Raw genomic sequence first — 57,671 nt, 5'->3', positions numbered from 1 at the left:
ATGGAAGCGTATATTATCACAGCTGGTATCGAGATGAAACGGAGACAGGCGGGCTGTTTCTGCAGAAGGCGACCCATGATCTGGACTATCTCAATTATTTGACGGGACTTCGGCCTATTGAGGTCAGCGCCATGGAGTCCAAGCGGGTATTCAAGGGAAGCAAGCCTGCCGGCTTGTTTTGCAGGGATTGCGGCGAATGGGAGACCTGTCCGGAAAGCCCTCATGTGCTGAAGCATTACAACCAGGAGGAGATTACCGGGGAGATGTGCGCATTTGCCGAGGATACAGGCAACCATGATTCAGCCAGCATCATGATCCGTTATGAAACAGGCATGCATGCCGTCTATTCGCAAAACTTCTATTCGCGCAAATCCGCCGCCCTGCGGGGAGCCAGACTGATCGGATACAAGGGCACTGTGGAATTTGACTGGTATCAGGACGAGGTGAAGGTGCATATGCATCATACGCCGAGAGTGGAAAACTATAAGCTGGCTGCGGCGAAGCTGCCCCATTTTGGTGGAGATTCGGCCTTGGCGCTGAATTTCATCCGCGTAATGCAAGGGGTGGAGCAATCGCAAACCCCATTGGAGGCGGGAATCAGCAGCGCCCTGCTGTGTCTCATAGCCGAGCAATCCGCTCGTACCCGCAGCTTCCAAAGCGTCATATTGGAACATTAGAAGGGGGCGGGCAGAACATGGCGGATAAGCGGAAGCTGCGAACGCTGGTTACTCACGACGATCATGATGAAAGACATCACGGGGCTGTACATGTCCCCGTGTATAATACCAGCTTGTTTACGTTCGCCTCCTACGACGAGATGGACCGCGCAGGAGCCGACCCGGCAGGGCATTACAGCTACTCCCGCGGGAATAATCCGTCGGTCGTCGAGCTGGAGGAGCGTCTGGCTGAGCTTGAAGGCGGGGAAAAGGCCCGGGCATTCGGATCGGGCATGGGGGCGATAACGGCCGCCATCCTCTCGATTGTCAGTGCCGGCGAACATATTGTATGCGTGGATCAGGTTTACGGGCCGGCAAAGGTATTTATGGGCGATTATCTGAAGCGGTTCAACATTGGCACAACCTTCGTGGACGGTGCGAGTCTGGAGGCCGTCGAAAGGGCTATTGGAAACCATACGAAGCTGCTTTATCTGGAAAGCCCCTCCAGTTTGTTGTTTGAGCTTCAGGATCTGGAGGGCTGCGCCTGGCTGGCGGAGAAATACGGATTAGCCACCGTGATCGATAATACATGGTCAACGCCATGCTTTCAGAATCCGCTGCAATATGGAATCGATCTGGTGGTCCATTCCTTGACCAAATATATAGGCGGACACAGCGATGCCATGGGCGGGGCGGTGATCGGAAGCGGGGAGCGGATCGACCGGATAAGCGGGAGTGAATTGGTGCTGCTTGGCTCAATCATGCATCCGCAGACGGCGTCTCTGATTATGCGGGGGCTGCGGACGCTGCCGCTGCGGATGGAGAAGCAGCAGGCAAATGGAGCGGCCGTTGCCGCTTATTTGGCTTCGCTTCCTTTTATCAATAAGCTGCATTATCCGGCTTTGCCCGGGCATCCCCAGGCTGAGCTCGCGCAAAAGCAGATGTTGGGCTTCGGCAGTCTTTTTTCTTTTGAGAGCGGCCACTGTGCAGAGAAGCTGAAGGCTTTTGCGGATGAGCTGCGCTATTTTCGCATCGGCTTCAGCTGGGGAGGCTACGAAAGTCTGGTTACCGTACAGCAGGCGGCATCCGGTTCGCCGCGGGCGAGCGTTCCGGTTGTGCGGCTGTATATTGGACTCGAGGATCCGGAAGATTTGATTGCCGACTTGAGCAGAGCTTTTCGCTTATGCGGTTTCCAGTAAAGCGGCCAGGCAGCTGGACCATAAAAATAAACAGCCATTTCGGACTCGTGCGGAGCCCGGGATGGCTGTTTATTGTTGATAGATCCGTAAGGACGGCCACAGCCGTTTCTTCTTAAAATAGAAGAAAGTATACAATTCCTCCGTACTTTGCTTATATTTCTTATAGAAGAAACCTGCAGCGCTTCCAAAGAACAGCGAAGCCGTTTCTTCTTGACCTTATAGAATTTATAAGTTTTCACGCCTATAAATTTCTATAAGGTTTGAGGGAAGAAACTAACGATGCCGCCAAAGGACGGCGAAGCCGTTTCTTCTTAACCGCAAATGTTCAAAACAGCAATCGATAAGAAATGACTTTGGATTTTGTATGTTAAGGTTAAATGGTGTCACCCTCTGTCGCAACGCACGCTGGCAGCTGGCGCGCGATGCGAAAAAATGCGGGGCCTATCTCCTGTACAAAACAGGGAATGGATCGCCGGCGAACAAATCGCCGTCCCGGCCGCCAAGGAGCGCCACATTCATATGATTGTCGCCTCTGGTGCCTGCCTTGTAACGCGTATCGCCTGTCATCAGATGGACTGCCAATGATCTGCGCGGCTTGTCGGTCGTATTGGGGCCGCTGCCGTGGATCGTCAGCGCATGGTGGAAGCTGACCTGCCCGGCTTTCATGATCAGCGGAACGGTGCGGAATTGCTCCCCTTCCGGCAGATTGATCTGCTCCTGCTGCTTCTTCATGTCTTGTTCGAAGAAGTCATTGACATTGACCAATCCCCACCGGTTGCTGCGGGGAACGACCTGCATGCAGCCGTTGGACAGATCCACATCGTCAAAGGCTACCCAGGCGGTAATGAGCGACGGCTCAGCCGCTGCGCGCCAATAGGAGTAGTCCTGATGCCATCCGACATTGGCGGATGGCCGCTGACCATCCCGGGGACGGCCCGGCTTGTAGAGCAGCTGGTCATGCCACAGCGCAATGGCGTCCGTTTTCATCAGAAGCGCGGCTATATGGCCGATAAGCGGATCGGCTGCCAGACCGCGGAGTACGGGATCAGCCCAGTGGGAATTGTCGGTTTTCCGGAGGACGTTGCCATCCTCCGGCTTCCAATAGCCATGGTGCGGTGCGCGTCCGGTTTCGAAGATGCCGTTGTGGACCAGCTCCATATGCGCCCGAAGCTGCTCCAGTCTGTCATCATCAATGATTTTAGGCGATATCCAGTAACCGTTCTCATCAAAAAAGCGTTGGTCCTCGGCCTGCGGCAAAATAAGGGTATCGTTCATGATTGCTGTCTCCTTTACGAAGCGGATTGGCTTGCTCAGGTACAGTTTACCTGCTTTGCCGGGTCGGGTCTTTACGGGATATCTCCTTCTATTTAACGTTTTTCGTCATTTCATTTCATGTACTTTTCCTGGGCTGTTTGGCCGCCTGCTGCCGATAGGCCAAGGGGGAAATGCCTGTAAGGCGCTTGAAGAAAAGGCTGAAGTGATGAATTCCGCCAAATTCCAGACGCTCGGCGATGGCCGTCACGGAATCATTGGATTCCCCCAGCCAATATTTGGCGCGGTCCAGACAGAGCGAGCGGATGTAATGCCCCAGCGGAACTCCCATGCAGCGCTTGAACTCCCGTTCCAGATGGGTTCTGCTCAAGTGGACCCTATCGGCCAGCTCGCGGACATCGTGATGGAACCGGACGTATTCATGCAGATGGGAAAGCACGGTTTTAACCGCAGGCGTGACGGTTCTGGGATGATGACCGCCGGAGCCGTGTCCTTGATAAGCGCGAATGACGGAGACGAGCATTTGCAGAAAATAACCCTGCACGATCACATTGGCATGCAGCTGCTGGCCGTTGATTTCATCAAAAATATGATCGCATATCCGTTTCACGGCATCGGAAGTGTCCTTGACCACCCGTTTTACGCCCAGCTCGATATAATCGAGCTCCAGCGAGCGGAGACCGTCGATCTGGAAGCCGAGATAATAAAGCCTGTAGGGCATGCGGCCGCTCGCCGCTCCCTGATGGCGTTCCCCGGGCTTGGTCAGAAACAAATCGCCGGCTTCCACCTCATACAGGAACTGGTCAATGGCGAACCAGCCTTCGCCCTCGTCTACATAACAGAGCTCAAAATGATCATGCTCATGCTTCTCGACATCCCAGGACTGGCGGGAGACTATTCCAATATAGGTCAGACTTTCGAAAAGCGAACGGAAAGGCAGTTCCTCCCGAACCTCGTCCTGCTCCAATATCGTTCATCCTTTCTCCGGAAAGAGGGCCAAGCTTGATCGATCGTTAAAAATCCGACTTATCGTATAACTGAAGTATAGCCGATCATTCACCGTCTGGCACTATAGGAAGCCCATGAAAAAAGGTTGACATCTTCATCGATGCACGGTTAAATTAAATAGACCGTTCGCTATAATTCTGGAGGTTAGCCGATGACAAGCAAACAAAACTCGCGTGAGGGCATTTTGGAGACGGCATCCAAGCTGTTTTTTACACAAGGCTATCATGCAACGGGTTTAAATCAAATCATTAAGGAGAGTGAATGTCCCAAGGGCTCATTGTATTATTATTTTCCTGCCGGCAAGGAAGAGCTTGCCCTGCAGTGCATTGCTTCGGTAAAGGAGTTTGTCGTCCAAAAATGGAGAGATTATTTTGCGGCAAATGAGGGGCCGGCAGAGGCGATCCAGGCCTTTGTCCTGGAAATAGCCGATGAAGCGGAAGCGACGAATTTCGAAGAATTTATGCCGTTCAGCTTCTGGGTATCGGTGGAAACCTCCTCCATAAGCGATAAACTGAGGGCTGCCTGCCAGGATGCATTAACGCAGTGGCAGTCGGTTATTGCAGAGCATCTGGCACAGTCCGGCATCGAGCGGGGCAGCGCGGCGGAGACGGCAACGGTGATCGTTTCCCTGGTTGAAGGAGCATTAATACTGGCACAGACGAATAAGGATAAAACGCCGCTCCTTACAGCTTCCAGGTACATCCCGTTTATCGTTCACAAATGCGCACAGCGGACTTCGGAATGAATCTGCTGCAGACCTTGGAGGCAGCTTTGGCATCAAAGAAACAAACAATAAAAACATAGAGATAGATATGAATGGGAGAATGAGAAAACATGGAAGCAAGCATGCCGACAGGTTCAACAAAGATCGACCCCGGTCAAACGTTTAAAGTTATCCCGATTATGGTTTCCCTGCTGCTCAGCGGATTTATCGGATTGTTCAGTGAAACGGCGCTTAATGTCGCCCTCAGCGATTTGATGCAGGTGCTCAATATTACGCCGGCAACCGTCCAATGGCTGACGACAGGATATTTGCTCACATTGGGAATTCTCGTTCCCGTTTCAGGCCTGCTTCTGCAGTGGTTCACCACAAGGCAGCTGTTTGTGGCATCGCTTCTGTTCTCCATTCTGGGGACGCTGGTTGCGGCGCTTTCAGGCTCTTTTGAAATACTGATGGTTGCAAGGGTTCTGCAGGCGATTGGAACAGGTTTATTGCTCCCCTTGATGTTTAATACGATCCTTATTATTTTCCCTGTTGAGAAAAGGGGAGCGGCGATGGGCATTATCGGCCTAGTAATTATGTTCGCTCCTGCGATCGGCCCGACATTTGCCGGACTGCTGATCGAGAACCTGAGCTGGCATTGGATTTTCTGGCTGTCGCTTCCGTTTCTGCTGATCGCGCTTGCCTTCGGTATTTTGTATATGCAGAATGTGTCGACGATCACCAAGCCCAGATTTGATATTACATCGATCCTGTTCTCGACGCTTGGCTTCGGCGGTATCGTGTTCGGCTTCAGCAGCGCGGGTGAGGGTGAAGGAGGCTGGGGCAGCACCAAGGTCATCGTTGCGATGGCGATCGGAATTGTGGCGCTGCTGCTGTTTTCACTTCGTCAGTTCTCGATGAAGCAGCCGATGATCAACCTCCGTGCGTTCAAATATCCGATGTTTGTTGTCGGGGTATTGATGGTATTTATCTGCATGATGGTGATTCTGTCCTCCATGCTGATTCTTCCGATGTATTTGCAGACAGGAATGTCCATGTCCGCTTTAACGGCCGGCTTGATCCTGCTGCCGGGAGGAATTATTAACGGTGCATTGTCGCCGGTCATGGGGCATTTGTTCGACAAATACGGCCCGAGATGGCTGGTCATTCCCGGACTTATTATCCTCGCAGTCGTGCTCTGGTTCTTCGCGGGAATTACAGCGGCATCTACAACGGCACTGATCATCGTGCTGCATTCCTGTCTGATGATCGGTGTCGCGATGGTATTCATGCCTGCCCAGACCAACGGTCTCAATCAGCTGCCCCGCGAGTTCTATCCGGATGGAACGGCGATCATGAACACCCTGCAGCAGGTTGCCGGTGCAATCGGCACGGCGCTGGCGGTCAGCATCATGACGGCGGGCCAAAAGAAATTCATGGAGTCGGCGGCGGATCCCTCTGAACCGGCTGCAGCTCTGGGAGCGTTGACTGCCGGCATACAAAATGCCTTTATATTCGCCATGGTTGTAGCGATTATCGGACTTGTCATTGCATTATTTATCAGACGTGTAAATATACAAAAGGAAAGCCAAACGGTGAATGTGAAGAAAGAGACACGCAGCGCATAAGCCAAGGCATTTTAATTTTATTTCCCGGGAATTAATTATTCTCATTTATGCGGTTCGCTTACGGGCGAGCCGTATTTTTTAATTCATCAGAAAGTGTAAAATTCCACCTTACTTTGCTCATATCTCTGCGGGAAGAAACTAACCGCGCCGCCAAAAGGACGGCGACAGACCGTTTCTTCTTGTTCGATCAAGCTTTATACGACAGGCAAGCTCTTCAGGAAACCAGCTTCAAACCGACAGTCGAACCTATAATCATGGCGATAAAGAGCAGCCGGCGCCATTCCTTGGTTTCGCCGTACTTGAACATGCCAAGCAGAGTGGCGCATACGGTGCCGAGTCCTGTCCAGACGGCATAAGCCGTACCCATCGGCAGAGTTTTCATCGCAAAGGACATCAGATACAGACTGCAGCCGAATAACAAAAACAGATAAAGAGCAGCGTCCCACTTTTTCATCGTGAGGCGTTTGATATTGATCACACCGAAGATTTCCAGAAACCCGGCCAAAATAATTGCAGCCCAGGCCATTATGCAGCCTCCCTCTTCGGATTGTCGCCGGTGACGAATTTCAGACCGATGACTCCGCCCAGCAGGATCGCGACGAGAATGATTTTTGATAATTTAAAAGGTTCATGGAACAGCAGGATCTCCACGATTACCGATCCGCCCGTCCCAAGGCCGGTGAAGACAGCATAGACCGTCCCTACCGGCAGCTTGCTGCTGGATACAATAATGGCGGCAAAGCTGATCACGATGATCGCGCCGGTACCGATCCATTCCAGAGGAGAATCGGAAAATTTGAGGCCGGAGACCCATACCACCTCAAGCAGACCGGCGAAAATCACATAGATCCAATACCGATTCATGGTGTCAAATCCCTTCCGGTTTGGGAAGTTACTCCCCGCCAATAAATGAGCCACGCTGCCTGCACACGCTTGCCGTAACGCTCGGGCCCGCCATATATCAATTCGATGATCGCTCCGTCCACAAGCGTTATATAAGCAACCGCGGCTTCTTCATAATCCGTGCACAGGAATGTGCCGGCTTGATGGGACTGCCTCAAGTAGGAAATCAATTTGCGCTGCATGCCGTCAATGAACGGATTGGCGATATCCGCAATCTCTTGATACAGCTTGTCCGGAGGGAAATATACCATGCGCAGCAAGCACCTGGCGGCGTCATCCTGCTCGTACTCCTGTCGGATCCATCCAAACAATCCATTCAAAATGTCTTCCACAGGCTCACCGCTCCGGGCCTGGAAATATTCCAGTATCCGGCGCTGCACGGTATGAAAAACATCCCGCACAACATGCAGGAACAAGTCGTCCTTACCTTTATAGTGCGCATAAATAGAAGGCTTCTTGATGCCAACCTCATCGGCAATCTGGCTCAGGGAGGCTCCCTCATAGCCGCTCCGGGCAAAATGGGAGAGCGCAACCCTCTGAATATTGAGCTTGCTCATAAATTCACCTTCCTAACGGTCGTTAGGTAATATTCTCACAACTCTTTTTTGTTGTCAACAGGCGCCTTCTTTACAACGAAAGCGCTTTAATGATAATCTTTTGTACAGAACGAAAGTACATTCGACAAGAAATGCCTCCATTCTACTAATCTTGTGGTAACTGGAATTCGATGTTATGATTTCTAACATGAGGTTTTGATTAGGTTAATAAAGGGAACCATTACAAATTCTTCGTTCAACCATGAACATAGGAGGGAGAGTCATGAGGCGATTTCCTATTCGTGGAAGCTTGACACGCCATCGATTATTTGTCCGCTTGCTGATTCCTTATTTATTATTCATGCTGCTGGCATTGCTGCTGGGGCTTGTTCTGTATAATAAAACCTATGATGCGATGAAGAAGGAAGTGACGCGAAACAATCTGGAGCTGCTGGATCAGGTGAAAGACACCATGGACCGCCGTTTGTCGGAGATCAACACGATCGCCATGCAGGTGCTTAGTGATCCTCAGGTGAAAGGTTTCCAACGCGTGACCGATCCTTTCAGCGGCACCAACACCTATAAGGTGCTGGAGACGCAGAAGAGATTATATAGCTACAATGTATCCAATAATTTTGTGTTGGATTATTTTCTGTTATTCAAAAACAGCAATCTGGCCTTGTCCTCCAAAACCAGCTATGAGCTGTCCCGATTTTACCGCAGCACCTTGACCTATGCGGATAAGAATTATGATTCCTGGCGCAGCGAGATGTTCGGCAATTTTCATGCGCAGACTTTTCTGCCCGCGGAAGATGTCACCTATCAGGGGAAATCCTATTCCATGCTGACTTATGTGCAAAGTCTGGGCTACCCTGGACATATCCAGGGCGCATTGGAGATTCTGGTGGATAACCGCGAGGTGCAGTCTCTGCTTAGCGGACTTAATTTGTCCGACGGCGGGTGGGCATCCATCGTCAATAATGAAGGTCAGGTTATCAGCTTCGTCTCCGCCGACGGGAAGAAGCCCAAGACGGATACCATCGACTATAAGCTGTCCAAGGGCATAATCAATGCATCCGGCAAAACGGACGATATGCTGATCACCTATACGAATTCAACCTACAATGACTGGTCCTATGTTGTCGCGCAGCCGCCTCATGTCGTGCTGCAGAAGGTACTGTATATCAAAAACATCACCTTCGCCATCGTCTTTGCTTTCCTGTTTGCCGGCCTGCTCCTGGCTTACCTGTTTGCGTACCGCAGCAGCAGACCGCTGCTTGGGATCATCAAGACGATTACCGACCGGTTCAGCGCAGAGAACAGCCGCCCCGGCGATATGTACGGCTTTATCCAGCATTCCGTCTCCCGGCTGATCGACAATAATCTGGAGCTGCAGGGGGAAATCGAGAAGCAGGCTCCTTTATTATGGGAGACGTTCTTTGAACGTCTGCTCAAGGGCGAGTTTCTGACCATGAATGAAATCAATTCGCTGCTGCGGCATCAGCGGATGGAGATCAGCGGCCATGGCTATGCCATTGGGGTCGTTCATTTCCCCGGGATGGAAACCGACTTGAATGCGGATCTCCTGCACAAGCTGGATGTCAGCAGGGTTATTATCAAGGAAATCCTCAGAAACCGGCTGGGCAAATACGGGTATTTGCATGATGTGGCGGAGGACAAGATTGCTGTGCTGTTCGTGAATCCCGTGGAGGAGGGGGAGTCGTTCAAATCCGTCATCGAGGGCATTATGCTGCTTGTTCAAAAAGATGTCCGCGCGCAGCTGCCGATTACGCCGGCAGTTGCAGTGGGCAGCTTCTGCGACTCTCTGATGGATATGTCAAGCTCCTATGAGGAAGCCAGGCAATCGCTTTACTATACCAATTGGGAACAATCGGAAGGGCTTGTCTGGTATGATGAGCTGCCAAATGAAAGCAGCAGCTTCTATTTCCCGAGCGAGGTCGAGACCCGTCTTATCAATTATGTGAAGGCCGGCGAGATGACGGAGGTGGACAAGCTCCTTTCTATGCTGCACCGGGAAAACTTTCAGGACAGGCATCTGTCGTTCGCCATGCAGCAGCTGTTTCTGTGCGAAATTCTCGGCAGTCTGGTGAAGGTGCAGGACCAACTGATGCTCCATAATCAGGGGGATGTGAAGCTGCTGTTCCAGCAGCTGTATGCCTCGGATAAGCCAGCTCTGGTCTACCCGCTGGTGATGGACAGATTCAAGGGCATCTGCCAGGAGATTGACCGGAAGAAGAAAAGCCGCAACGTGCGTCTGATCGACTCCATTATTGAGCTGCTTGGCCAGCGGTACAGCGAGCCCAACCTCAACCTGGACAGCGTGGCGGATCAGATGAACACCTCCAAGGTGTATTTATCTCAATTTTTCAAAGAGCAGACCGGTACGAATTTCTCGGAGTACCTGGAGGGACTGCGTATGGAGCAGGCCAAGGGTCTGCTGACGCAAACCAGTCTGGCAATCGGGGAAATCGCTCTTCAGGTCGGCTATCATTCATCCAATACGTTCAGCCGGGCGTTCAAACGCGGGACCGGCGTCAGTGCGACGACGTATCGGGATACGGAGCTCTCAGCCAAGACATCGGTATCGTAGCCTTTCATTCCATAGAACCCCCGGGAATTATTAAGCTGAGGCTTACTTTCCGGGGGTTTTGTCTTTTTTAAGAATCTCAAGGGATAGGTTTCACCCTCAGTCCTCCTCTGCCGGTATCCCAGTGGAAAGCAGCTGATTTGCCTCTAGAGTCGCCAAGAGCAAGGTCCGTTCTCCAAGCAGCAAATGTCAACGGAATCAAGGAAGATTCGGCCTTTTCTTAACAAATGCACATGGGAATAACAACTGCACGCTGCTTTTCTTAACAGATGCATAGGGGCAAGAGGAGTTCCAATTTACTATAATCAGCCGTCTGCTTATGCTCATCTCAGGCCGTCACACTTCCTGCACAGCGCGAGGCCGAGTAACTCATTACAAGGCGGTGGCCGCATAAGAGAAAACCTGAAAGGCTCGATAAGGGCTGATGAGCAGCAACCATGCGCAAGAAAGCCTCTATCCATCATGAAGCATTGCGGCAGCCGGTTGCGACATCCTGTATGTGTGAGGTGAGAATGAGTGAGTTTATCCGTAAATAAATATGCCATGGCAGTACCCGCGAAGAAGATATCAAATCGATCCATCCGTAAAAAGCTGCTGCACAGCTGGCAGTTATATGTGCTGATGGCCATCCCTTTCCTCTATCTGATTATATTCAAATACGTACCGATGTACGGGGCGCAAATTGCCTTCAAAAATTATTCGGTCGTCAAAGGAATATGGGGAAGCGATTGGGTGGGGTTGAAGCATTTTGACCGTTTTATCCATTCCTATGATTTCTGGCGCATCCTGAAGAACACGCTGCTGCTCAGCTTTTACAATCTGATAGCGAGCTTTCCCTTCCCCATTCTTCTTGCGCTCTGCCTCAACTATATCCGTGGCGGATTATACAAGAAAACGATTCAGATGGTCACCTATGCGCCTCATTTTGTATCCATCGTCGTCATGGTCGGGATCATCAAGGAGCTGCTTGATCCGCGGACCGGAATCGTGAACAAATTCATCACCGCCCTGGGATTTCCGGCCATAAATTTTATGGGCGAGGCCAACATGTTCAAATCGATCTTCGTCTGGTCCGATATCTGGCAGCATATCGGTTTCAACTGCATCATCTTTCTGGCAGCGTTATCCGGCATTGATCCTGCGCAGCATGAAGCGGCGGTCGTGGATGGCGCCACCAAATTGAAGCGGATGTGGCATGTCGATTTGCCGGGCATTATGCCGATTGCCATCATCCTGTTGATTCTGAACACCGGGCATGTGCTCGATGTCGGCTTCGAGAAGGTGCTGCTCCTGCAGAATCCCGTTAACCTGACCGCAGCCGAAATTATCGATACCTATGTGTATAAGGTCGGGTTGTCCTCACAGGTGGCGAACTATTCCTACTCAACGGCCATCGGATTGTTTAAGTCGATTATCAATTTAATTCTGTTATTGACCGTGAATAAAATTGCGCAAAAAACAAAGCAGACCAGTCTATGGTAAAGGAGCGATCATGTGAATCATTCATTTCGTCATGAGTCTGCTCAAGACAAATGGTTTACGATCGTAAACTATACCGTGCTGACTCTGTTGTTTCTCGTTATTTTGTATCCGCTGCTCTTTATCGTCAGCGCTTCGTTCAGCGATTCATCAGCGGTCATCTCCGGCGAGGTGTGGCTGTGGCCTGTCAGGCCGACGCTGGACGGTTATGCCGCTGTTGCGCAGTACAGTCAGGTATGGACAGGTCTGTGGAATTCATTAATCTATACCGTAATCGGGACGCTGGTGAACGTGTTTGTCACCATACTCGCAGCCTATCCTTTATCGCGCAAGGATTTTTACGGCAAAAATATGTTCATGATCCTGTTTATGTTCACAACCATGTTTACAGGGGGGCTGATTCCAACCTATCTGGTGGTTAAGCAGCTTGGCATGCTGGATTCGATCTGGGCGATGATTATCCCGAGCGCCATGTCGGTATGGAATGTCATCATCACGAGGACCTATTTTCAAATGACGGTTCCCAATGAGCTGCTGGAGGCCGCCCAATTGGATGGCTGCAGTGATTTTAAATTCGTCTGGAAGATCGTCCTGCGGATTTCCGGTCCCATCATTGCCGTTATTGCCTTATATTATGCGGCTGCCAATTGGAACCAGTACTTTAATGCGATGATTTATTTGAAGCATCAATCGCTTTATCCTCTGCAGCTGGTGCTCAAGGACATCCTGATCGGCAATGATGTCGATACGGGCATGCTGTCCGGAGATCCCGAGGATGCGGCGCGCCGGGAAGCGATGCGTGTGCTGCTCAAATATTCGCTGATTGTCATTTCCTCGGTTCCACTGCTTGTAATTTATCCATTTGTGCAAAAGTATTTTGTCAAAGGCGTTATGGTTGGTTCATTAAAAGGATAATGGGGGCGAATGGCTTGAAGAAGAAAACAATCCTTGGCATGGCATTATGCATGACCATCATGGCAAATATTCTTGGCGCTTGCAGCAATTCCGGCAACAACAGCAGCGGTTCTGACAATAGCGGCAATAGCAGCGGGGCAAGCAACTCTGCCGTATCGGCTGCAGATCAGTTTCCGATCACTAATGAGAAAATAACCCTTCGCATCATGACCGGCGCCAATGCATCTGTTGAGGATTTTGCCACCAACGAATTCACCAAATATCTGGAAGAGAAAACAAACATTCATATAGAGTGGGAAGTCGTTCCCGCAAGCTCAGTCTCCGAGAAGCTGAATCTGACGCTCGCCAGCGGCGATTTGCCGGATGTTCTTATGAGCATGGGTGTCACCAATGAGCAGCAGGTGCTGTACGGCCAGCAGGAGGTTTTCCTTCCGCTCAACGATTACATTGAAAAATACGGGGTAAATACAAAAAAAATGTTCGCGGAAAGTCCGCTTGTCGAAGGCGCAATTACGACAACGGACGGCAAAATCTACGCTTTGCCTGCTCCAAACGAATGCTATCATTGCTCCATGCGGCAAAAAATGTGGATCTATCAGCCTTGGCTCGACAAGCTGAATCTGAAGATGCCGACGACCACCGAAGAATTCTATAATGTGCTCAAGGCCTTCAAGACGCAGGATCCAAACGGAAACGGCCTTGCCGATGAGATTCCATTCTCGGGAGCGCCGCTCCCCAACCAGTCGTCTACATTAACGACCGGCGTGGAACACTTCCTGATGAATTCGTTCACGTATGCACCTTATTCACGAATCTATATCAATGACGAAGATAAGATTGACGTTCCTTACAATAAAGATGGCTGGAAGGAAGGAATGAAATATCTGCATAAGCTGTACGCGGACGGGTTGATGGACCCGCAGGCTCTGACGCAGGATGCCACCCAGCTGGTGCAGCTGGGCGAGAACCCGGATACGGTTATTCTCGGCGCCGCTTCCGGCCCTAATATGAGCGCAGTGACGCAGTTGAACGGCGCAAGCGGAAGATGGCTGGATTATGTAGCCGTACCGCCGCTCAAAGGACCTGAAGGCGTACAGCTTACGCAGTATGATCCCTACCAGATAGCGGGCGGCGCATTCGTGATCACGTCGGCCTGCAAAAATCCTGAAGCGGCGTTCCGTCTGGCGGATGCCCTCTATGACCGCGAGATGACGCTTCGCCTGGATATCGGCGAACCCGATGTAGACTGGAGATGGGCCAAGGACGGAGAAATCGGTCTGAACGGCGAGCAGGCGGTATACAAGGATATGTCGAGCTTTGGCGTCACGCAAAATAAAAACTGGTCGCAAACCGGTCCGAATTACCGTCCGAATTCTCTGCGCCTCGGAGCAGTAGCCGACCCCGAGAATCCGCTGGACCCGATGCTGTACAAGGAAACCAAAGAAAAGTACGAGCCTTACCGTGTCGATGCCAAGATGGTGCTGCCGGCTCTCTTCTTCACAACGGATCAAACCGAAGAGATTGCCGATCTGACCAAGACGTTATACGACTATGTGAGTGAGATGGAGGCCCGGTTTATTACAGGCAATGCGGATGTTGATGAACAGTGGGATAAATATATATCCACGCTCGACAGCATGAATCTGCAGCGTTACCTGGAAGTCTATCAGGAAGCCTACGATTCCAACAAACAGGCTGCTTCATAGAGTGCGGGTGAAAGGGCCGGGGACAAAGGCGACCACTAACGTTTCTCCATATCGATTCCGCCCGCTTCGCTGCCTATTTTTCAGCTGTGAAATTTTGAGGAAGAGTTCTCTTAATAAATCGGATAAACCTAGCGCTGCGCGGCTCATACCTTCTAAAACAGGGGAGGGTGCGCAGCACCCTGTTTATTGGGTTCATAATCCGGACAAGAAGGAAGGAATTTACAAAATGTCTTATGATGCTTATACAATACCTGATTATTGGAAATGGTTTACAGAAAGCAGATATGGAATGTTTATCCATTGGGGACCTTACGTCCAATATGGCCGAGGGGAGCAGGTGCTGTTCCGGGAACATCTGGATCATACGGAGTATGCTGAGCGTGCATGCAGCTGGAATCCGGAGCATTTTGATCCCAAGCTGTGGGCCGCAACCGCCAGGAAGGCGGGCTTCAAATACGCCTGTCTGACTACCCGGCATCATGACGGGTACTGCTTGTGGGACAGTGCCTATACCGATTACTCCAGTGCGAAGCAGGCGCCGAAACGCGATTTTGTCAGGGAATTTGTTGATGCTTTCCGGGCGGAAGGGCTGCGTGTCGGACTCTATTATTCCTGGATTGACTGGAGGCTGCCTGCTTATTTTGACGGTCCGAAGAAGGACCCGGGCGGATGGGACCAGGTACGCGATTATCTTCACAATCAGGTGAAGGAGCTGCTCGCGAATTATGGACAAATCGACCATTTCTTCTTCGACGGGGTGTGGCCCCGCAATGCGGATGACCTGAAGAGCGTTGAGCTTGTAGAAAGCATGCGCAGGCTGCAGCCTCATATTTTGATTAATAACCGGCTTGGTTATTCCGCCAGTCATGACGCGTTCCGGGCCGACGGCGGCGCAGGAGCGGGCGATTCGGATACGCTGGGGGATTTCGGAACGCCGGAGCATCTCATTATTCCGGATAAACGGCGTCTGTGGGAATCCAATCAGGTGACCACCTGGCGCCTGTGGAGCTATACGATCGGGGAGCGATGGCGTCCGGCCGACTACCTGCTGGATATGCTCTGCGAATGTGCAGAGAAAGGCGGGGACAACGGCGGCAATCTGCTGCTGAATGTGGGTCCGATGCAGGACGGGCAGTTTCCTCCTGAGTTCGTTCAGCGAGCGCTTGAGATCGGCCGTTGGCTTGAGGTGCATGGTGAAGCGGTATACGGCTCCGATGGCGGTTCCGTAACGGAATTTATCACACGCGGCCGCCAAACGACGCGCGGAAATAATCTGTATCTGATTATCCGTTTCTGGGATGGAAGACCGCAAATGCGGCTTGCCGATCTGACCACTCCGGTCAGATCGGTCACGCTGCTCACAACCGGGCAGGAACTGGCATTCAGACAAGAGGGTGATGTGCTCTGGATCGAGGGTCTTCCCGTCGAACGTCCGACCAGGCTGTTCCCGGTCATCCGCATCGAATGCGAAGGGGAGCCGGAGGCTAACCAATGGGGTAAAGAAAGGCTCTGGGAAGGCGATCCGGCCCGCACAGCGGAATGGGCGCTGACAAGAGGCACATCGGTGTATGCGGATGGCAAAGAGCGGTAAAGGAAGGGAGAGTCGGGAACACGTAAGAAGAAGAGCTGCTGGACTGGGAGCGCGTGTTCCAGAGATGAAACTGATGGCAGGCGATCCGCTTGTGGTCGATTTCGCGATGGAGGGATCGCCGGATGAACCGTTTGTCATCAGTCTTCAGGAGGCAGTAAGGCAAGCAGGGCGCAAGAAGACTATCGTGGCCTCTTACGGTTCCGATGCCAGCAAGCTGGTCCGCGCGGGCGTGCCCTCTGTTGTATTCGGCCCTGACGACCTTGCGCATGCCCATACCCGCGATGAATGGGTGGATATCGATGAGGTCGCTCTCGCAGCGGCTATTTTGGCGGATACTGTGATGAATTTCAGGAGGGAATAGGCAATGAAACTCACTAAAGTTGGCGTTATCGGTGTTGGGACCATTTCCAAGCTTCATCTGAACGCATACCGAAATAATCCTTATACCGAGATCTATGCGATTTGCGATCTGAATCTGGATCGTGCGCAAGAAGCAGCTGACAAATACGGCGCTTCCAGGATCTACACCGATTATAAAGAGCTGCTGGCAGACCCGGAGCTTGATGCGCTCAGCATTTGCACCTGGAACGATACCCACGCGCAGCTGAGCATTGACGCCATCCAGGCGGGCAAAAAAGTGCTGCTGGAGAAACCGCTCTGCCGCACCGTTGAAGAAGCGGGCCGCATTCAGGAGGCAGTCAGGCTTCATGATGGTTTGCTCCAGATCGGATATGTACGGCGTTATGACCGTAATGCGATGCTGGTGAAGCAGTTTGCAGACCGGGGTGAATTCGGCGATTTTTATTATGCGCGTGCTTCAAGCATCCGCCGTATTGGCAATCCTGGAGGATGGTTTGCCGACAAGGAGCGTTCCGGCGGCGGACCCGTTATTGATATTGGGGTTCACGTTATCGATCTGTGCTGGTATTTGATGGGTAGGCCGAAGGTGAAATCAATCTCCGCCAATGCTTACCGCAAGCTGGGCAACCGCTCGAATGTGAAGCATCTGTCCTCCTATAAAGCGGCTGATTACGATGCAACCAAGAACACGGTGGAGGATATGGCCAATGCGCTCATCCGCTTCGAGAACGGCGCTTCTCTGATGCTGGAGGCGAGCTTCACGCTGCATGCAAAAGAGAACAAGACCAGCATTACCCTGTTTGGCGACAAGGGAGGGGTGGAAATTGACCCTGCGCTCTCGATGGTAACCGAAAAGTATGATACGATTCTCAATATAACGCCGCAAACGGATCATCCCGGCTTCCATCTGGATTCCGCTTTTCAGAATGAAATCGATCATTTTATTGACTGCGTCCGCGAGAAACAAACCCCGATCAGCCCGGTGGAGGACGGCTTGGAGATGATGAAGATTTTATGCGGTATTTATGAGTCGGCTGAAAAAGGGGAAGAAATCAAATTTTTGCAATAGGAGGAGATAGCTGTGAAAATCGGTGTCAGCACGTACAGCCTGTGGCAGGCGGTCAGGAAGGGCGAAATGACGGTGCTGGATGTCATTGACTGGATTGCCGCCGAAGGCGGCGAGCATGTGGAAATTGTGCCGCTTGGTCTTGATTTTGCGCAAACTCCGGAGCTTGCCGGACAAATCGTGGAGCGTGCCAAGGGAGCGGGCATTGCGATTTCCAACTATGCGGTAGGGGGCAATCTGGCTGCGCTTGATGACCAGTCCTTCGAGCAGGAAGTCCTGCGGTTGAAGGGGGAAGTGGACATTGCACGCAGCCTTGGCGTCAAGCTGATGCGCCATGATGTCGCTTCGCATCCGGATACATCCATGAGCCATTTTCTGCAGCAGCTGCCGAGGCTTGCGGAGGGCTGCCGGCAGGTCGCGGATTATGCGGCTCGGTTCGGAATTACGACAAGCGTAGAGAATCACGGCTATTTTATCCAGGCGAGCGATCGTGTGCAGGCGCTTATTCATGCGGTGGACCGGCCGAATTTCAAGACAACGCTGGATATCGGCAATTTTATGTGTGCGGACGAGGATCCGGTATCGGCGGTGAAGAAGAATCTCCCTTTTGCTTCCATGGTGCATATTAAAGACTTCTATCTCCGTCCCTCTTACCGCGATCCCGGCGAGGGCTGGTTCAAGACAGCGTCGGGCAACTTCCTTCGCGGCGCTATTGCGGGTCAAGGCGACATCGACATTCCGGAGGTGCTGCGGATTGTGAAGGAGTCCGGCTATGACGGATATATCTCCATAGAATTTGAAGGCATGGAAGAGTGCCGGACCGGCACCCGCATAGGGCTGGGCAATGTGAGAAGACTGCTGGCCTAAAAGGCTTGTGATTTTCTGAAAGAACATTATGTCAGACTATTTCACCATGCCTTTATACAGAGGTATAATAGCATATACTTGATATAAGTTTTATAGTAAGAAATAGAAACAGGCGTGCCTCCAAAGCGCGTCTGTTTCTATTTGTATGGAATTCATTGGGTCAGGATGGGGCTTGCCTCCAACGTGACCTCCAATTTGTTTACCTTAAAATGGCACCCAAAGAAGGGGGATATCCCGCCTGTGGCGAATTAAAGGGTCAATCCTTAGCGATGAGGTGGTGACGAGATTTGTTTTTAACCCAGTCGTCCTGCCCATGGTTTTTTTGCTATGGAAATTTGCAATCAGAAGGGAGGTAAAGTTCCAAAGCTGTAAGCGGATAATCAAATCTGGCAGGAAAGGATGAATCCTCATGCGGTTTCGGTTTCGGCATCTGCAATCGATCGTTATTCAGCTGTTTTTGTTTTGTTTTATCGGCATGACGCTTCCTGTACTTGTAATGGGCTTCCTGTCCTATAACAAATCCTCGGCTATTGTGGAGGAGCAGGTCAGCAAGGTGGCGTCCCTTACCATCACGCAGGTCAGCGACAAGCTGAATCTGTTCTTCAAGAAGCTTGACGACTCCTCCATGATGGTGCTCAACAGCAAGCTCATCCAGGAGGTATTGGAGCAAAAGCCGGAGACCACCCCTTACGAACTCAATGAGATGGTGAAGAACGGCAAAGAGCTGCTGACATCCATTATGATCAATTCCACGGAAATTCTCGACATCTACATCTTCGATGTAAAACGCAACAACTCCGTGTTCAGCGGAGATTCTCTCATGTCCGTCCCCGATCAATGGGATTCCGACTGGTATGAAGCCATTCTGAAGGCGAACGGGAATACGGTCTGGTTCGGACTTTCGCAAACCTCGTACCTGAAGAAAACGGAAATGGGCTTTCCCGTATTCGGGTTGGGCCGCGCCATCCGCAGCTGGGAAACGGGGGAGATCATCGGCGTGATGTTCTATGAAATCATGGCCGATCTGCTCATTGACGAGCTTGATCGTGTGCAGTTCGGCGATACCGGCTATATCTATGTGACCAATGACGAGAACCGTTATTTCTATCACCCCGACCCGGCGGAATACGGACAAGCCTCAAGGATCGAGCTGCCGGAGAAGATGCGGGAGAGCGATAGCGATAAGAAGAAAACGCTTGTTATTCCCGAGAAACTGGATAACGGCTGGCATGTAGTCGGGGTTGTTCCGCTGAAGGAGCTGACCGCAGATTCCGCCAGTATCCGCAATTTTACGCTCTGGATCGCTTTGGGCTCCATCGTGCTTGCTGTCGGCATGGGGGTATTCGGAATCCGCAAAATCGGCAATCCGCTCGTCAACCTCAGCCGGCTGATGAAGAAGGGCGAAGCCGGGGATCTGACGGTCAGAAGCGGTCACATCGGACGAAACGAAATTGGCCAGCTGGGGCGCAGCTTCAACAAAATGATCGGACAGATCGCGCTCTTGATCGAGCGTATCTCGGAAGAGGAATCGGAGAAGAAGAAGGCGGAAATCCGTGCTCTGCGCTACCAGATCAATCCCCATTTTCTGTACAATACGCTGAACTCCATTCGCTGGATGGCCAAGCTCAACCGCACGAATGATGTGGATAATGCCGTTACGACGCTTGTTCAGCTGCTGGAAGGCAGCTTGGAGCGGGGAGGCGTATTCGGCACCATCGGCGGTGAGCTTGAGCTGCTGGAGAAATATATGATTATCCAGGAATACCGGTACGAGAACAAGATTGAGCTGTATACCGACTGTCCGGAAGAGCTGCTCGACGTTCCGATTCCCCGCATGCTGCTCCAGCCGATCGTGGAGAATGCCATCTTCCACGGGATTGCTCCCAAGGATGAGAAGGGGACGATCGCCATCCAGGTGCAGCAGCTGGGAGAGGATCTGCTCATCCGGATCAAGGATGACGGAGTCGGCATTGACAGGGAGCGGATCAGCCAGCTGCTGATCAGCAGCAAGGAACGTACGACGAAGGGGATGACGAGCATCGGGCTGCGGCATGTGGATCAAACGATCAAGCTGTATTACGGTAATGCCTACGGGGTAAAAGTGGCCAGCGGAGAAGGGGAAGGCACTTCGGTGCTGATTACGTTCTCGCGGAGAAAGGAGGACAAATATGTGCAGAGTGCTGCTCGTTGACGATGAATTCATGGCCAGAGCCGGACTTCGTGCGACGTTCGATTGGGAGGGAAACGGCTACCGGCTGGTGGGCGAAGCCGCAAACGGCATGCGTGCGATGAAGTGGCTCGAGAACGGGGAAGTGGATATTCTGATTACGGATATCGCCATGCCGGTGATGGACGGATTGGAGCTGACGCGCCGGGCGCGGGAGCTGTGTCCCTGGGTCAAGGTTCTGCTGCTCAGCTGCCATAGCGATTTCGATTATGTGCGGGAAGGGATCAGGCTGGGCGCGTCCGATTATATCCTGAAGCCGACATTGAACGCCGATTCGCTCAAGACGATTCTGGACCAGATGCGGGTGAAGCTCCGGGAGGAACAGGCGAACCGGGAGCTGCTCGAGAAGTATCGGGACAAGCAGCTTGCCGAGCAGCAGGAAGAGCTGGAGAAGCTGTTGATTAAGGCTGTTCACGGCAATGAGGAGGCCTGCGCTTCGCTGATAGTGAATCTGTCGGGTATTCCGACTCGTTACGGCATGGCTGTCCTTCAGGTTCATGGCATCAAGCCGCATTCTCTGGAGTCTGAAGTCCGGCTAAGCCGGGGGATTGGATCAATGAAGACCCTTCTGTATGAAAGGCTGGAAGCTCCTGCCGCCGCCGCAATCCACCCGGATCTGCTGATAGCGGTTATTCCAGAACGGGTATTGTCAGCGGGGCGGGCGGTGGAGGTTGTCGGCCAAGCCGTCCGGGGCGGGGAGCTGGCCGATGATGTGTATGCGGCTGGGATCAGCCGGCTGCATGGGGATTTGCGGGAGCTTCAGGCTGCTTTTGCGGAAGCGCAGCAGGCACTCGAGGATACATTCTTTTACGGTCCGGGCAGCATCGTGATGGCGGAGGAAAGGCCTCAGCCAGCTTGCCAGCCTCTTCCCGATCATGGCGACATTATGCATCTGCTCAAGGAAGCGCTGGCTGTGGAGAATCATTCCGAAGCCTTGCTCCAGCTGAAGCGGATCACCGGCCATTGGAGCCGCCATTTCAAGACGAAGCAGCAGGTCATTGTTGAAGCCGAGCAGATGCTCAGCCTGCTCACGTTAAGCAAGCATAACAATACGGCGATGGTGCATCATATCCGCAAGCTTAGCAAGCTTGATTTTGCAGCAGATATTGCGGAGCATGTGGAGGCCTGCTTTAGCAGCATGCCGGTGCCGAATGATTCCGGAATTCCGGACACCACGCTTCACGGGCGGATTGTGATGCAGGCGGTGCAGTTCATGACGGAGCATTTCACCGAGGCGATTTCCCTGCAGCAGGTGGCGGATGAAGTCAATGTCAGCCGGAATTATTTCAGCGAAATGTTCAAGAAGGTGACGGGGAAGAACTTTATCGATTATCTGATTGCCCTGCGAGTCAACAGGGCCAAGGAGCTGCTGGCGGAGTCAACGCTGAGAGTCTATGAGGTCGCGGAGCAGTCGGGCTTCAACGACGTCAAGCACTTCAGCAAGCAGTTCAAGAAAATTGTCGGACTCTCGCCGGGTGAATATCACGGACAGCCCCATAAACCGGGAGGACAAGCAAACAGCGGAAAACAAGACACGTTATCGGAACAAAACCCGTTTTCTTGAAAATTCTCGTATTTTATAATAAAAGCGCTTCCATTAATAGAAGTGGCGGCATGGGTGGACAATTTAAAGGAGGAATTCGTAATGAAAAAGCAAAAATGGTCGCTGCTGGCTCTTGTTCTTACTCTATCGATTCTGCTGCAGGCATGTGCGGCAGGCAATGAAGAAGCTCAGACCGAAGGGGGAAATACAGCGCCGCCCAAAGGGGAGAAAGTAAAAATTACCTGGGCGACATGGGGGAATCCTGGCGAATTGACAAGATTTCAGGAATTTACCAAGGATTTTAACGCCAAGCATCCCGATATTGAAGCAGAGCTTATTCCGATTCCCGGCGAATACGATCAGAAGATCCTGACGCAGCTTACGGGCGGCAAGGCGCCGGATATCTTTTATGCGGGTGATGCCTTCATCGTGAAGCTGATTGAGAATGGCAGCATTGAAGAGCTAACACCCTTGATGGAAGTGTCGGACAGCACGCTGAAGAAGGAGGATTACTACGAAGGACTGTGGGGCGCAGCGCAGCGCGACAATAAAATTTTCGGCATCATGGTGGACTGTAATCCCATGGTTCTCTGGTATAACAAGAAGGTGCTGAAGGATGCAGGAGTCACCGATATGCCTGCAGATCTTCAGGAGAAGGGCGAATGGACGTGGGACGCATTCAAGCTGATGACTGAGAAAATCCGCACAACCGGCAAATACGGCTATGTGCTGGATAATTCCTGGAACAGCACCCACAGCTGGGTAACCGCTAACGGCGGTAAAGTATATGACGAGTCTGGAGCTTATGTCGGCAACTCCGATCCCAAAGCAAAGGAAGCCTTCCAGTTCCTCTATGATAACGTGAAGGCCAAAAATATTACTTTCTCAGGTACACTTCCCAAAGGCCAAGGCGGCGATGCCATGTTCATGTCCAATCAGGTCGGATTTGTCGGCGCCGGACGCTGGTACCTCCCGCTGTTCAAGAAAAATGCCAGTCTCGAATATGACGTGGTAACCTGGCCGACCAATACAGGCAACAAAATTGAGCCAGCCGGTATTCCCACTGCTTATATGGTGTTGAATAAAGCTTCCAAGCAAAAAGAAGCATCCTACAAGTTCCTGACGGAGTTCGTCAGTAAAGAAGGCCAGATCTATCGCCTGCAGGGCGGCGGCAACGCTGTTCCGTCCGTCAAAGGAGCGGACGATGTGGTGCTGGAAGGCAATCTGCCGGAGCATGCGAAGCTGTTTCTCGATGCACGGGAAGTCGGTTATGCGCTGACGCCTGCCGAAGCCGGCATTCCCGGACTCAGCACGGACATTAACTCCCGTTTTGAAGCGCTTTGGCTCAAGAATGAGGATCTGGATACTGCCATGCAGGAGATTCAGGATCTTGCCAACAAAAAAATCGACGAATATAAGAAGAAATAAGGCCAGCAAAAGAAAGTTGGGATGACGATGGATGTGAATACCAGGCAAACACAGGCAGCAGGCACCATAAGCCCGGAAATTGGCCCGCACCGGCAGCCCTTGAATAACAAGACGACGGACGGCTTCTGGGGATACTTCTTCATTTTCCCGCAATTCGTCGGGCTGCTCTGTTTCTCGCTGCTTCCGCTCATTATGGCATTTGTGCTGAGTTTGATGAATTGGGATGGCTTCGGAGAGCGGTCATTTGTCGGATTGGATAACTTTATCTCCCAATTCAAGGATGAAGAATTCCGGATCGCCATTGTCAATACGCTTTATTACACCCTGCTGACGGTGCCGACCGGCATTCTGCTGGCTCTGCTCGTCGCGATCGGGCTCAACCGGGTAAGGGGAAAAGTGCTCTACCGGCTGATCTATTTCATGCCGAACATCACGATGTCGGTTGCGGTAGCCGTCGTATTCATGTGGTTGTTCAACGCGGATTTTGGGCTCATCAATCTGTATTTGAAGGAATGGTTCGGGATCAAAGGGCCGATGTGGCTGACGGATACGCATTTTGTTATGCCGTCCATCGCTATGCTCAGCATCTGGATGGGGCTTGGCGGCAATATGGTGCTGTTTCTTGCGGGTCTGCAGGGCATATCGGCAAGCTATTATGAAGCTTCCCAGATTGACGGAGCAAGCAAGTGGCAGCAGCTGCGCCATATTACCATTCCTTTGATCTCGCCGACCACCTTCTTTGTCACCATCATGTCGATCATCGGTTCCTTTCAGGTATTCGACCAGTCCTTCGTCATGACCTCAGGAGGGCCGGCCAAGGCGAGCTATACCATTGTGTTCCATATTTATGAGACCGCGTTTGTAGATTTTACATTTGGTAAAAGCACGGCGGCGGCGGTAATCCTGTTTCTGATTATTTTGTCGCTGACGCTGTTTCAAATGGGCATATCCAAACGCTGGGTGCATTACGAGGACTAATAGATTCGGTAAGGAGGAGCAGCGATATGCAGCTAAAAGGCTTCCGTATTTCCACCCTGGCGCTCCATCTTGTGCTGATTCTGGGGGCTTGCGTGATGGCACTCCCTTTCGTCTGGATGGTGCTTAGCGCGCTGAAGGATTTATCACAGGTATTCATCGTGCCGCCGAAGTGGATTCCAAGCCCCTTCGTCTGGTCCAACTTTAAGGACTCGCTGACGGCGCTGCCGTTTGGCCGGGCATACTTCAACAGCTTCTATATTAATGTGATCGTCGTTCTGTCGCAGCTGCTAACCTGTTCCATGGCCGCTTATGCGTTCGCCAAGATCCGTTTTCCCATGCGAGAGCCGCTGTTTCTGATGTTTCTGGCCACCATGATGGTTCCCGGGCAGGTTACGATTATTCCGCTGTATCTTATTATGAAGAACATCGGCTGGCTGGATTCCCATCTGTCGATCATTGTTCCCTCTGCTTTGCTGAATGCCTTCGGGGTGTTTCTCCTCCGCCAGTTCTTCAAGGGCATTCCCAAGGAAATGGAAGAGGCGGCTATCGTGGACGGGGCCAACCGATGGACGATTTACTCGCGGATTATGCTGCCCTTGATCAAGCCGGCATTATCGGCGCTGGGGATATTTACCTTCCTCGGCATGTGGAACAACTTCTTTAATCCGTTGATTTTCCTCAACAGCCCGGATAAGTTTACCGTTCCGATGATGCTCAACCTGTACCGGGGCATGTACGCGACGGACTGGACCCTGATGATGGCGGGAGCGGCGATCGCGCTTATCCCTGTGCTCATCGTCTATATCGTCGGGCAGCGGTATATTATCGAGGGCGTAACGCTTTCGGGCATCAAAGGCTGAAGTTTTAAATCGCAATCGGAAGCAAGGGGCCCTCACGGGGGCCCCTTTTCCGGTTGCAGAGGAAGTGATGACTGAGGAGCACCATACTGGCGGACATGCTTATCGCAGCTCTTCTTTTGGTCATAAAATATCTGTTATAATTAGGTATTCAATTGTCCAAGATCAGAGGTCTAATCAGGGTGGTGTTTCAAACGAAATATCAGTTGAGAATCACAAAATACAACCCGATATTCAGAAACAATTGTGGGCTGGTTATTGAGACTTTTTTGCAGGGCAGCAGCGGTGCTTGTAAATCATACCAGTTATCACAAAAGGGGAGTTAAGCGCCGTGCGTCATGATCAATACTATTCCATCGGCCAGGTGTCGAAGATTTGCGGCATCTCTGTGCAAACATTACGTTTCTACGACAAGATCGGTTTGGTGAACCCGGGTCATATTGACCCCTCCACCGGTTATCGCTATTACGCCAATTCCGAGATTCTCGTGATTAAAATAGTTCAGGATATGAAGGCGCTGAATTTCTCGCTTGATGAAATAAAAGCAGCCATAACCAGCGACAGTCTGGATGGCCTGTTGGAAAAGCTGGAAGCCAAGCGCAGGCAAACGGCAGCAGAGATTGAACAATTAGCGAGAATTGTAGAATCGATAGATAAGCGAAAGAATCAGATCGGATACCTCCGAGAGCTGGGGAGCGGACTTAAGAATCTTGATGTGCTTGTGGAGTTGAAACGGCTTCCCGATCAATATATTTTGTATGATCGAAGGAGATCGGCTTGCGGCATGGAGGCTTCGATTGTTCAGTTTACTGAACTGTTCCAAAAAGCCGAAGCCTGCGGGTTGGTCCCGAACCGGCTGCTGACCATCTATCATGAGAATATCATGACCTTCGACCGCAATGATTCCGATCTTGAATTTTGTATGTTTACCGATTTTCCCGGAGCTCAAGTGCCGGAAGCTTATACCCGGATTATTCCCGGAGGCGAATATATCACCGCACTCTACTGCGGAATTCCTAACGAGGAATCCTGCAAGCGCGTCTATCTTAAATTGGTGGAATGGATGGAGAGGAATCACTATAAAGAGAGTGGTCCTTCTATGGAGCAGTATCTGGTGGATATGGCCCAAATGATGAAGCCGGATGAATTTATCGTAGAGCTCCAAATACCTGTACGAAAAGTATTGACCCTATAGCTGCTATAGGGTTTATTCTTTTTTTGACCAGTCCAACAGATTTAAGGAGGAGGAACATACGATGAATGTAATACTGGGAACGGGACCGCTCGGCATGTCCGTTATGAGAGAGCTTGCCGCTTGCGGGGAACCGGTCACAATGGTCAGTCTAAGCGGGAAAGCGGCGGTTCCATCCGGAGTGCGCGTGGTGAAGGCGGATTTCATGAACAAGGATCAGACCAAGGCGATTATGAAACAAGCGAAAGTCGTCTTTCAATGTGCGCAGCCTCCGTATCAGAAATGGGAACATATGTTCCTTTCTTTCCAGGATCATATTGCCGCCGGCGCTATGGACGCGGGAGCGAAGCTTGTCGCTGCCGAAAATGTATATATATGTATGGGCATGCAGGCGGAATCATGCATGAAGGGCTGCCATACGCCGCCGCAACAAGGAAAGGAAAGGTCCGGGCGGAGATGTCCCGCCGGCTGCTGCAGCTGCATCATGAGGGCAAGCTTCAGGTGGCAATGGGAAGAGGAGCGGATTTTTTCGGGCCGGACGTCCGCAGCTCATCGGTGGGCTTGCGGTTCTTCCAATCCATCGTGAAAGGCAAACCATGCACTGTTCCTGGGAAATCCCGATAAGAAGCACACGTACACGTTTATTGACGATTTTGGCAAGGCGCTTGTCGCATTAAGTCGGGATGAGGGCGCATTCGGGCGTGCCTGGCATGTGCCGAATGCTGACACTGTCACGACACGGGAGTTTGCCGAAGCCGCCTATCGGCTTGCGGGATTTCCTGCCGCTATCCGGTCCATGGGCAAAGGCATGCTTCGATTAGGCGGGCTGTTCCTGCCGGAAGCGCGGGAAAGCATCGAAATGCTGTACCAGTTCGAGCAGGATTTTATTGTGGACAGCAGTTCTTTCACCAAACGGTTCGGCTTGGCTGCCACGCCCTTGGAGAACGCATTGGCGCAGACGCTGGCATCTCCGCAATTAAGAAGATGATCGACAGGAGAGTGTGCTAGTTTACAAATTATGGCGATAAATGATAAAGTGAAGAAAGCCGATGATGCAAAAAAGATCAACAGTACATGCGGAATGCCCTGTTTGGGGCATTCCGTTTTTTTTCACCGCATCAAATGATCCCGGGCAGCCGATATATGAATTAGACAGGATCATAAAGAGAAGAGGCAGTTCAAAATGGGCATGACAAACAATCAGACAGCCGTCCCTCACTATTTGAAGCAATTCTCGTGCATCGGCAGCAGCTGCGAGGATACCTGCTGCGCCTGGTGGGGCATCAGCATCGACAAACAGAGCTATAACCGCTACCAGACGGTAACCCACAGCGGGATGAGAAATAAGCTTAACACCCATTTGACCGTCAAAAAAAATGGCAGCGCCCAGGATTACGCTGAAATGCAGCTGAACCCCGAAACCGGAAACTGCTCCATGCTGGATGGGGGATTATGCTCCATTCAAGCGACATTGGGGGAAGAGTATCTGTCGCAAACCTGCCGGACGTATCCGCGGGTCGTGAATCAGGCGGGGGCTGCGACGGAGATGTCTCTGCAGCTCTCCTGCCCGGAAGCGGCCAGAGTCATTTTGCTGGATCGCCAGGCGATGGATTTTGAAGAAGCGTCCCCGGGAGATTCGGGCATACTTGCATTCAGGCATGTAACCAGGAGCGGTCATGACGAGAAGAAGCGTGATTATTATTTGCCGCAGATTCGCGGGATGATGATGGAAATAATGCGCTACAGGCAGTTCAGCCTGCCGCATCGTCTGATCCTGCTCGGTGTGTTCTGCGATAATGTCAATCTCATGATGGAGGAGAAGAAATTCTGGGATATTCCCGCTTTCCTGCTGGAATTCCGGCATGAGGCTGCCCACAACGAAGAGCTGCTGGATTATAACGTCTTTCCGGTCGATCCCGCTTTTCAGCTGCAGTACCTGAACAACTGCTTGATGGGGGTTCTGGAGGATACGCTATGGAATACCCGGTATCGGGAATGTATGAATGATTATACGAGGGGGATGAAGGCCACAGACGCATCGCTGGAATCGATCCTGGATGTATACACGGAATCATATGAACAGTACACCGCCCCTTTTCTCGACAGCAATCCGCAAATATTGGAGAACTATATATTGAACGCCATCTACAGCCGCGTACTGGGCGAGATGTCGCAGGGCATTCCGGTTTTTGACTGCTACAGGATGCTGATTCTTGATTTTGCCATGATTAAGCTGCATCTTATCGGTATGGCCGCTTATCACAAGGAGCTTTCCAGGGAGCTGGCGGTCAAGCTGATCCAGTCCTATACCAAAAATTACGAGCATGCTTCCCTGTTTCATAAGAAGATACTGGATGATTTGAGAAAGAAAGACTATGATAGTCTGGGATATATGTGTCTGTTTATCAAAAATTGAGCCCATTCCCCGCTGAATATGTCATATGAGGGAATCCATTTCTTAATGCCAAAGAATGTATTCGAGGGCCGATCAAATTTTGGGAACTGGTATGATTGTCCATCATGGACAGGCTTTCCAGCAGTGCTATAGTGAAATAACAAAGAGCTTGATCAGGACTCTCTCTTTATTATTTCATCCTCATGCTTCGACAGTATATTCTAGGGGAGGGACAAGTTATGAAGATCAAAATGTTGGCAGTGGCCTTCATTATGATGATATCGCTCGTGGTGCATCCGGGGTTTTCGACGACAACGGCAGAAGGTGCTGAATCAGCCCGGATTCCTTATCTGATCGAGCTTTCCCGGTTCGGGATTTATAATAACGGGACACATCCGGCAGAGACGACGAAGGGAATCAACGCCGCACTGCAATGGGCCCACCAGAACAATATTCAGGCTGCTTCGCTGCCTTCGGGAAAATACCTGATCGACAAAAACAGCCGGATCAATATGGTAGGGAACATGCGATTCGAGCTGCCAAGCGATGCAGTCCTCCAGAAGGAGACCAACGGACGCGAAGCCTACGAGATCATGTATATCGGCTATGGGGCCGATAATGTAACGCTCAAGGGCGGAACCTACCGCGGTGACAAAGATACCCATGATTTTACGAAAAAAGACAGTCCGCATACCTCGGGGACACATGAGAGCGGATATGGCATTCAGACCCAAGGAGCCATTAACCTGACTATCGACGGCATCAAAGCGATTAACCTTACGGGCGACGGTCTGGCTCTGGGCGGGAAAAATACGCTGGTCAAGGACCTGTATGAAGGAAATTTCGTCTCAGGAGGAATCGACGACCTCGGCCGTCCGGTCACGGATGCGAAAAAAATCAGAACGAAGGCGCAGCTTGATTTCTCCAATCCGATTTTTAAGACAGAGCGTCAGTTCGAACTTGCCAATCCGGTTAATTTGCCGAATGTTGTCGATTTAGTTTTCTACAATGCAGCCGGCGGTTTTATCAAAAAGCTGCCAAATGTGAAAATGCGGGATCTGATTGATATTCCGGCGAAGGCCAGTTCATTTCATCTGGTCTATGCCAAAGCGGGCACCAAAGGCGCCTATATGGAGTTTTGGAACCGCGCCTTGACCCGCAATGCGCTCGTCACCAACTCGGAATTTGCCTTTAACCGGCGCCAGGGCATTACTGTCGGCGGCGCGGATAATGTGACCATCAGCAAAAATATCCTTCATGATATCAAAGGCACCGCACCTCAGTCCGGCATCGATGTGGAAGGCGGCTTCGGCGAGAACGGCAACCGGAACAGCAATATTAATATTAAAAACAATCGATTCTATAATAATGCCGCGTATGATGTTATTCTCTATGATGGCCGTGATGCGGTAGTGGAGGGCAATGAACTGGGATCCAAGGGAGCGATAGGCCTTGCGGTATCAGAGCCGTTCACGGGGGCGCGGGTGATCAACAATCATTTTGACGGCTCGCGTATATCCGCCACCAACGATGCCGCGTTCATCGGCAATCAAATGAACGATTCCTACACGTATTTTGAGGGTCCGAATATAACGATCGACGGGATGGTGCTGAAGGATTCCCGGTTTGCGGTAACGTCGAAGGTCCCGTTCGGGGTCAGCGTTTCGAATATTACGATGTACAACAATAAGAAAAGCGATTCGGGGTTAGCGGTCTGGGGTCAGCCAATCCGCATCACGAATATGACGATTCATGGCGAACCGACGCTGCGGGCTGTAGCAGGGGGCGCGGTTGGCAGTATTTTCGACAATTTGAAGGTGCTTGGCTTCAATTCCGAATACGGGCTCTCGCTGCCGCCGGGGACCTACAACGGTTGTATGCTTGAAGGGGCGGAAGGCGGCAAATTCGGCTCAATTCAAGCCGTAGCCGGCGGCAAGTATGTTTTTGACAAATGCACGTTTATCTCCAATTCCACAGTCAATACGAATTTTCTGGGCGAGCATCCGCAGCTGGATCTGACAATCAAAAATTCCGTATTCAAGGTTCGCGGCAACTCACAGGCGATTAATGTTCAAGCCGCGGCGAATGTCACGCTTGAGAACAATTCGATTACGGCCGACAAGCTGACGAGTACAAGTATGGAATTGATCAAGCTGAACGATTACTGGAAGCGCGGCGATCCGTTCGATATTTTGAAAGCCTCCGTTGTTGGCAATCGGGTTGTTTCGAATATTGCGGCAGTAGGCATTTCCACCGTCAATGCAGGCGTTGGCGCTCCGGCCTATACGATCAAGAACAACAGTCTGCACGCCGCCATCCTGTCGCTCAAGAGCAACGATAAGGCATCCGGCAACACCAAGTCATGACCGCAGGCATCGGCTGCCGCTGAGTAAGCGGATCAGGACCCGGTTCGAGGACCGCCAGTCAATGTCAATACGGTGATTTCCGGCCGGCACCAGAAGCGGACTGGATAGGTGGAGACGCCTATCCCCCGATTGGTGTAAAGCGTTAATTTTTTCTCATCCCCGAGTACATACAACCCATCCGGATATTTGCGTGCAAGCTCAGGTGTAAAAATGGCGCCGAAGTGGGGTAGACGCACTTGTCCGCCGTGGCTGTGTCCTGACAGCTGAAGATCGACCTTATATTTTAGCGCCTCATCCGCCATATCCGGTTCATGGGCAAGCAAAATGGTGAACGGCTCTTTTCCGTTTGGCGGGAGAGCCGCATCAAAATCGTGGCTGCCCCGCAGGACATCGTCAATTCCCGCAATCCGCAAAGGCTGCCCTTCGTGCCCGATCGGCTCCCAGCTGTTGTTCATCACCCGAAAACCGCCGTCCTCCAGAATCGAGGTGACAGCCTCCGCGCCTGCCGTATAATCATGGTTTCCAAGCACGGCCCATTTGCCAAGAGGTGCCTTCAGCTGGCCCAGCAGACGGGAGCATCCCTCTTTGCTTGATCCCACCGAATTATCGTAGAGATCGCCTGTGAAGCAGAGCAGATCAGGCTGAAGTTCCCGAAGCTTTGCAACGAGACTCTCCATCCGGTCCAGACCGTAATGAAAATCCAGATGGACATCGCTGAAATGCACAATCCGCAAGCCTTCGTATGAGCCAGGCAGATTGCGAAAGGCCAGTTTTTTGTTTACAATACGGATCAGCCGCGGCTCCATATACCGCGTATAGCTAAAGCCCGCAATCGGGGCTGCGAGCAAGGCGCCGAATAATAATCCGCTTTTTTTGAGGAAGGTACGCCGTGTTATATATCGTTCTGTTTTCATATGAACTCCTACTAGTCTCTGATTTACTAACATTATAGCAAATATAGCCTGAGAAGCTTGATATGTTCGTTATAAAGAACTACAATGATTGTATTGCAAACGGCGAGGTGATGCAAATAACAAGCAGGCGCGTGCTTGCGGTCCAGCCGCCTCGACATTAACAAAGATGAGGGAGATTCCTATGATTGGAGACCGGATAAAAAGTCTGCGGGTAAAAAAAGGCTACTCTATAACAGAGCTTGCCGACCTTGCGGGTGTTTCCAAATCTTATTTGAGTTATATCGAACGAAATGTACATAATAATCCTTCGCTTCAGATGCTGGCCAAAATTGCCGCTCCTCTGGATACCAGCATTGAATTCCTGCTGGAGGACCGCGACCAGCCGGGGCTTCAAATGGATGATATTCTGGATGAAGAATGGAAAACGATCATCCGCAAGGCTGTCAACGAGGGCATGAGCAGGACGGATATGAACGAAACCAAGGATCTTATCGTGCTTAAGAAATGGAAAGAACATAATGTGGATGCCTGTCTCCATATTAACAGGTATAACAAAACATCCACTTTTATTGTGCTGCATATTAATTATGGTTAATTAGTCGCATTGCTGTATTGACATGTTCTATATAAAGAACTAATATGGAGTCATATTGTTCTTTATAAAAAACAAAAGCAAAGAGCGGGTGACCTGATGGAAGCGGAAAGGCTCGGAAACGGGAGCGCTAGAAGAACACCGGGAAAAGAGATTAATCTGAAGGCTTTGTTTGTCGTCATTCGAAAGCGCCTGTGGATTGCTGCCGCATCGACGGTATTATTTTCGATACTGGGTTATGCCTACCATTCCATTCCTGAAACACCTCTATACAGCGCCGCATCGAGGATTATTATCGGGGCAGAAAGCCCGGAAACGATGAGCACCCTCAAGGTTATGATAAGAGAACCGATCGTATTGGATGCAGTCATCAAGGATATTGGCATTAACCGCTCTCCCGGGGCGTTAAGGCAGCAGATTGGCGTCACCGCGGTGGAGGGCTCTTCAATTACAATCATTTCCGTCGCAGATGCGGATCCTGCGCTTGCAGCCGCTCTTGCCAATTCTGTCGTTCGTGAATTCACGCGGCTTGCTGGTGAAACGCTGAATTTTACTTCGATAAAAGTATTGACGGATGCACAGTCGCTTGCCAATCCTGTGCCGGTCAATCCCAAGAGCAACCGGATTCTGTATGCCGCCTTCCTGGCTGGTCTGGCAATTGGAATCGGCCTGATCTTCCTGCGGGATTCATTGGACGACTCCTTGAAATCCGGACAGGAAATCGAAGAAGTGCTGGGCCTGCAGGTACTTGGACAGGTCTCGAGAATGAAGGTGCGGAAGCTGCCTGGCAAGCAAAAGCAGAAGAAAAGTTTAGCGCTGCGGGGTGAAACGATTGGATCATAAACGAAATAAACCGGGAAAACATGCCGTGAGCGCCTGCCTGATCAGCTATCTTCATCCTCATTCCGCTTCTGCGGAGCAGTATAAGGCAATACGCAATAATATCCGTTATGCCTCCAGGGGAAAAACGGTCAATTCCGTTATTGTCACATCGCCTTCGTCAGGAGAGGGCAAAACAACCGCTGCCGTCAACTTGGCGGTATGCATGGCACAGCAGGGAGAACGCGTGCTGCTGGTGGATACGAATATCCGGAAGCCTGTCCTGCAGCGTGTCTTTAATCTTGAGACGGCAGCCGGATTAACGAATGTACTGGCCGGGCAGGTGGATCCGGAACAGGCAATCCACCATACGGAGATCGACAAGCTGGATCTGCTTCCAAGCGGTCCCCTGATGTATCAGTCAATCGAGCAGCTGGACTCCAAACGGATGGCTTTGGTTCTGGAGTATGCGAAGGGCCATTACGACAAGGTAATTTTCGACAGCGCTCCGGTTCTTGGCCACCATGATACAAATGCGCTGGCTGCCAGATGCGACGGAGTCATTCTCTTGTTCACAAGCGGCAAAACCAGACAGGACAGAGCGCTGGAAGCCAAACGTTCTCTGGAGTTTGCCGGAGCGACGATCATCGGTGCCGTGCTGAACAGAAGCTGAAGGAGGCTCTGCTTCTTATCCTTCTGTCAGTGTGAACCGTCGTTCGTTATAAAGAACATAAAGCGGCAGTGTAAACAAGGTTAAATCTCTTGGCTGTTAGAGATTTACCTATAGGGTTTTCATTTAATGGGAAGACCCGATAGGTAAGCCCTCTAAACAATGGGAATAACAATCAGCGGCTGAGACTTGTCGGCTGTACTAATCGCATGGAAAGGGTGAACCTGACTTTGACCTATCGACAACGGCTATTTTTCTTGATTTTCATGGATTCCTTTATTGTAATGACAGCCATTTTCTTCAGCCGCTTTCTGGTTAGCGCCACATTAAACGTATTTACGGTTCCAATCATCAGCAGCTCCATTGTGCTGCTTCTGAGCCATCATGGATTCGCCTTTCTCTACAAGCTGTATAAGAAGGCATGGGAGTATGCCAGCTTCGGTGAGCTGCTCAATATTGCCAAAGCGATTACCTTGTCGATTGTGACAGCAGCCTGCATCCAGCAGCTCCTCTATTATGATGTCTATTTCCGGCTGCTTGGGGTGACCTGGATGCTGCATATTCTGCTGATCGGCAGCTCTCGCCTTTGCTGGCGGCTGCTGCGGGATACCTATATTGGACAGCAGGGGGACCGTAAACGCACGCTTATCATAGGAGCGGGGTCCGCTGGGACGATGGTGGCCAGGCAGCTGCTCGGCAGCATGGACAAAGAGCTGATGCCTGTGGCGTTTATCGACGACAACGCGAAGAAGCATCATCTGGATATCCTCGGCCTTCCCGTCATTGGCGGCATTGCGGCTATTGAAGAGAAGACCCGGGAGCTTGCCATTGACCATATTGTTATCGCGATACCTTCATTGAATAAAAATCAGCTCAAACGGATTATTCGCGAATGCGCCAAGACGACGGCCAAGACGCAAATCATCCCCATGCTGGAGGATCTGGCGACCGGCAAGGTTTCCGTCAGTCAATTCCGGGACGTGCAGGTGGAGGATCTGCTCGGAAGGGAGCCGGTGGAGCTTGACATAGACAGCATCTCGGAATATGTCACGAGCCGGGTGGTGCTGGTGACCGGTGCCGGAGGCTCCATCGGTTCGGAAGTATGCAGGCAAATCTCCCGCTTCCACCCGGACAAGCTGATTCTCCTCGGTCATGGGGAGAACAGTATCTACACGATTGAAATGGAACTGAAGGACATGTTCGGGCAGACAGATATTGAATTCATCACGGAAATTGCGGATCTGCAGGATGCGGACAAAATGATGTCGGTCATGAATGCCCACCATCCGCATGTGGTATACCATGCCGCTGCGCATAAGCACGTTCCCTTGATGGAGCGCAATCCGGAGGAAGCTCTTAAGAATAATATCATCGGCACCTTGAATGTCGCCAAGGCGGCAAATCATTATCGTGTCGGCACATTCGTCATGATTTCTTCGGACAAAGCGGTTAACCCGACCAGCGTCATGGGCGCGACCAAGCGGATTGCGGAGATGGTCATTCAGCATATGGCCCGGTACAGCACCACCCGTTTTGTGGCCGTCCGCTTCGGGAATGTGCTGGGAAGCCGGGGCAGCGTTATCCCGCTGTTCAAGAAACAGATTGAGCAGGGAGGGCCGGTAACGGTTACCCACCCGGATATGGTGCGTTATTTCATGACCATACCCGAAGCTTCCAGGCTGGTCATTCAGGCCGGAGCGCTTGCCAAGGGCGGGGAAATATTTGTGCTGGATATGGGCGAGCCTGTGAAAATTATGGAGCTTGCCAAAAACGTCATCCGCATGTCGGGCTACACGGTGGAGGAGATCGGCATCCGTTACACGGGAGTCAGGCCGGGAGAGAAGCTGTTCGAGGAGCTGCTGTCCGCCGGAGAGGTTCATGAGAAGCAGGTCTATCCGAAAATTTATGTGGGAAAATCCTCCGAAGTAGACTTCGGCGACATTGAGAATCTGCTGTCGATTTACCATACCCATACCAAAGCGGAGCTGAGGCAAATGCTGCTGGATTTCGCGAATCATAAAATCGCCGTTCCGGAGCTGCTGTCCGTATCCGGTTAACCTGAAGATTGGTAGGTGCACCCGCATGCCTCCGAAAATACTATTTGTCGCGACGCTGGATACGCATTTCAGAGCGTTTCATCTGCCGGTCATGCGGCGCTTCAAGGAGCAGGGCTGGGAGGTGCATGTCGCGGCCAAGGGCGACAGCGAGCTCCCGTTTACAGATCAGAAATTCAATATTTCCATCGGGCGTTCACCGCTGCGCCTTTCTAATATTAGGGGCTGCAGGCAGTTGAAGCTCCTCATGGAGAGGAATGACTACCGGATTGTTCACTGCCATACGCCAATGGGCGGCGTCTTGACCCGGCTCGCTGCAAGCAGCGCGAGAAGAAGCGGCACGCGTGTTCTGTATACTGCACATGGCTTTCACTTTTGCAAGGGCGCTCCGCTTCTGAACTGGCTGCTGTACTACCCGATCGAGAAGACTCTTGCCCGCCGGACGGACTGTCTTATTACCATCAACGAAGAGGATTACACCCTCGCGGCCGCAAGAAGGTTCAAAGCGAAGCGGCTTGTCCGCGTGCATGGCGTCGGTGTCAACACCCAGCGCTTCGCGCCTGTCGGCTCGCAGGAGCGGCACCGGCTGCGCCAAGGCTTCCGCTACGGCAAGCATGAATTTCTGCTCTTCTACGCCGCTGAATTCAACGGCAACAAGAATCATCAGCTGCTGATCCGCGCAGTCGCCCGGATCAAGGATCAGGCCCCGACGCTGAAGCTGCTGCTTGCCGGCGATGGACCGCTGCTTGCGGAGTGCCAGAGCCTTGCTGCAGCGCTTGGCGTCCGGAGCATGATTGACTTTATCGGCTACCGCGATGATATCGACCGCCTGCTGCCCATGTGCGACGCGGCCGTTGCCTCCAGTCTGCGGGAGGGACTGCCGGTCAACATTATGGAGGCGATGTCCTGCGCCCTGCCGGTTGTGGCAACCGCGAACAGGGGGCATTCGGAGCTGGTCAAGGACGGGAGAAACGGATTCATTGTCCCGCCTGATGATGCCCCGAAGTTTGCAAACCGCTTGCTTGAGCTTTATCAATCGGAGGAGCTGCGCAGGCGGATGGGTGCGATGAGTCTTCACGACGTGGCTGCGTATTCCATCTCCCAAGTGGTAAAGGAGCTGGATAAGGTCTATTCAACGTACATGATGGAGGATGGAAATGAAGCCCAAAGTCAGCATAATCGTGCCTATCTATAACATACAAAGGGATATGGATAAGAAAATTAATCCAATAGGGGTGTGAGCAGTTGAAACCGGCTCGAATATTACAAGTGGTAACCGTCATGAATCGTGGCGGGTTGGAAACGATGATCATGAATTACTACCGGCAAATGGACCGTCGTAAAATACAATTTGATTTCATGGTGCACCGATCCGAGAAAGGCCACTACGACGATGAGATTGAAGCGCTTGGCGGGCGTATTTATCGGATGCCGCGGATCAGACCGGGTAATTACAGAAACTATTTTAAGCTCCTTGACCAATTTTTTACTGTCCATTCGGGTTATCATGTGGTGCATTCACATATCAACGAAAACAGCAGCTTCGTGTTAAGAGCAGCCAAGAAGGCGGGCATTTACTGCCGTATTGCACACAGTCATATTAGCGACCTCGGGATTGATATGAAGTTTCCATTCCGTTTGTATGCCAGAAATGCGATGAAAAATAATCTGACCGGATATTTTGCCTGCTCTAGCAAAGCAGGCGAGTGGTTGTTCGGTAAACAGATCAAGGATCAGGTTCCACTGATTGTTCTGCGTAATGCTGTACCTGTAGAGGAATATGCCTTTGACCAAGCAATCAGGAATGTGGTCAGGCACGAGCTTCGCGCTGAAGGGCGCTTCGTTATTGGCCACATCGGCAGATTCGATGAACAGAAGAACCACAAGTTTCTGATCGATATATTCCAGGCCGTACACCGTCTTAACCCGCAAGCGCTGCTGGTCCTTGCTGGTGACGGACATTTAAGGGCGGCGATTGAACGCAAGGTAGATAAGCTAGGATTGTCGCAGCATGTACAGTTTCTGGGTGTCCGCTCGGATATATCGAAGCTGCTGCAGGCTATGGATGTCTTTTTGTTCCCCTCCCTCTTCGAGGGGCTCCCCGTAGCGATAATCGAAGCCCAGGCGGCAGGGCTAAGATGCATCGTATCGGACACTATCACGGCGGATGCGGATGTGACAGGAAGGCTTCAATTTATAGGTTTGCAGGAAAGTTCGCAGAATTGGGCTCAGCATATTCTAGATACAACCTATGAACATCTGGATACGGCCGAATCACTGCGGAAAAACGGATATGATATTGAAACCATGGCCCAGTGGCTGTCGGAGTATTATTTGACTCAATTGTCCGCCGCTGTCGGCAGGTGAGGAGTGTTGACGGATTGAAGCCGATGTTGACTGTTTTCACACCTACCTACAACAGAGCATATACCTTGCATTTGTGTTATGAAAGTTTGAAGAGGCAGAGCTGCCGTGATTTTGTCTGGATGATCATTGATGACGGCTCATCTGATCATACAAGGGAACTGGTTGCAGGCTGGATGGAGGAAGGTCTGGTTTCCATTCTCTATCACTATCAGGACAACCAGGGGATGCACGGAGCGCATAATGCCGCTTATGAACGGATAGATACCGAACTTAACGTCTGTATTGATTCCGATGATCACATGACCGATGATGCCGTAGAGAGGATAACAAGCTTCTGGAGGGCATACGGGGACAATAAGTATGCCGGCATCGTAGGATTGGATGCGACACCCGGAGGTAGATGGATCGGTACGGCGATGCCCGAGGGATTAAAGTCATCCACACTGACTGATCTGTATGAGAAGTACAGGGTCAAAGGGGATAAGAAACTTGTATACCGCTCAGAACTGACCAGGTCCTATCCGCCGTATCCCATCTTCGGAGGGGAGAAATATTGTCCTCTAGCCTGCATGTATATTCAGATTGATCAGCACTATGAGCTGCTCATTATGAATGAGCCCCTCTGTATTGTCGAATACCGGCCGGACGGATCAAGCATGAATATGATTAACCAATACAAACGCAATCCGCACGGATTTGCTTTCTTCAGGAAAATCGCCATGAAGCATGCACCTTCGTTCAAGAAGAGGTTGCGAGAATCTATTCATTATGTATCTAGCAGTCTGATGATCCGAAACAGACAGTTGTTGCGCGAGTCGCCGAGCAAATGGACGACTTTGCTCGCTTTTCCCTTTGGGTGCCTGCTTTACCTCTACCTTATGAAGACGAATAGAGCAGCTGTAAACCATATCGGCAGACAACAGGAACCGGGTTGATCGGGAATAGCCGGAGGAGAACGAAAAATGACTATATTGTGGATGACGTTGATACTCGTTTTTATGTTTGCCTTTATGGCCAGATATTTCGCTGTTCCTGCCATTGCGGGCATCGGAGCTGCACCTGTCAGTCCCAATAAGCTTATGGCTGTTCTGGCTGCGTTGACTCTTATGATCGTTGCCGGACTGCGGTCCAATATTGGTGATACCTTCTATTACATGCATGGCTATACCGTAAACGATTTTAGTTGGTCTCATATCATGCAGCAGAAGGATATTGGATTTAGTCTCTTTCAGATGATCTTGAAAAATTTTTCCGAAGATCCCCAGATACTCATCCTTGTGACTGCTATTATGACAAACGCTCTCATTGTTTCCGTTTTTTACCGTTATACTAGATTGTTTGAGATTGCCTTGTATGTATATATTTCATCCGGCGCCTTTATTGTGTCGATGAATGGGATCAGGCAGTATTTGGCAGCGGCGATTGTCCTGGCAGCATCGAAGTATCTTTTTGGCGGGAGCTTTTACAAGTATTTGGTGATCGTTACATTGGCCTCCATGTTCCATCTGAGCGCATTAATCATGATCCCAATTTATTTTATCGTGCGTCGCAGGGCTTGGACAGGCGCAACCTTCGGAATGCTCTTGATAGCTATTGCAATAGTGATGGGGTACAGTGAATTCTCGGACTTACTGTTCTCTGCGATCAAGGATACTCAATATGGGGAGTACAGCACATTCGCCGAAGGCGGGGCCAATGTGATCCGAGTGTTAATTGACTCGGTGCCGCTGATCATCGCGTATCTGGGCAGAGAGAAGCTGCGTACGATTTTCCCCCATGCCGATATTGTTGTCAATCTGGCGCTTCTCGGTTTTATCCTAATGGTAATTTCCACGCAGAACTGGATTTTCGCACGGATGGCAATTTACTTCAGCCTCTATCAAATCATTATGATGGCATGGATTATCAAGATCTTCCGGGAGAAGGACCAGAAGCTCATTTATTTCGCGATCGTCGTGCTGTACCTGATTTTTTTCTTTTATGAAAATGTTATCACGCTGGGCCTCGATTACCAAAGCAATTATTTGAACTGGCCGTTCTGAAGGAGGAAGGAAAATGTCATCAACTCATATCCCGCGCATCATCCACTACTGCTGGTTCGGCCGGGGAGCGAAGCCCCAGCTGTTCATCAAATGCATGCGGAGCTGGCAAAAGCATCTGAACGGCTACCAGTTCATAGAGTGGAACGAGGATTCATTCGATATTCAATCCAATCCGTACGTAAAAGAGGCTTATGCGGCCCGCAAATATGCGTTCGTCAGCGATTATGTGCGGCTTCACGCTCTTTACCATCATGGCGGGATTTATATGGACACCGATGTTGAGGTCGTGAAGCCGCTCGACCGCTTCCTCGATCACGAGGCGTTCTCCGGGTTTGAGGACGGGCATTTTCTTCAATCCGGGACGATGGGAGCCGCCAAGGGGCATCCCTGGATCGGCGAGCTGCTGCTGGACTATGACAAAAGAAGATTTCTCCGCAAGGACGGAAGCTACGATACGACGACCAATACTGCGGTGATCAGCCGCACCTGCGAGAAGCACGGGCTGCTGCTGAACGGCGAGTATCAGGTGCTCGCAAACGGCGTAACCTTTTATCCGCGAACCTATTTCAGTCCCTATGATTATATTAACGGGGCAAGCTTCATCACGTCGGACAGCTATACGATTCACCACTTCGCACAGTCCTGGCTTCCGGCGCATGTCCGGATGAGAAGCACGCTCAAGAGAATGGCGAGCCGCCTGGTCGGCCCCAAATTAATCGCAAAGATGAGGGACATGCTGTGAAACGATTAATGGATCTTCTGCTGGCAGTCCCCCTGTTTGTTTGCCTGCTGCCTGCCATGGCGGTGGTTGCGGTTCTGGTGCGGACCAGGCTGGGTTCGCCGGTGCTGTTTAAACAGCACCGGCCCGGCCAGCACGGGAAGCCGTTTCAGATGATGAAATTCAGAACGATGACCGATGCCAGGGACAGCAGCGGCCAGCTTCTGCCCGACTCCGTGCGTTTGACTCCCTTCGGGAAATGGCTGAGGAAGGTCAGTCTGGATGAGCTGCCGCAGCTGTGGAATGTGATCAGAGGCGATCTGAGCCTCGTAGGTCCCAGGCCGCTGCTGATGGATTATCTGCCCCTGTATACGGAAGAGCAGGCGCGGCGACACGAGGTCAAGCCGGGCATCACCGGCTGGGCCCAGATTAACGGACGCAATGCGATTTCCTGGGAAGAGAAGTTCGCGCTTGATCTGTGGTATGTGCAGCACCGCAGCCTGAGGCTGGATATCGGGATCCTGCTGTTGTCAGTCAGGAAAGTATTTCGGTCCGAAGGTATCCAGAATGGCAATCATGCCACGATGCCGGTATTTAAAGGGAGTGTGAAGGGACTTGAACGCTAGGGAAATGAATATTTTATTTACAAGCTCGGGACGAAGAGTGTCGCTGATCCGCAAGTTCAAGGAAGCTTATGCAAGCCACGGGATTCAGGGCAAGGTCGTGACGGCCGACAATAAACCAACCGCACCGGCGGCCTTTGCCGGGGACAAGCATGTTCTCGTTCCCAGAGTCGCCGACCCGCGGTATGTGGAGACATTGCTTGCGATATGCAAGGAGGAACGCATTGATCTGCTCATTCCGCTGATTGATACCGAACTGGTCCTGCTGGCGGAAAACCGGGCGTTGTTTGAGCAGCAGCATGTCCGTCTGCTGGTCTCAAGCGTCGAGCTTAATGAGCTCGCCTCGGATAAAATGAAGACCTTTGCCTTCTTCACGGAGCATGGCATCCGCACCCCAAGAGTATACAGCGAAGCGGAAGTGCAGGTAGAACCGTTGGCGTTTCCGCTGCTTATCAAGCCCAGGCGAGGCAGCTCCAGCCAAGGCGTAACGAAAATTCACAGCAGGCGCGAGCTGGACTTCTTCAAGGATTATATTCCGGAAGCGATGATTCAGGAATATGTGACCGGCGAAGAATATACGGTCGATGTCATGCTGGATTTTCAGGGGACGATCAAGGCCATTGTGCCCCGGCTGCGGATGGAGACCAGAGCGGGTGAAGTCAGCAAAGGGGTTACACGAAGGGATGCTGCGGTCATCCGCGCTGTGCGGCAGGCGGTAAGCGTGCTTCCCGGAGCAGTGGGCTGCATTACGCTGCAGTGCTTTAAGCAGGAGAACGGCGAGATTACGTTTATCGAGATCAATCCCCGTTTTGGAGGCGGAATCCCGCTCGCCATTGAAGCGGGCGCGGACTTCCCGCTGTGGACCATCATGCTTGGAAGAGGCGAGCAGTTTACGGGGGAGTCCGATGACAGCTGGGACGACGATCTGACCATGCTCCGTTATGACGATGCTTTCTTCACGAAGGAGTTTGCTTATGGGCATTAAAGCCGTCGTGTTCGATCTGGACGATACGTTGTACCTGGAGAAGACTTATGCCTTGAGCGGCTTCAAGGCAGTGGATCAATGGTTCAGGGACCGTCATGGAGCCGGCGGTTTCTATGAAACGGCGGCCTCGCTGCTTCATTCGGGGACCAAGACGCTTGTTTTCAACCGGACGCTTGAGCTGCTCGGGATTTCGTACGACGAGCGGCTGATCGCGGAGCTGGTGGAGTTGTACCGTTCCCACCGGCCGGATATCGCTCTGCTCGAGGATGCCGGGTGGGTGCTGGCGAACCTGGACAAGGACGTGACGCTGGGGATCATCTCCGACGGGTACCTCGTTGCCCAGCAGCAAAAGGTCCTGGCGCTTAATCTGGCGGAGGCTTTCCATGCGATTGTATTGACGGATGCGCTGGGCAGGGATCATTGGAAGCCAAGTCCGCTCCCGTATGAAACGTTCAGCAGACAGACCGGAATTCCGCACTTTCAATGTCTATATATCGGAGATAATGCAGCCAAGGACTTTGTAACAGCCAAACGGCTGGGATGGACCACCGTGCAGATCAGCAGGGAGCAGGGGATATATGCGGCTGTTCAGGCGGAGCCCTCCCATCAGGCTCATTATCAAATCGGCGACCTGAAGGATCTTGCCGGTTTGCCGGCGCTTGCGCATTTGTTCAAGAAGGAAGTGAAAGCAGTCCATGGATAACAAGCATAAACGGATCTATTTGTCGGCGCCGCATATGAGCGGCAGGGAGCAGCATTATATCGGTCAGGCTTTTGCCGACAACTGGATCGCTCCTGTGGGTCCCCATGTCGATGCGTTCGAGCAGGAGATGGCGATTCATGTGGGGGCAGGCGGATGTGCGGCGGTCAGCTCCGGAACGGCAGCGATCCATCTGGCCCTGCGGCTGCTTCAGGTTGACAGGGGAGACCGCGTGTTCTGTTCCACGCTGACGTTTATCGCGAGCGCCAATCCGATCCTGTATATGGGCGCGGAGCCGGTATTTATCGATTCGGAGCCTGCGACCTGGAACATGTCGCCACAGGCTCTGGAGGCGGCGCTTGCGGAGGCGGACCGGGAAGGGGCGCTGCCCAAAGCGGTCATTGTCGTCCATCTGTACGGACAATGCGCCAAAATGGACGAGATAACGGCCCTTTGCGCCCGTTACGGGGTCCCGGTCATCGAGGATGCCGCAGAGTCGCTGGGCTCCACCTATAAGGGAAGGGAAAGCGGAACGCTCGGCGAATTCGGTGTTTATTCCTTCAACGGCAATAAAATCATTACCACATCAGGCGGCGGCATGCTGGTAGCGGAGGATGCCGGAGCATTGGAACAGGCCCGGTTCCTGGCGACTCAGGCGAGAGACCAGGCCGCGCATTATGAACACAGCCAGATGGGCTATAATTACCGGCTGAGCAATCTATTGGCAGGGGTGGGCCGGGCGCAGCTGCAGGTGCTGGAGGAGCGCGTCGAGTCGCGAAGGGCCATCTTCGACAGGTACAGCAGTCAGCTGGCCGATCTGCCGGGCATTGCCTTTATGCCGGAGCTTGCGGGGACCAGATCCAACCGCTGGCTCACGGCATTGACGATCGATGAACAGGAAGCGGGGCTGACGGCTTCGGAGGTGCTTCACGTTTTGGCCGAGGAGAATATCGAGGCTCGTCCGGTATGGAAGCCGCTGCATCTGCAGCCGCTGTTTGCAGGCAAGCGTTATTATTCGCATGAGGGAATGAACGTGTCTGAACGGCTGTTCGTGGCGGGGCTTTGTTTGCCATCGGGGTCGGGGATGCAGGAGGATGAGCAGCAGCGCGTTATCAGCTGCATAACGGCGGCATTCGGGCAGGCGGCGACGCGGGCGGGACGCAACCGCATTGCGCTCTCTTAGGATATGGAAAGATGACAAGCACCATAAAGTAAACACCCGGCGCCTGGCTCAGGTTGCCGAAAAACCACTTGGCATTAGACGGCATCCGGACTGGTGCAGGTTCAGGCTTCCCACAACGAGGGGATGTCCCGGAAAGACAGGCTCAGCTGGGCTGATCCCCAAAGAAACAAGCCCCTTCAGAATCGCCACTGATGCGGAGATCGAAGGGGCTTGCTTGTGTTAAAATGGTTCCTCACCGGGGCATGTCCCAATATAATCTTTGGGACATGCCCTCTTTGTGCTGCAGGGAGCACCTTCGCACTGAGCGCAGCTCCCTGCGCGCGGTGTGGCGTATTGCATGACGGGCTGTCCGACCACATGTACCACAGCAAATGCATGACGGCGGGCGAACCCTGCGTCCTTGTTTGAATACTCCGTACAGGGTTCGACTCAACCATAAAGTCAGCTCTGAATGCCCCGGCTCGGAAAACGCTAAACATGCTATCAGTGTATGGTCCAGCATGGCTGAACGGTGACCGATCGTAGCCTTATTTAAAAACCGTCTTATAGCTCCTTTGCCACGAGAACCAGTCCTGTTAGAAGGGGGAAGTCGCACAGCAGCGCTAATCCTTTCGCGCCTTCCTTTGCTGAACGCAAAAGATGCGCGGCATTCTCACGACTGCCTTCCCTCCCTGGATTGTTCTTCGTTTGGCCTGCCAATCGGGAAGCAGTGCGACTCCGCAATGGGGTATCGTTCAATGGCGAGTGCGACTCCGCATTAGGGTGGCGTTCAGTGGTATGAGTACGATTACGCATCATAGTGGCATTCAACTGCAGGAATGGACAAAAAGCGGTCTTGACCGGCTTCGCCGTTTATCGGCATCCGTTCCCTCACCCTTTTCTTTACAACCGTCTTCCCAAAATAATCAAATCCCTCTCGATCCCGTCCAGGTTGGCGATCCGGGGCAAGTGACCCCACTCCTCAAACCGGTATTTCTTCAGCAGCGCGAGGCTGCCCTCGTTGTGGCCGAACACAAAACCGACCAGCGTATTGATATGGAGCCTTGGGCTCTCCTCGATGGCTTTCCCGATCAGCAGGCTTCCCAGTCCCTTCGACCTGTAGGACTCGGCAATATAGATGCTGATCTCCGCCGTAGCGTTGTAGGCCGGCCGGCCGTAGAACGACTGATAGCTCAGCCATGCGACGATTTCATCCCCATGCCTGACCACCCATAGGGGCCTGAAATCGGCGGAATGCTCCTCAAACCACTTCAGCCTGCTTGCAACCGATACCGGCTCCAGGTCCGCGGTTACGGTGCGGCTGGCAATGGTAGAGTTGTATATATCCACGATTTTCGGCAAATCCTCAAGCTTGGCATCCACGATGCTGTAATTATTTTGCATAGCTGCATCCTCCGATAAGTAGTTTAATTTCCATATTGCGATGAAGATTGCCGTATTTCCGATGTTACTCGAACAGCCCCATCGTTCTGTAAATGCCCAGCATCGTCAGCCGCGTGAGCTGCAGCGCCATATATTGGGGCGTATACATGGTCGGATCATTAACCCAGTTCAGGATTACCCCCATGACGGACGAGCTCGAATAATTCAGTAAAATATCCAGCGGAACAGAAAGCTTCTGCTCCATCTTCCTATTAGCAATTCTAGCGTAAAAGCTCTCCCGAATCACCTCATATAATTTAATGGTGAAAATTTCCGGTTCAAGCCGGGTCAGCATGGCCTGATAAAATCGTTTGTTCTCCGTCAGATGCGTGAAGAGTTCAATAAAGAAGGGGTCAGGCTCGTCAAAATTGCCGTTATACGCAAGGGCACCGGCATGCTCGGGATGAATAAGCCGGGACAATTCCCCCAGCTTCTCCTGGGTCAGCTTCTCCCGCAGGTCGAATTTATCCTGATAATGGGCATAAAAGGTAGACCTGTTCACATCGGCGCAGGTGGTAATATCCTTGACCGAGATGGCGGAAAAGCCTTTTTCAAAAATTAAAGAAACAAACGCGTCAACGATCGTAGTGCGCGTTTTATGGATCCGACGGTCCGGATGACGGGAATCCTGCATCATAAGACACCTCCAAGCCTGGGATCGGGATCAAAAAGACGGATGACATATAACTCGAATATGTAGGTTAACCAACATAAGGTTCAATAATGTTGTTTTGTTGAAAGTGGCGCAGAGCCGGTGTGACGCGGACAGCGTAGAATGAAAATCTGTAAGTTGTACCTTTATGCCCGCGCTTTTATCCATTCGCTGCCCACAAGGACAATTTTCATTCAAATGTTGAATAAACCGGATAAAACCAACAGAGGCCAAGTTAATTGCTGTTTAACAGACAGTTGAGAGGATAATGTCGGTTGTGCATTACTGCGGGATAAGTATAATAAAAGCATATTAAACCAACTTTAGCAATGGGGAATGTATGATTAATAACAAAATGAAGGAGACCCGATATGCCGACAAGGGGAGACCGTTTTATTTCTAGTTTGGCTGATGGACGGAATGTATGGCTGGACGGGGCCAAAGTCAAGGATTTGTCCGAACATGCCGCATTTCAAGGTACGCTCGGCACGATAAAACGTTTATTTAACCAGCTTGACGATCCGGCGCTCCGCGATAACGTAGGTTTTGCTCCCCCGGGACGGGAAGCCTATGCGCACAGCTCGTTTCTGGTGCCCTATACCGCCGAGGATCTTAGCCGCCGGAGCCGGGCTTTCAGCTATTGGGCTGATGAAACGCACGGCATGATGAGCCGCTTGTCCGATTACGGCCGTTCCATGATTACAGGCTGGTACGCGGCCAGGAAGCAGTTAAGCCAGCTTGATCCCGACTTCGAAGCGAAGATCACCGCTTATTATACGGACGCCCGCGACCGGGACCTGTTTCTGACAACGGCTATTCTGGACCCGCAGATTGACCGGTCTGTCAGCCTGGACGACAGCCGTATTGCCGAACGGTTCCTGCATGTCGTCAAGGAGACGAAGGAGGGCATTACGGTCCGTGGCGCCAAGATGATTGCCACCGGAGCTCCGTATACGCATGACTTCATCATATTTTCCTTCCTGCAATTTGACCAAACGAACCGTGAGCATGCCCATATTCTTATCGTTCCGGCCAATTCCGAGGGTCTGCATATTGTATGCCGGGAATCCTTCGCGGACAGCAGGGAACAAAATCACATATTAAGCTCCCGGTATGAGGAAATGGATGCGGTGCTGTTCTTCGATGACGTGTTTATCCCGTGGGAGAGAGTGCTGCTGTACGGGAATTCGGAGGCGGTCCTGAAGCTCAGAGCCAACAAGACGGCCAACTCACTCGCCTTTCATCAGACTGTAGTCCGCTATGTATCGAAGCTGGAGTTCGTCACAGGTGTTGCTTTTGCCATTGCCGAAGCGATAGGGGTCAACGGATATTTGCACATCCAGGAGAAGCTGGGCGAGCTGATGACCCAGGTGGACACGATGAAGGCGCTGGTGATCGCCAGCGAGACGAAGGCGAGGCACGATGAGTCGGGAGTTCTGGTGCCGGAGATTTCCTATATTGATACGGCCCGGAATATCGGCACCAAATTTTATCCGCGGGCCATTGAAATTCTGCAGCAGGTGGGAGGCGGGGGATTCGTCCAGACGCCGTCGGGCATGGAGGATTTCTACGGACCGATTTCCAAGCTGATGCATCTGTACTTCGAAGGAGCTTCAATCAGCGCGGAGAAGAAGATTCATCTGTTCAAGCTCGCCTGGGACCTGATCGGCAGTCCGCTGGGCGCCAGGCATGAGCTCTATGAACGCTTTTACGCCGGCGACCCGGTCCGGGCTTATGCCAGCCAGTATGTGAAGTCCGATAAAGACAGCTTCACGGAACCCGTATGGAATCTTCTGAAAGAAGCGGGCAAGCACGGAACCAAGAGGAACTACACCTATATATAAAGAGAGGATGCATGAGAGATGGAAGTATTCTGGTTTATTCCGACTCACGGAGACGGACGGTATCTGGGGACAAAGGAAGGGGCAAGGGCCGTCAGCTACGCGTATTGCAAGCAAATTGCGCAGGCCGTTGACGAATTGGGCTACAGCGGAGTTCTGCTGCCGACCGGCAAGTCCTGCGAGGATGCCTGGATCGTGGCTTCGACCCTGGTTCCGGTCACGGAAAGGCTGAAATTTCTGGTAGCCGTCCGTCCCGGCTTAATGTCTCCGACCCTGGCGGCGCGGATGACGGCTACGCTGGACCGTTTCTCCAGAGGAAGACTGCTGATCAATGTGGTGACAGGCGGCGACCCTGTTGAACTGGCCGGTGACGGGGTGTTTATGAATCACGATGAGCGCTATGAAGTGACGGATGATTTTCTGCATATCTGGCGCAAGGAGCTGGAAGGCGAAGAAGTGGATTATGAAGGCGACCATCTGCAGGTGAAGGGTGGAAAAGTGCTCTACCCGCCTGTTCAAAAGCCTTACCCTCCGCTTTACTTCGGAGGCTCCTCGGATGCCGGCGCCGATGTCGCGGCTGAGCATGTCGACGTGTATCTGACCTGGGGAGAGCCGCCGGCGCAGGTGGAGCAGAAGATCAACCGCATGCGCAAGCTGGCCGAGGCCAAAGGAAGAACGCTCCGCTTCGGCATCCGGCTGCATATCATTGTCCGCCCCACGGAAGAAGAAGCCTGGCAGGCGGCGGACGAGTTGATCGCCCATCTGGATGAGGATACGATCGCGGCGGCTCAGCAAATTTTCGCCAGAATGGACTCCGAAGGCCAGAAGAGGATGTCGGAGCTGCATCACGGCGACCGGTCGAAGCTGGAGATCAGTCCAAACCTGTGGGCGGGCATCGGCCTCGTGCGCGGAGGAGCGGGAACGGCGCTGGTCGGCAGCCCGGACAGCATCGCCGCCAGAATGAAGGAATACACGGATTTGGGGATCGAGACGTTTATTCTCTCCGGCTACCCCCATTTGGAAGAAGCCTACCGGACCGCGGAGCTTCTGTTTCCCAAACTGAATCTGGGCTCCGCCGGGAACGCCGGGGATCCGTCCTTCATCAGTCCTTTCGGAGAAATGATTGCCAATAACGAGCTTCCGGGAACAACCAGGCCTGCGGGCAAATCGCCTGTAAGCAGCCTGAAATCCTAATACGGCATCTACCGGAACACCGGAGACCTTCAGCTTGGGACAAAGAGCTGTTAAGCGTCTCCGTTTTTATTTTATAGAAGGGAAGTGACGAGGGTGGCAAAAAAGAAACAGCTGCGGTTGAATTTATTTGATATGAACTGTGTCGGGCACAACTCCCACGGCTTGTGGAAGCATCCCGACAATGAGCGCAGACGGTATAACGATCTTGGTTACTGGACTGAACTGGCGCAGCTTCTGGAGAAAGGGAAATTCGACGCATTGTTCCTGGCTGATGTGATCGGCGTCTATGACGTATACAAGGGCACGCGCGATATTTCCATACAAAATGCGGTCCAGGTTCCGGCCAACGATCCGTCGCTCATTGTTCCGGTCATGGCCCATGCGACCAAGCATCTGGGATTCGCGGTTACGGTAACAACCTCTTACGAGCATCCTTTTGCCCTGTCCCGCCGCTTGTCCACCTTGGACCATCTCACCAGAGGGCGCGTGGCCTGGAATATTGTGACCTCGTATTTGCCGAATGCGGCAAGAAATTTCGGCCTCGACGAGATGATCAAGCATGACGACCGGTATGAAATTGCCGAGGAATTCCTGGAGGTCTGCTACAAGCTGTGGGAAGGAAGCTGGGAGGATGACGCTGTCGTATTCGATACGGCGGGCGATATCTATGCCGACCCGGCCAAAGTGCATGAAATCGCACATAAGGGCAAGCATTTTCAGGTAGCCGGTCCGCATTTATGCGAGCCTTCTCCTCAGCGCACGCCGGTCCTTTATCAGGCGGGCAGCTCAGGCAGAGGCAGGGCGTTCGCAGCCAAGCATGCGGAATGCGTGTTTGTTGGCGGACAGACGCCGGAGGCGCTCCGCTTTTATGTGGATGACATACGTTCGCAGGCGAAAGCCTTCGGGCGGAATCCCGAGGAGATTCTGATGTTCAAGGGATTCTCGGCGATTGTCGCGGAAACTGCGGCGGAGGCCAGGGATAAGTTCCATGATTTTGAACAGTACCGCAGCAGCGAGGCGGCATTGGCCCAATACTGCGGGTCCAGCGGATATGACCTGTCGAAGCTGGATGACAAGCAAATCTTCGAGTATACGTCCACGGAAGGCAATCAAACGAGGGCGGCGCAGTATACCCAGTTTACGAAGCAGCGGACGGTTGGAGAAGTGAAGGAATCGATCGGGAAATTCGGGGGAGGCTGGATGCAGGTCGGTACGCCGATTGAAATTGCCGATGAAATTGAGCGGTGGGTTGAAGAAGCGGGCATAGACGGCTTGAACTTTGCGCAGGTGGTTACGCCCGGGACGGTCAAGGACTTTATTGAACTGGTGGTGCCGGAGCTGCAGAACCGGGGTCTGGTGAAAGAGGAGTACGAGGAAGGGACATACCGCCAGAAGCTGTTTGGCCATGATACGTCCCATATCCCCGCTGCTCATCCGGCTGCTTCCTACCGTCACCTGGCGGGAGAGGCAGTCAGGCGCTGACAGAACTTCTCCAGATACTGCTGGTCGGTCTCGCTGAAGCGCGCCTCAACCGGGCTGTCGATATCAAGCACGCCGATCAGGGTATCCTGACGGAACAGGGGAATGACCAGCTCTGACCGGGAAGCGGCATCGCAGGCGATATGACCGGGAAACAGATGGACATCGTCCACGCGCATCGTGCGTCTCTCGGCGACGGAGGTTCCGCAGACCCCTTTGCCATAGGCAATGCGGGTGCAGGCAGGCAAGCCTTGAAACGGGCCGAGAACTAGCGTATTTCCGTCCTTCAGCAGGTAGAAGCCTACCCAGTTGATGGTTTCGAGGAATTGCCCGAGAAGAGCGGATGCATTGGCAAGATTGGCGATAAAATCCGGCTCGTCTTCAATCAGGCTGTCTAATTGCTGTATCAGCAGCGTGTACCGGTCCTCCGGGCTGCCCTCGTAATTCCGGGTTTGAAACATGGGAACTTACCTCCTGAATATGCGATGGATTGGAATGATTCATAATTCATGTTCATCCTATTGGAATCCCGCTGCGATGTCAACAAGGCAGCCGGGGAGCCGGCGGCAGGCGAAATTTAAAATCAGAATCCATAGAAAAGAGGTTGTTCAAATGGCGGATGAGAGACAATTATCACTGGAAACGTTAGCGGTGCACGCGGGACAGCAGATCGATCCGACTACGCTCTCGCGGGCTGTGCCGATCTATCAGACCACATCTTACGGCTTCCGCGATACCGAGCATGCGGCAAATCTGTTCGCGCTGAAGGAATTCGGCAACATCTACACGCGCGTTATGAATCCGACTACGGACGTATTCGAGCAGCGGGTGGCGGCGCTGGAAGGCGGGGTCGGGGCATTGGGCGTTGCCTCGGGACAGGCGGCGATTACCTACTCCATCTTGAATATTGCCGGTGCGGGCGATGAGATTGTTTCGGCAGCCAGCTTGTATGGAGGCACCTACAATCTGTTGGCCAATACGCTGAGGAAATTGGGCATCAACGTTACATTCGTGGACCCGGGCGATCCGGAAAATTTCCGCAAGGCCATTACGGATAAAACCAAAGCTCTGTATGCCGAGACGATCGGCAATCCAAAAGGGGATGTTCCGGATATCGAAGCGGTGGCGGCCATCGCCCATGAGAACGGGATTCCGCTTATTGTGGACAACACATTCCCAAGCCCTTATCTGCTGCGCCCGATCGAGCATGGCGCCGATATTGTGGTGCACTCGGCTACCAAGTTCATTGGCGGCCACGGGACCTCCATTGGCGGCGTCATTGTGGACGGAGGCAAATTCGACTGGACAGCAAGCGGCAAATTCCCGGGAATAACGGAGCCGGACCCCAGCTATAACGGAGTCGTATATACCGAAGCGGTCGGTCCGCTTGCTTATATCATCAAGGCCAGAGTCCAGCTGTTAAGGGATCTCGGAGGCGCCTTGTCGCCCTTTAATTCCTTTTTGCTGTTACAGGGACTGGAAACCCTGCATCTGCGCATGGAGCGGCACAGCTCGAACGCTCTGCAGGTGGCCCAATATCTCGACAAGCATGAGGATATCGAGTGGGTAAGCTATCCCGGGCTTGCGAGCCATCCTTCTTACGGGCTGGCGCAGAAGTATTTGCCCAAGGGGCAGGGCGCGATTCTGACCTTTGGCATCAAGGGCGGCATAGAAGCCGGGAAGAGATTGATCCATTCCGTTCAGCTGTTCTCGCATCTGGCGAATGTCGGAGATTCCAAGTCGTTGATCATTCATCCCGCAAGCACAACTCATCAGCAGTTGAACGGGCAGGAGCAAGCGGCCGCAGGCGTTACGCCAGGACTCATCCGGCTTTCGATCGGCACGGAAGGGATTGACGATATTATATTCGATCTGGAGCAGGCAATTGCAGCCAGCAAGCGGAGTGAGCAGGGCCAATAACAAGCGGCGGCATGGCCGTGCAGATAAGCCATGATTTAATACCAAGCAAATCCATCTGATAAATCGACTATTGAAGGAGCGAAACGTAAAGCTATGAAAAAATCGTTGGGGCTATTATTCATTATTATTTTCCTGCTGACCGCTTGCGGTACAGAGCAGACATCCAATACAGCGAAATCAGGCGATGTCTCTACGGCGGCCGCTGGCGGCGGAACGGAAGAAGCCAAGAAAGAGGATAAGGTCATCAAGCATATTATGAGCGACAGCGGGTTTAACGGCGATATCGCCAAAATCCTGAAGGATGAGGTTGCCAAGCAGGGCTATACCCTGGATGTGGTGATCGTAAACGACATCATTCAGCCGAACAAAATCGTCAATGACGGCGAGGCGGATTCGAACTCCTTTCAGCATGAGGCTTATTTTGACCAGTTTGTCGAGGATCAGGGTTTGAAAAATATTGTCCGCGGCTTCTACACGATCTTCTCGCCATCGGGGTTATACTCCAAGAAATACAAAAAGATTGAGGATGTTCCGGACGGAGCCACCTTCGGCATTCCCGTTGACCCGGCCAATAACGGACGCGCCTTGTTCATGCTCCGCGATCTTGGACGCCTGAAGCTGAAGGACGGCGTGACGGTAACCCATGCAACCTTGAGAGATATTACGGACAACCCGCATAAATACAAGTTCAAGGAAGTGGATCAGCTGATGCTGCAGCGTACGCTGGAAGATGTTGATGTGGGCTTCCTGTTTGCCGGAACCGCTGTTCAAATCGGCCTGAAGCCGAGGACGGATGCGCTTGCCCTGGAGAAGGGGGACGGTCTGCCGTACAAGAGTATCGTCGCCATCCGCAAAGATCTGGTAGGCTCGGAAAAAATGAAGGTACTGCAAGCCGCCTATGAAAGCCAGCCGATTAAGGATTTCTATAAGAGCAAGTACGGGGATGCCATTGAATTCATAGATGATTTAAATCATAAGTAAGCGCTGCTTACAAACGAGAGGAGCGATGCGTTGTGATAACGATTCAGGATGTGAACAAAGTATTCAGGATTCCCGATGGAGAGCCGCTGACGGCGGTCTCCTCGGCTTCTCTGCAGATAGACGAAGGCGATATATACGGCATCATCGGGTTCAGCGGCGCCGGCAAATCGACGCTTCTGCGGACGATTAATTTGTTGGAACGGCCGGACAGCGGCAAAATCATCGTGGACGGACAGGATATGCTGGCGTTAAGCGAAAGCGAGCTGCGCAAGGCGCGCATGTCGATCGGCATGATTTTCCAGCATTTCAATCTGCTCAATAACCGGACTGTTTTCGAGAATGTCTCTTTTCCTCTGGAAATTGCGAAGATGCCCAAAAATGAACGAAAACAGCGGATTGAGGAATGCTTGCGGATCGTGGGACTGGAGGACAAAACCAAAGCCTATCCCGCCAAGCTGAGCGGCGGGCAGAAGCAGCGCGTGGCGATTGCCCGCGCGCTCGCCAACGGCCCGAAGGTGCTGCTGTGTGATGAGCCGACTTCCTCCGTGGACCCCTCGACAACGGGAAGCATCCTGGCTTTCCTGAAGGAGATCAATGAACGCCTTGGAATTACGATCGTGATCGTTACCCATGAGATGAATGTCATCAAATCCATCTGCAATAAGGTTGCCGTAATGGAGCAGGGCGTCGTTGTGGAGAAGTTCGAGATGAACGATGCCAAGTTCGAGCCGAAATCCAATATCGCCCAATTCCTGTTCAAGAATGAGATCGTGCTGGATAAAAGAGAGGTGGCCTATGTTTGACAATATCATCTACGCCGGGCCGGAGATAATAGAGGCTCTGGGCGAAACCTTCTACATGCTCGTTATTACGATCCCGCTGGCCGTGCTGCTTGGCACGCCGCTAGGTACGCTGCTGTATTTGACGCGCCCGGGCTCTTTTGTCAAAGCGCCGAAGTTTTATTTTATGCTCAACGGCCTGGTCAATCTCGTGCGGTCCTTCCCGTTTCTGATTCTGATGATCGCGATCATTCCGATCACCCGTCTATTGGTAGGGACGGCGCTTGGAACGACAGCGGCGACTGTGCCGATGGTCATTAATGCCGTGCCTTATTTTGCCCGTTTCGTGGAGCAGACGCTGCTGGAAGTAAACCGCGGCGTTGTGGAAGCGGCCGAGTCGATGGGGGCGAACCGTTTTCAAATTATCTGGAAGGTGCTGTACACGGAGGCCCGTTCAGGCATCGCCAATAACATTACGATTATTACGGTCAGCTTCCTCTCCTATTCAACGGTAGCGGGACTGGTCGGGGGCGGGGGCATCGGGGATTTTGCCATCCGTTACGGCTATTACCGCTACCAGACGGATGTCATGTTCTTCACCGTCATCTTGATGGTTATTTTCGTTCAAGCCTTTCAGTTTACAGGCAATTTCATCGTCCGCAGGCTGGATAAAAGACTTTAAGCTATCAATGCGAAAGAGAAAGGCGGGCGAGCCATGCCGAAGAAAATACATTTGAATGCTTTCGAAATGAACTGCGTGGGGCATCTCTCCCACGGCATGTGGGTGCATCCGGACAATAACCGTCACCGCTATACGGAGCTCTCGTACTGGACGGAGCTTGCGCAGCTGCTGGAGCGGGGGAAATTCGACGCCTTGTTTCTGGCCGATGTGGTCGGCGTTTACGATACGTACAAAGGAGGGATGGAAACCTCGCTGCGGGAAGCGGTTCAGGTTCCGTGCAACGATCCCCTCCTCATTGTGCCGCCAATGGCCCTGGTTACCAAGCATTTGGGCTTTGCGGTGACCTTCTCCACATCCTATGAGCATCCCTACGGCCATGCGCGGCGCATGAGCACGCTCGATCATTTGACAAAGGGGAGGGTGGGCTGGAATGTCGTGACCTCCTACCTGCCCGGCGCGGCGCTCAATTACGGCCTGGACCGGATGATCCCGCATGACGAGCGCTATGAAATCGCCGACGAGTATCTGGAGGTTTGCTATAAGCTGTGGGAGGGCAGCTGGGAGGACGATGCGGTTGTCCGCGATGTGGAAACCGGCACGTATACCGATCCTGCCAAGGTGCATAAAATCAATCATGAAGGCCGGTACTTCAAGCTCCCCGGCCCCCATCTTTGCGAGCCTTCCCTGCAGAGAACGCCGGTTGTCTATCAGGCGGGCAGCTCGGCCAAGGGCAGGGCGTTCGCGGCCAAGCACGCGGAATGCGTATTTCTGGGGGCGCCGACGCTTGCGGCATTGAAGCAGCATATCGCGGATATCCGCGCGCAGGCGCAGGCATATGGACGCCAGCCCGGGCATATCAAGATGTTTACGGGCTTGTCGGTCATTGTCGGCCGGACAGAAGAAGAGGTGAACCGCAAGGTGGAGGAATTCGGCAGGCTTCGCAGCGTCGAGGGCGTCCTCGCCCATTATGGCGGCTCCAGCGGCTATGATTTGTCACGTTACGGACCTGACGATTATCTCGAGTATGTGGAGACCGATCACGGTCAGACGGCGGCATCGCGGTTCACCAGGCACAATCGCAAAACGGTAGGCCAGATCATCGAAACCTTCAAGACGCTGGGCGGACAATCGCCGTTCTTTATCGCGGGAACACCGGAGCAGGTAGCGGATAAAATCCAGTACTGGGTCGAGGAAACGGGAATCGACGGCTTTAACCTTACGCAGTTTCTCTCGCCGGGCTCCTTTCGCGACTTTATCGAGCTGGTCATTCCCGAGCTCCAGGAAAGAGGGTTATACCGCACGGAGTATGAAGCGGGAACCTTCCGCGAGCGGCTGTTCGGGAAGGGCTTTAACCTGACTCCGGAAGGCCATCCCTCGGCATTGATCCGCCGGCAGGCGTTTCAAAATACGATAGTACGCTGATGAATGCTTTACACAGCCTAAGGGAAGAAACGAACTCTGCCGCCATAAGGACGGCGGCAGCCGTTTCTTCTTAAAATATAAGAAAGCATAAAATTTGACTTATACTTTGCTTCTATTTTTGAGTGAAGAAACTTACTGCGCCGCCATAA

52 protein-coding genes (1 of these 52 running past the window's edge) are annotated in these 57,671 nt (G+C 52.2%); 43 read left to right on the top strand and 9 right to left on the bottom strand.

Annotation, left to right across the window (positions count from 1 at the left end; translation table 11 throughout):
- Positions 1–677, top strand: the 3' portion of a protein-coding gene (locus AC0YOB_RS33725) for a Gfo/Idh/MocA family protein (protein ID WP_475796511.1). 475 nt of this gene lie to the left of the window's left edge; only the last 677 of its 1,152 coding nucleotides appear in the window; the start codon falls outside the window, past its left edge; the stop codon is at positions 675–677.
- A 17-nt stretch (positions 678–694) separates the two neighbouring features.
- Entirely contained in the window at positions 695–1,855 is a 1,161-nt protein-coding gene (locus AC0YOB_RS33720; protein ID WP_475796510.1) for a trans-sulfuration enzyme family protein, read from the top strand.
- Between the two features lie 441 nt (positions 1,856–2,296).
- Here AC0YOB_RS33720 and AC0YOB_RS33715 read toward each other — a convergent pair whose 3' ends face one another.
- A complete protein-coding gene (locus AC0YOB_RS33715; protein WP_475796509.1) occupies positions 2,297–3,130 on the bottom strand; it encodes a phytanoyl-CoA dioxygenase family protein in 834 nt (277 codons plus the stop codon).
- A 115-nt stretch (positions 3,131–3,245) separates the two neighbouring features.
- Complete coding sequence (locus AC0YOB_RS33710) at positions 3,246–4,094, bottom strand: AraC family transcriptional regulator (protein ID WP_475796508.1); 849 nt, start codon at positions 4,092–4,094, stop codon at positions 3,246–3,248.
- Between the two features lie 192 nt (positions 4,095–4,286).
- On the opposite strand from AC0YOB_RS33710, the gene AC0YOB_RS33705 reads away from it, so the two are divergent.
- A complete protein-coding gene (locus AC0YOB_RS33705) occupies positions 4,287–4,880 on the top strand; it encodes a TetR/AcrR family transcriptional regulator (RefSeq protein ID WP_475796507.1) in 594 nt (197 codons plus the stop codon).
- A gap of 101 nt (positions 4,881–4,981) precedes the next feature.
- A complete protein-coding gene (locus AC0YOB_RS33700) occupies positions 4,982–6,466 on the top strand; it encodes a DHA2 family efflux MFS transporter permease subunit (RefSeq protein ID WP_475796565.1) in 1,485 nt (494 codons plus the stop codon).
- Positions 6,467–6,680: 214 nt separating this feature from the next.
- On the opposite strand, the gene AC0YOB_RS33695 is transcribed toward AC0YOB_RS33700, so the two are convergent.
- The 3 genes from AC0YOB_RS33695 to AC0YOB_RS33685 are packed head-to-tail and all read right to left on the bottom strand — an operon-like array spanning position 6,681 to position 7,926.
- A complete protein-coding gene (locus AC0YOB_RS33695) occupies positions 6,681–6,992 on the bottom strand; it encodes a DMT family transporter (RefSeq protein WP_475768832.1) in 312 nt (103 codons plus the stop codon).
- The gene (locus AC0YOB_RS33690) at positions 6,992–7,330 is read right to left on the bottom strand and encodes a DMT family transporter (protein WP_475796506.1); all 339 of its coding nucleotides are present in this window, start codon (positions 7,328–7,330) and stop codon (positions 6,992–6,994) included. The genes AC0YOB_RS33695 and AC0YOB_RS33690 overlap by 1 nt, the downstream gene beginning before the upstream one ends.
- Positions 7,327–7,926: a TetR/AcrR family transcriptional regulator gene (locus AC0YOB_RS33685; RefSeq protein WP_475796505.1), complete on the bottom strand. Its 600-nt coding sequence runs from the start codon at positions 7,924–7,926 to the stop codon at positions 7,327–7,329. Before AC0YOB_RS33685 ends, AC0YOB_RS33690 begins: the two co-directional genes overlap by 4 nt.
- Before the next feature lie 262 nt (positions 7,927–8,188).
- Between AC0YOB_RS33685 and AC0YOB_RS33680 the strand changes: the two genes are divergently transcribed.
- The 18 genes from AC0YOB_RS33680 to AC0YOB_RS33595 all read left to right on the top strand — a co-directional run bounded on the left by AC0YOB_RS33680 (position 8,189) and on the right by AC0YOB_RS33595 (position 31,483).
- Positions 8,189–10,516, top strand: a complete 2,328-nt coding sequence (locus AC0YOB_RS33680; RefSeq protein ID WP_475796504.1) for a helix-turn-helix domain-containing protein — start codon at positions 8,189–8,191, stop codon at positions 10,514–10,516.
- Between the two features lie 540 nt (positions 10,517–11,056).
- The gene (locus AC0YOB_RS33675; RefSeq protein ID WP_475796564.1) at positions 11,057–11,995 is read left to right on the top strand and encodes an ABC transporter permease; all 939 of its coding nucleotides are present in this window, start codon (positions 11,057–11,059) and stop codon (positions 11,993–11,995) included.
- Positions 11,996–12,007: 12 nt separating this feature from the next.
- A complete protein-coding gene (locus AC0YOB_RS33670; protein ID WP_475796503.1) occupies positions 12,008–12,907 on the top strand; it encodes a carbohydrate ABC transporter permease in 900 nt (299 codons plus the stop codon).
- A gap of 14 nt (positions 12,908–12,921) precedes the next feature.
- Positions 12,922–14,613 carry an ABC transporter substrate-binding protein gene (locus AC0YOB_RS33665; protein ID WP_475796502.1) on the top strand — a complete coding sequence of 564 codons (1,692 nt, stop codon included), beginning with the start codon at positions 12,922–12,924 and terminating at the stop codon, positions 14,611–14,613.
- Positions 14,614–14,839: 226 nt separating this feature from the next.
- Entirely contained in the window at positions 14,840–16,204 is a 1,365-nt protein-coding gene (locus AC0YOB_RS33660; RefSeq protein WP_475796501.1) for an alpha-L-fucosidase, read from the top strand.
- Positions 16,205–16,268: 64 nt separating this feature from the next.
- Entirely contained in the window at positions 16,269–16,565 is a 297-nt protein-coding gene (locus tag AC0YOB_RS33655) for a M20/M25/M40 family metallo-hydrolase (protein WP_475796500.1), read from the top strand.
- 3 nt (positions 16,566–16,568) lie between these two features.
- Positions 16,569–17,633 carry a Gfo/Idh/MocA family protein gene (locus AC0YOB_RS33650; RefSeq protein ID WP_475796499.1) on the top strand — a complete coding sequence of 355 codons (1,065 nt, stop codon included), beginning with the start codon at positions 16,569–16,571 and terminating at the stop codon, positions 17,631–17,633.
- 12 nt (positions 17,634–17,645) lie between these two features.
- Positions 17,646–18,497 carry a sugar phosphate isomerase/epimerase family protein gene (locus AC0YOB_RS33645; protein ID WP_475796498.1) on the top strand — a complete coding sequence of 284 codons (852 nt, stop codon included), beginning with the start codon at positions 17,646–17,648 and terminating at the stop codon, positions 18,495–18,497.
- Positions 18,498–18,906: 409 nt separating this feature from the next.
- Positions 18,907–20,688 (top strand): sensor histidine kinase, encoded by a 1,782-nt coding sequence (locus tag AC0YOB_RS33640; protein WP_210038029.1) that lies wholly within the window; start codon positions 18,907–18,909, stop codon positions 20,686–20,688.
- The gene (locus tag AC0YOB_RS33635; protein ID WP_475796497.1) at positions 20,666–22,288 is read left to right on the top strand and encodes a response regulator; all 1,623 of its coding nucleotides are present in this window, start codon (positions 20,666–20,668) and stop codon (positions 22,286–22,288) included. The genes AC0YOB_RS33640 and AC0YOB_RS33635 overlap by 23 nt, the downstream gene beginning before the upstream one ends.
- Positions 22,289–22,369: 81 nt before the next feature.
- The gene (locus AC0YOB_RS33630; RefSeq protein ID WP_475786044.1) at positions 22,370–23,695 is read left to right on the top strand and encodes an ABC transporter substrate-binding protein; all 1,326 of its coding nucleotides are present in this window, start codon (positions 22,370–22,372) and stop codon (positions 23,693–23,695) included.
- Between the two features lie 99 nt (positions 23,696–23,794).
- Positions 23,795–24,673, top strand: coding sequence for a carbohydrate ABC transporter permease (locus tag AC0YOB_RS33625; protein WP_379114105.1), 879 nt, complete (start codon positions 23,795–23,797; stop codon positions 24,671–24,673).
- 26 nt (positions 24,674–24,699) lie between these two features.
- Positions 24,700–25,533, top strand: coding sequence for a carbohydrate ABC transporter permease (locus tag AC0YOB_RS33620; protein ID WP_475796496.1), 834 nt, complete (start codon positions 24,700–24,702; stop codon positions 25,531–25,533).
- 328 nt (positions 25,534–25,861) lie between these two features.
- Positions 25,862–26,725 carry a MerR family transcriptional regulator gene (locus AC0YOB_RS33615; RefSeq protein ID WP_475796495.1) on the top strand — a complete coding sequence of 288 codons (864 nt, stop codon included), beginning with the start codon at positions 25,862–25,864 and terminating at the stop codon, positions 26,723–26,725.
- 61 nt (positions 26,726–26,786) lie between these two features.
- The gene (locus tag AC0YOB_RS33610) at positions 26,787–27,308 is read left to right on the top strand and encodes a Rossmann-fold NAD(P)-binding domain-containing protein (RefSeq protein WP_475796494.1); all 522 of its coding nucleotides are present in this window, start codon (positions 26,787–26,789) and stop codon (positions 27,306–27,308) included.
- A gap of 126 nt (positions 27,309–27,434) precedes the next feature.
- Positions 27,435–27,710, top strand: a complete 276-nt coding sequence (locus AC0YOB_RS33605; RefSeq protein WP_475796493.1) for a hypothetical protein — start codon at positions 27,435–27,437, stop codon at positions 27,708–27,710.
- Positions 27,711–27,905: 195 nt separating this feature from the next.
- Positions 27,906–29,138, top strand: coding sequence for a flagellin lysine-N-methylase (gene fliB / locus AC0YOB_RS33600; RefSeq protein WP_475796492.1), 1,233 nt, complete (start codon positions 27,906–27,908; stop codon positions 29,136–29,138).
- A gap of 218 nt (positions 29,139–29,356) precedes the next feature.
- A complete protein-coding gene (locus AC0YOB_RS33595) occupies positions 29,357–31,483 on the top strand; it encodes a right-handed parallel beta-helix repeat-containing protein (protein ID WP_475796491.1) in 2,127 nt (708 codons plus the stop codon).
- Positions 31,484–31,515: 32 nt separating this feature from the next.
- Here the strand turns inward: AC0YOB_RS33595 and AC0YOB_RS33590 are convergent, their stop codons facing one another.
- Complete coding sequence (locus tag AC0YOB_RS33590; protein ID WP_475796490.1) at positions 31,516–32,397, bottom strand: metallophosphoesterase; 882 nt, start codon at positions 32,395–32,397, stop codon at positions 31,516–31,518.
- Between the two features lie 181 nt (positions 32,398–32,578).
- Here AC0YOB_RS33590 and AC0YOB_RS33585 point away from each other — a divergent pair, with 181 nt between their 5' ends.
- The 13 genes from AC0YOB_RS33585 (at position 32,579) to AC0YOB_RS33525 (ending at position 45,150) form a co-directional block, all read left to right on the top strand.
- Positions 32,579–32,992 carry a helix-turn-helix domain-containing protein gene (locus AC0YOB_RS33585; protein ID WP_210038020.1) on the top strand — a complete coding sequence of 138 codons (414 nt, stop codon included), beginning with the start codon at positions 32,579–32,581 and terminating at the stop codon, positions 32,990–32,992.
- 96 nt (positions 32,993–33,088) lie between these two features.
- On the top strand, positions 33,089–33,832 hold the full coding sequence (locus AC0YOB_RS33580; RefSeq protein ID WP_475796489.1) for a YveK family protein: 744 nt from the start codon (positions 33,089–33,091) through the stop codon (positions 33,830–33,832).
- Positions 33,822–34,481, top strand: a complete 660-nt coding sequence (locus AC0YOB_RS33575) for a CpsD/CapB family tyrosine-protein kinase (RefSeq protein ID WP_475796488.1) — start codon at positions 33,822–33,824, stop codon at positions 34,479–34,481. The genes AC0YOB_RS33580 and AC0YOB_RS33575 overlap by 11 nt, the downstream gene beginning before the upstream one ends.
- A 227-nt stretch (positions 34,482–34,708) precedes the next feature.
- Entirely contained in the window at positions 34,709–36,535 is a 1,827-nt protein-coding gene (locus AC0YOB_RS33570; RefSeq protein ID WP_475796487.1) for a polysaccharide biosynthesis protein, read from the top strand.
- Positions 36,536–36,560: 25 nt separating this feature from the next.
- Positions 36,561–37,727: a glycosyltransferase family 4 protein gene (locus tag AC0YOB_RS33565; RefSeq protein ID WP_475796486.1), complete on the top strand. Its 1,167-nt coding sequence runs from the start codon at positions 36,561–36,563 to the stop codon at positions 37,725–37,727.
- 50 nt (positions 37,728–37,777) lie between these two features.
- Positions 37,778–38,899: a glycosyltransferase family 1 protein gene (locus AC0YOB_RS33560; RefSeq protein ID WP_475796485.1), complete on the top strand. Its 1,122-nt coding sequence runs from the start codon at positions 37,778–37,780 to the stop codon at positions 38,897–38,899.
- Between the two features lie 14 nt (positions 38,900–38,913).
- Positions 38,914–39,834, top strand: a complete 921-nt coding sequence (locus AC0YOB_RS33555) for a glycosyltransferase family 2 protein (RefSeq protein ID WP_475796484.1) — start codon at positions 38,914–38,916, stop codon at positions 39,832–39,834.
- Positions 39,835–39,861: 27 nt separating this feature from the next.
- On the top strand, positions 39,862–40,941 hold the full coding sequence (locus AC0YOB_RS33550) for an EpsG family protein (protein ID WP_475768855.1): 1,080 nt from the start codon (positions 39,862–39,864) through the stop codon (positions 40,939–40,941).
- A gap of 13 nt (positions 40,942–40,954) precedes the next feature.
- On the top strand, positions 40,955–41,683 hold the full coding sequence (locus tag AC0YOB_RS33545; RefSeq protein ID WP_475796483.1) for a glycosyltransferase family 32 protein: 729 nt from the start codon (positions 40,955–40,957) through the stop codon (positions 41,681–41,683).
- On the top strand, positions 41,680–42,285 hold the full coding sequence (locus AC0YOB_RS33540; RefSeq protein ID WP_475796482.1) for a sugar transferase: 606 nt from the start codon (positions 41,680–41,682) through the stop codon (positions 42,283–42,285). The genes AC0YOB_RS33545 and AC0YOB_RS33540 overlap by 4 nt, the downstream gene beginning before the upstream one ends.
- Positions 42,275–43,267: an ATP-grasp domain-containing protein gene (locus AC0YOB_RS33535; protein ID WP_475796481.1), complete on the top strand. Its 993-nt coding sequence runs from the start codon at positions 42,275–42,277 to the stop codon at positions 43,265–43,267. The genes AC0YOB_RS33540 and AC0YOB_RS33535 overlap by 11 nt, the downstream gene beginning before the upstream one ends.
- On the top strand, positions 43,257–43,970 hold the full coding sequence (locus AC0YOB_RS33530; RefSeq protein ID WP_475796480.1) for an HAD family hydrolase: 714 nt from the start codon (positions 43,257–43,259) through the stop codon (positions 43,968–43,970). Before AC0YOB_RS33535 ends, AC0YOB_RS33530 begins: the two co-directional genes overlap by 11 nt.
- Entirely contained in the window at positions 43,963–45,150 is a 1,188-nt protein-coding gene (locus tag AC0YOB_RS33525) for an aminotransferase class I/II-fold pyridoxal phosphate-dependent enzyme (protein ID WP_475796479.1), read from the top strand. The genes AC0YOB_RS33530 and AC0YOB_RS33525 overlap by 8 nt, the downstream gene beginning before the upstream one ends.
- Positions 45,151–46,032: 882 nt before the next feature.
- Here the strand turns inward: AC0YOB_RS33525 and AC0YOB_RS33520 are convergent.
- Together AC0YOB_RS33520 and AC0YOB_RS33515 are read right to left on the bottom strand one after the other, a co-directional pair.
- On the bottom strand, positions 46,033–46,533 hold the full coding sequence (locus tag AC0YOB_RS33520) for an N-acetyltransferase family protein (protein WP_475796478.1): 501 nt from the start codon (positions 46,531–46,533) through the stop codon (positions 46,033–46,035).
- Between the two features lie 64 nt (positions 46,534–46,597).
- The gene (locus AC0YOB_RS33515) at positions 46,598–47,209 is read right to left on the bottom strand and encodes a TetR/AcrR family transcriptional regulator (protein WP_475768866.1); all 612 of its coding nucleotides are present in this window, start codon (positions 47,207–47,209) and stop codon (positions 46,598–46,600) included.
- A gap of 386 nt (positions 47,210–47,595) precedes the next feature.
- Here AC0YOB_RS33515 and AC0YOB_RS33510 point away from each other — a divergent pair, with 386 nt between their 5' ends.
- The 3 genes from AC0YOB_RS33510 to AC0YOB_RS33500 all read left to right on the top strand — a co-directional run bounded on the left by AC0YOB_RS33510 (position 47,596) and on the right by AC0YOB_RS33500 (position 51,741).
- Positions 47,596–49,068 (top strand): 4-hydroxyphenylacetate 3-hydroxylase family protein, encoded by a 1,473-nt coding sequence (locus tag AC0YOB_RS33510; RefSeq protein ID WP_475786068.1) that lies wholly within the window; start codon positions 47,596–47,598, stop codon positions 49,066–49,068.
- Positions 49,069–49,086: 18 nt separating this feature from the next.
- Positions 49,087–50,259, top strand: a complete 1,173-nt coding sequence (ssuD, locus tag AC0YOB_RS33505; RefSeq protein ID WP_210038000.1) for an FMNH2-dependent alkanesulfonate monooxygenase — start codon at positions 49,087–49,089, stop codon at positions 50,257–50,259.
- A 93-nt stretch (positions 50,260–50,352) separates the two neighbouring features.
- Positions 50,353–51,741 (top strand): LLM class flavin-dependent oxidoreductase, encoded by a 1,389-nt coding sequence (locus AC0YOB_RS33500; RefSeq protein WP_475796477.1) that lies wholly within the window; start codon positions 50,353–50,355, stop codon positions 51,739–51,741.
- On the opposite strand, the gene AC0YOB_RS33495 is transcribed toward AC0YOB_RS33500, so the two are convergent.
- Entirely contained in the window at positions 51,711–52,199 is a 489-nt protein-coding gene (locus AC0YOB_RS33495) for a GAF domain-containing protein (RefSeq protein ID WP_475796476.1), read from the bottom strand. The genes AC0YOB_RS33500 and AC0YOB_RS33495 overlap by 31 nt on opposite strands.
- Positions 52,200–52,350: 151 nt before the next feature.
- On the opposite strand from AC0YOB_RS33495, the gene AC0YOB_RS33490 reads away from it, so the two are divergent.
- The 5 genes from AC0YOB_RS33490 (at position 52,351) to AC0YOB_RS33470 (ending at position 57,522) form a co-directional block, all read left to right on the top strand.
- On the top strand, positions 52,351–53,658 hold the full coding sequence (locus AC0YOB_RS33490; RefSeq protein ID WP_475796475.1) for a homocysteine synthase: 1,308 nt from the start codon (positions 52,351–52,353) through the stop codon (positions 53,656–53,658).
- Between the two features lie 93 nt (positions 53,659–53,751).
- Positions 53,752–54,639: a MetQ/NlpA family ABC transporter substrate-binding protein gene (locus tag AC0YOB_RS33485; protein WP_475796474.1), complete on the top strand. Its 888-nt coding sequence runs from the start codon at positions 53,752–53,754 to the stop codon at positions 54,637–54,639.
- 32 nt (positions 54,640–54,671) lie between these two features.
- Positions 54,672–55,442: a methionine ABC transporter ATP-binding protein gene (locus tag AC0YOB_RS33480; RefSeq protein ID WP_210037996.1), complete on the top strand. Its 771-nt coding sequence runs from the start codon at positions 54,672–54,674 to the stop codon at positions 55,440–55,442.
- A complete protein-coding gene (locus tag AC0YOB_RS33475) occupies positions 55,435–56,100 on the top strand; it encodes a methionine ABC transporter permease (protein ID WP_210037995.1) in 666 nt (221 codons plus the stop codon). Before AC0YOB_RS33480 ends, AC0YOB_RS33475 begins: the two co-directional genes overlap by 8 nt.
- Positions 56,101–56,133: 33 nt before the next feature.
- A complete protein-coding gene (locus AC0YOB_RS33470; protein WP_475796473.1) occupies positions 56,134–57,522 on the top strand; it encodes an LLM class flavin-dependent oxidoreductase in 1,389 nt (462 codons plus the stop codon).
- The last annotated feature ends 149 nt before the right edge of the window (positions 57,523–57,671 follow it).

It is taken from the genome of Paenibacillus sp. JT31N17, from assembly GCF_056269255.1.
This window is presented reverse-complemented; position numbering and strand designations above follow the sequence as displayed.

Excerpts from the sequence above, each read along its gene's own strand:
- AC0YOB_RS33720 (WP_475796510.1), top strand. The coding sequence starts at position 695 with ATGGCGGATAAGCGGAAGCTGCGAACGCTGGTTACTCACGACGATCAT.
- AC0YOB_RS33715 (WP_475796509.1), bottom strand. The coding sequence starts at position 3,130 with ATGAACGATACCCTTATTTTGCCGCAGGCCGAGGACCAACGCTTTTTT.
- AC0YOB_RS33705 (WP_475796507.1), top strand. The coding sequence starts at position 4,287 with ATGACAAGCAAACAAAACTCGCGTGAGGGCATTTTGGAGACGGCATCC.
- AC0YOB_RS33700 (WP_475796565.1), top strand. The coding sequence starts at position 4,982 with ATGCCGACAGGTTCAACAAAGATCGACCCCGGTCAAACGTTTAAAGTT.
- AC0YOB_RS33695 (WP_475768832.1), bottom strand. The coding sequence starts at position 6,992 with ATGGCCTGGGCTGCAATTATTTTGGCCGGGTTTCTGGAAATCTTCGGT.
- AC0YOB_RS33690 (WP_475796506.1), bottom strand. The coding sequence starts at position 7,330 with ATGAATCGGTATTGGATCTATGTGATTTTCGCCGGTCTGCTTGAGGTG.
- AC0YOB_RS33685 (WP_475796505.1), bottom strand. The coding sequence starts at position 7,926 with ATGAGCAAGCTCAATATTCAGAGGGTTGCGCTCTCCCATTTTGCCCGG.
- AC0YOB_RS33680 (WP_475796504.1), top strand. The coding sequence starts at position 8,189 with ATGAGGCGATTTCCTATTCGTGGAAGCTTGACACGCCATCGATTATTT.
- AC0YOB_RS33675 (WP_475796564.1), top strand. The coding sequence starts at position 11,057 with ATGGCAGTACCCGCGAAGAAGATATCAAATCGATCCATCCGTAAAAAG.
- AC0YOB_RS33660 (WP_475796501.1), top strand. The coding sequence starts at position 14,840 with ATGTCTTATGATGCTTATACAATACCTGATTATTGGAAATGGTTTACA.
- AC0YOB_RS33655 (WP_475796500.1), top strand. The coding sequence starts at position 16,269 with ATGAAACTGATGGCAGGCGATCCGCTTGTGGTCGATTTCGCGATGGAG.
- AC0YOB_RS33650 (WP_475796499.1), top strand. The coding sequence starts at position 16,569 with ATGAAACTCACTAAAGTTGGCGTTATCGGTGTTGGGACCATTTCCAAG.
- AC0YOB_RS33640 (WP_210038029.1), top strand. The coding sequence starts at position 18,907 with ATGCGGTTTCGGTTTCGGCATCTGCAATCGATCGTTATTCAGCTGTTT.
- AC0YOB_RS33635 (WP_475796497.1), top strand. The coding sequence starts at position 20,666 with ATGTGCAGAGTGCTGCTCGTTGACGATGAATTCATGGCCAGAGCCGGA.
- AC0YOB_RS33630 (WP_475786044.1), top strand. The coding sequence starts at position 22,370 with ATGAAAAAGCAAAAATGGTCGCTGCTGGCTCTTGTTCTTACTCTATCG.
- AC0YOB_RS33620 (WP_475796496.1), top strand. The coding sequence starts at position 24,700 with ATGCAGCTAAAAGGCTTCCGTATTTCCACCCTGGCGCTCCATCTTGTG.
- AC0YOB_RS33610 (WP_475796494.1), top strand. The coding sequence starts at position 26,787 with ATGAATGTAATACTGGGAACGGGACCGCTCGGCATGTCCGTTATGAGA.
- fliB (WP_475796492.1), top strand. The coding sequence starts at position 27,906 with ATGGGCATGACAAACAATCAGACAGCCGTCCCTCACTATTTGAAGCAA.
- AC0YOB_RS33595 (WP_475796491.1), top strand. The coding sequence starts at position 29,357 with ATGAAGATCAAAATGTTGGCAGTGGCCTTCATTATGATGATATCGCTC.
- AC0YOB_RS33590 (WP_475796490.1), bottom strand. The coding sequence starts at position 32,397 with ATGAAAACAGAACGATATATAACACGGCGTACCTTCCTCAAAAAAAGC.
- AC0YOB_RS33585 (WP_210038020.1), top strand. The coding sequence starts at position 32,579 with ATGATTGGAGACCGGATAAAAAGTCTGCGGGTAAAAAAAGGCTACTCT.
- AC0YOB_RS33580 (WP_475796489.1), top strand. The coding sequence starts at position 33,089 with ATGGAAGCGGAAAGGCTCGGAAACGGGAGCGCTAGAAGAACACCGGGA.
- AC0YOB_RS33565 (WP_475796486.1), top strand. The coding sequence starts at position 36,561 with ATGCCTCCGAAAATACTATTTGTCGCGACGCTGGATACGCATTTCAGA.
- AC0YOB_RS33550 (WP_475768855.1), top strand. The coding sequence starts at position 39,862 with ATGACTATATTGTGGATGACGTTGATACTCGTTTTTATGTTTGCCTTT.
- AC0YOB_RS33545 (WP_475796483.1), top strand. The coding sequence starts at position 40,955 with ATGTCATCAACTCATATCCCGCGCATCATCCACTACTGCTGGTTCGGC.
- AC0YOB_RS33530 (WP_475796480.1), top strand. The coding sequence starts at position 43,257 with ATGGGCATTAAAGCCGTCGTGTTCGATCTGGACGATACGTTGTACCTG.
- AC0YOB_RS33525 (WP_475796479.1), top strand. The coding sequence starts at position 43,963 with ATGGATAACAAGCATAAACGGATCTATTTGTCGGCGCCGCATATGAGC.
- AC0YOB_RS33520 (WP_475796478.1), bottom strand. The coding sequence starts at position 46,533 with ATGCAAAATAATTACAGCATCGTGGATGCCAAGCTTGAGGATTTGCCG.
- AC0YOB_RS33515 (WP_475768866.1), bottom strand. The coding sequence starts at position 47,209 with ATGATGCAGGATTCCCGTCATCCGGACCGTCGGATCCATAAAACGCGC.
- AC0YOB_RS33510 (WP_475786068.1), top strand. The coding sequence starts at position 47,596 with ATGCCGACAAGGGGAGACCGTTTTATTTCTAGTTTGGCTGATGGACGG.
- ssuD (WP_210038000.1), top strand. The coding sequence starts at position 49,087 with ATGGAAGTATTCTGGTTTATTCCGACTCACGGAGACGGACGGTATCTG.
- AC0YOB_RS33495 (WP_475796476.1), bottom strand. The coding sequence starts at position 52,199 with ATGTTTCAAACCCGGAATTACGAGGGCAGCCCGGAGGACCGGTACACG.
- AC0YOB_RS33490 (WP_475796475.1), top strand. The coding sequence starts at position 52,351 with ATGGCGGATGAGAGACAATTATCACTGGAAACGTTAGCGGTGCACGCG.
- AC0YOB_RS33485 (WP_475796474.1), top strand. The coding sequence starts at position 53,752 with ATGAAAAAATCGTTGGGGCTATTATTCATTATTATTTTCCTGCTGACC.
- AC0YOB_RS33475 (WP_210037995.1), top strand. The coding sequence starts at position 55,435 with ATGTTTGACAATATCATCTACGCCGGGCCGGAGATAATAGAGGCTCTG.
- AC0YOB_RS33470 (WP_475796473.1), top strand. The coding sequence starts at position 56,134 with ATGCCGAAGAAAATACATTTGAATGCTTTCGAAATGAACTGCGTGGGG.